Here is a 55,352-nt window from a genome sequence, read left to right as displayed (position 1 = left end):
GGAGGCCGACGAAATCGAGGACGCGATCGAGATGCTCTCCCGAACCACCTACTACGAGCCGCTCATGGCGGCCTACGAGGAGTTCGAGGAGACCGGCGCGCTCGTGCCGCTCGAGAACGCCCTCGACCGGGCGTTCTACGAACGCCTGCTCGAGGACGTCAGCCGTCCGCCGGGCCAGGAACAGCCCCAGGAGGGCCCGGAAGCGCGCTACATCGAGTTCCTCCAGGCCGAGATCGACTTCCGCAACGCCCGCAACGCACTGCGGCTCGCACGAAGCGGGGCCGACCTCGATCCAGCCAGCTACTACATCGAGGGCGGCGTCCTGTTCGAGGAGTCGGAGCTGAACCGCCTCGTCGCGGATTACGACGAACTGATCGATCACATCGCCGAGAACAAGCGATACGGGGATCGACTCTCGGGAGCACTGGATCGGCTGCGCGATGCTGACAGCCTTATCCAGTTCGAGCACGCAGTGGATGCTGCGTTGCTCCAGTACTCCGATACGCTCTCGAGCATCTACCCGGTCTCGGTCTCGGCCGTGCTGTCGTACATCCTCGCGAAAGAGCGCGAGGTCGAGAACATCCGCGCGATCGCGCGCGGCCGAGAGGTCGGACTCGACGAGAGCGAGATCGAAGAGGAGCTGGTGATCCTATGAGCCAGGAAATCGCGGTCGTCGGCAGTCCGGAGTTCACGACCGGCTTCCGTCTCGCCGGCGTTCGCCGGTTCGAGAACGTCCCGGACGAGGAGAAAGACGCCGAGCTAGACGATGCGGTGACCGACGTACTCGAGGACGAGGGCGTCGGGATCGTCGTCATGCACGACGACGACCTCGACTACCTCTCGCGGGGCGTTCGACAGAACGTCGAGACGAGCGTCGAGCCGGTCGTCGTGACCATCGGGAGCGGCACCGGTGGCGGCGGGCTGCGCGACCAGATCAAGCGAGCGATCGGTATCGACCTGATGGAAGAGGACGAAGACAGCTAAACTATGAGCCAGGCAGAAGACATCGAATCCGTCGACGAAGACGGTGTAATCGAAAGCGTGAGCGGTCCGGTCGTGACCGCCACGGACCTCGACGCCCGGATGAACGACGTCGTCTACGTCGGCGACGAAGGACTGATGGGCGAGGTCATCGAGATCGAAGGGAACCTGACCACCATTCAGGTGTACGAGGAGACGTCCGGCGTCGGCCCGGGCGAACCCGTCGAGAACACGGGCGAGCCACTCTCGGTCGACCTCGGACCCGGCATGCTCGACTCCATTTACGACGGCGTCCAGCGTCCGCTGGACGTCCTCGAGGACAAGATGGGGACGGCGTTCCTCGACCGCGGGGTCGACGCGCCCGGTATCGACCTCGAGAAGCAGTGGGAGTTCGAGCCCGAAGTCGAGGAAGGCGACGAGGTCGAACCCGGCGACGTCGTCGGGATCGTTCCCGAGACCGTCACCATCGACCACAAGGTCATGGTGCCGCCGGACTACGAGGGCGGCGAAGTGACCGCCGTCGAGAGCGGCGAGTTCACGGTCGAGGAGACCGTCGTCGAACTCTCCTCCGGCGAGGATATCCAGATGCGCCAGGAGTGGCCGGTCCGTGAGGCCCGACCCGCGGGCAACAAGGAGACGCCGACCGAGCCGCTGGTGACCGGCCAGCGCGTCCAGGACGGCCTCTTCCCGCTCGCGAAGGGCGGGACGGCGGCGATTCCCGGTCCCTTCGGCTCCGGGAAGACCGTCACCCAGCAGCAACTCGCCAAGTGGTCCGACGCGGACATCGTCGTCTACATCGGCTGTGGCGAGCGCGGCAACGAGATGACCGAGGTCATCGAGGACTTCCCGGAACTGCCCGACCCCCAGACCGGGAACCCACTGATGGCCCGAACCTGTCTCATCGCGAATACGTCGAACATGCCCGTCGCAGCCCGTGAGTCCTGTATCTACACGGGAATTACGATCGCCGAATACTACCGCGACATGGGCTACGACGTCGCGCTGATGGCCGACTCCACCTCCCGGTGGGCCGAGGCCATGCGCGAGATCTCGAGCCGACTCGAGGAGATGCCCGGCGAAGAGGGGTACCCCGCGTACCTCGCCGCCGCGCTCTCCGAGTTCTACGAGCGAGCCGGCAAGTTCCAGCTGATCAACGGCGACGAGGGGTCGATTTCGGTCGTCGGCGCCGTCTCGCCGCCGGGCGGTGACTTCTCCGAGCCGGTCACCCAGAACACGCTGCGTATCGTCAAGACGTTCTGGGCGCTGGACGCCGACCTCGCGGAACGTCGACACTTCCCGTCGATCAACTGGAACGAGTCCTACTCGCTGTACAAGGACCAGCTCGACCCCTGGTGGACCGACGAGATCGCCGACGACTGGGCGGAGGTCCGGCAGTGGGCGGTCGACACGCTCGACGAGGAGGACGAACTCCAGGAGATCGTCCAGCTCGTCGGCAAGGACGCGCTGCCGGAGGACCAGCAGCTCACGCTGGAGGTCGCTCGCTACCTGCGTGAGGCCTGGCTCCAGCAGAACGCCCTGCACGACGTCGACACCTACTGTGAACCCGAGAAGACCTACCGCATGCTGACGGCCATCAAGACGTTCAACGACGAGGCCTTCGACGCGCTCGAGGCGGGGGTCCCGGTCGACGAGATCCAGGACGTCGACGCTGCACCGCGGCTCAACCGGATGGGCACCTCCGAGGACTGGGAGGAGTTCATCGAGGAGATCGAAAACGATCTCGAAGAACAACTGCGAGCACTGTACTAACGATGAAAGAGTACCAGACTATCACGGAAATCAGCGGTCCGCTGGTGTTCGCCGAGGTCGACGAGCCCGTCGGGTACGACGAGATCGTCGAGATCGAGACGCCACAGGGCGAGACCCTGCGCGGACAGGTACTGGAATCGAGCGAGGGGATCGTCTCGATCCAGGTGTTCGAAGGGACGGGCGGTATCGACCGCAACGCCTCCGTTCGCTTCCTGGGCGAGACGATGAAGATGCCCGTCACCGAGGATCTGCTCGGACGGGTGCTGGACGGTTCCGGGAACCCGATCGACGACGGCCCGGAGATCGTCCCCGACAAGCGACAGGACATCGTCGGCGAGGCGATCAACCCCTACTCGCGTGAGTACCCCGAAGAATTCATCCAGACCGGCGTCTCGGCCATCGACGGCATGAACACGCTGGTTCGTGGCCAGAAGCTGCCGATCTTCTCCGGCTCCGGGCTGCCCCACAACGAACTCGCGCTGCAGATCGCCCGCCAGGCGACGGTGCCGGAAGAAGAGGAAGGCGAAGGCGACGGCTCCGAGTTCGCAGTCATCTTCGGCGCGATGGGGATCACCCAGGAAGAGGCAAACGAGTTCATGGACGACTTCGAGCGTACCGGCGCCTTGGAGCGCTCGGTCGTCTTCATGAACCTCGCGGACGACCCTGCAGTCGAACGGCAGGTCACCCCGCGACTCGCCTTGACCACGGCCGAGTACCTGGCCTTCGAGAAGGACTATCACGTGCTGGTCATCCTCACGGACATGACCAACTACTGTGAGGCGCTGCGCGAGATCGGTGCCGCACGCGAGGAGGTCCCGGGCCGCCGTGGCTACCCCGGGTACATGTACACCGACCTGGCCCAACTCTACGAGCGGGCCGGTCGAATCGAAGGCAAGGACGGATCGGTCACCCAGATCCCGATCCTGACGATGCCCGGCGACGACGACACCCACCCGATCCCGGACCTCACGGGATACATCACCGAGGGTCAGATCATGATGGATCGGGACTTGAACAGCCAGGGCATCGAACCGCCGATCAACGTCCTGCCCAGCCTGTCGCGGCTGATGGACGACGGTATCGGCGAGGGTCTGACCCGCGAGGACCACGGCGACGTCTCCGACCAGATGTACGCCGCCTACGCGGAGGGTGAGGACCTGCGCGACCTCGTGAACATCGTCGGTCGAGAGGCCCTGTCGGAGCGGGACAACAAGTTCCTCGACTTCGCGGACCGCTTCGAAGCGGAGTTCGTCCAGCAGGGGTACGACACCAACCGGGACATCGACGAGACGCTCGAGCTCGGCTGGGATCTGCTGTCGACGCTCCCGAAGGAGGAACTCAACCGTATCGACGAGGACCTCATCGAGGAGCACTACCGCGAGGACGCCCTCGAGGCGGACGCCGACGAGGGCGAAGAAGCGGTTCAGGCCGACTGATCGGGACGGCGTTCGACATCGATCGACATCGATCCGGAAATAACGGCGCTTCGTCCTTTTTCGATCGGTTGCGATCCCCGAGTGTCACGCCTGGTCCCCTCCAGTCGTGACGCTTATATCTAACGCACCGTTGAAACTCTCTGCACCGTGATGGACCCTCTACTGGTCGCGGGACTAGTGGTTGCGTGTTTCGTCGCGTTCAACATCGGCGCGACGACGACCGGGCCGGCGTTCGGCCCTGCCGTCGGCTCCGGCGCGATCACTCGGGTGACAGCGGCCGCCCTGATGTCCGTGTTCTTCTTCGGCGGAGCGTGGACGATCGGCCGTCGCGTCGTAAACACGCTCGGCGAGGACCTGGTCGGGGACCCGTCGGTGTTCACGCTCGAAGCGAGCATCGTCATCCTGTTTTTCATCGGTGGCGCGCTCCTGGTGGGTAACCTGACGGGTGCGCCGGCGTCGACGTCGATGACCGCGGTGGGTTCGATCGCCGGCTTCGGTCTCGCCCTCGGTCAACTCGACCTCGCGGTCGTTGGCGAAATCCTCGCGTGGTGGGTGCTCTCGCCGGTGCTCGGCTTCTGGCTTTCGATGATGATCGGCCGATACCTCTACCCGCGGGTCGATCGAGTGATCGCGATCGATCGAACCGAGGGACCGCTCCTGATCGTCGATCGGTCGGGACCGGTTCCCCGGCCCGCGCTCGAGGAGCACACGACTCGCAGAGAAGTCGTCGGCGTCGGCGTCATCGTCACGATCGGCTGCCTGATGGCGTTCAGTTCGGGGACGAGCAACATCGCCAACGCCGTCGCGCCGCTGGTCGGCAGCGGCGACGTCGCGATGAACCCTGCGATCGGACTGGGTTCGGTGGCGGTCGCGGTCGGGGCGTTCACCCTCGGGCGGCGGACGATGGAGACGCTCGGCAACGACATTACGGACCTCCCCCTGACCGCGGCTATCCTCGTCGCAGTCGTCGCTTCCACGATCACCGTGTTGCTTTCGGTGATCGGTATCCCAGCGAGTTTCGTCGTCATTGCGACGATGTCCATCGTCGGTCTCGGGTGGGGGCGGGCGACCAGGACCGTGACCATCGCCGATGCGGTTCGCGGGAGCGCGCTGCAACTCTCGATCGGTGCCCTGACAGCGGACGAACGCAGTCCGACCGTTGGCGATCCCGAGCGGAGAACTGCCGGGAGTGCAGACGGGCCGACCCAACCGATCGGTGAAGAATCCGCCGAGGAGGTACCTCCCTCTGCCGACCTGTTCGATCCGTCGACGACCGCTCGAATAATTCTCATGCAGAACGTGGTGCCAATTATCGCGACCGGCGGCTCCTTTCTCACCTTCCAGCTAACAGTCGTCTGACCCGAAGCGTCGGATTCTTGGGGCCCACACTCCTAGCAATTACTGATGATCGGGCGCCTGCGCGGGCGACAGACGCACTTCTACATCGACGTCGTCTACGGGGGCGTCTTCGCGCTCGGCTTCGTCTACCTGCTGGTATACGGGATGGACGCCCGCGTCGCAACGTTTCAGGGCGGGCTCATCCTGGGGTACTTCCTTCGGGTCTGGGAGAACATGTCGGTGTACGAGCAGATACTCGAGGAGGAGGTCGCTGCCGAGGCCGAGGAGCAAGTCGAGGCGGAACTCGGCGAACAGGTCCCCGACGAAGTCGAAGCGGAGGTCGACGAACAGATCCCCGACGAGGTCGCCGCGGAACTCGACGAGCAGTTAGCGGACGAGGTCGCCGCGGAGCTAGACGAGCGGCTGGCAGAGGAGGTCGAGTCCGAACTCGAGGACCGACTGGCCGAGGAGGTCGCGACCGAGATCGCCGCCCAACTCGGATACATCGACGAGGATCTCGCCGACGACGTTCGCGAGCGTCTCGAGCACGCCAGATCCTGACCGACCGTCGTACGGAGTGATCGGAACCGGATCGGAGCATCCGCCGCGACAACTGCGCGTTCGGAATCGGTCCACCCACGGAAACGGGTCGATCGTTGCGCTGTGGACGGACAAACCCCATCGTTCGTCATCGTGCGGAGTGCGAAGCCGTCTTGCGGGCAAACTGTAAACAGTTATCCGACTGGGAACGCAATCCCCCGACAAGATGGCCAAGGACGTAAAGCCCACCCGCAAGAACCTGATGGAGATCGAAGACCGGATCGAACTCTCCGAACGCGGGCACGGGACCCTCGAGAAGAAACGGGACGGGCTGATCATGGAGTTCATGGACATCCTGGACAAGGCCCAGGACGTCCGTGGCGACCTCGCCGACGACTACGACGAGGCCCAGAAGAAGATCAACATGGCTCGAGCGATGGAGGGCGACGTCGCGGTCCGGGGCGCGGCCGCCGCGTTGCAGGAACACCCCGAGATCACCACCGAGTCCAAGAACATCATGGGCGTCGTCGTCCCGCAGATCGAGTCCTCGCGCGTCTCCAAGAGCTTAGACGAGCGCGGGTACGGGATCATGGGGACCTCGGCGCGCATCGACGAGGCCGCCGAAGCCTACGAGGACCTGCTCGAGAGCATCATCCTCGCCGCGGAGGTCGAGACGGCGATGAAGAAGATGCTCCGCGAGATCGAGACCACCAAGCGCCGCGTCAACGCCCTCGAGTTCAAGCTCCTGCCCGAACTCAAGGACAGCCAGGAGTACATCGAGCAGAAACTCGAGGAACAGGAACGCGAGGAGACGTTCCGCCTGAAGAAGATCAAGGAGAAGAAGGAGGCCGAAGAGGCCGAAGAAGCGGCACGCGAGGCAGCCGAGGAAGCGGAAGCGACGGACGAGGAAGACGAGGACCTCGATGAGGTCCAGCCGGATACGGCCGCACAGTCGCCGACGGGTAACTGATCCGACGGCCGGTCCCGTTCCGTCAGTTTCGCACACGGCGTCTCCCCCGACTCGGAACCGATCCGTTCACTACCGATCTTCATGTCCTGTTCCGCGTGTGACTCCCCGACGATCGAATTCGTCGTCCCCGAGGAGTACCGCGAGTACGCGCCCGAGACCGCTACCGTGGTGTCGGTTTGTACGCGCTGTCTTCGCCTCGAGTCGGCCGAAAGGAGCGACTCGGGGACGGACTCCGATTTCGACCCCGACCTCGACTCCGATCCCGACCCCGACCCAGACTTCTCACGCATCGGCGACGGCTTCCCCACGGACCCGAGGCGGGCGATCCCCCTCGCGCTCGCGGTCGACCGGTGTTCCTCGCTCGCGACGAACCGCGAAGCGATCGAGACGCTCCTGCGGGCAGTCGAACGGGCCGGCGCCGACCCGCTGCTCGCGATCGATCGACTCGTCGACGATCCCGGCGTCGACCCGGCGATCGACCTCGAGCGGCGACGGCATCAACTCGAGCAGCTACTGTACTGATCGTCGAGAAGCGATGCTCCGAGCGAAGGGCGCTTGGAAACGAGTAGAAGGAACCGAAATCGAGACGCGGGGGACGGTTACTTCGCCGTCGGCGTCACGTTGCTGCCGATCGCTTGCTTGACCTGCAGCGCCGCGCTCGCGGCCAGTCCGCGCGCGACCTCGTCGCGTTCGTCGGCCGTGATGAGTTCCTCCGACGCGTCCTCGAGGTCCGGGGTGAAACCGGCGCTGACGGCGTGGCCGACCGGCGGTCGGACGGCGACGGTCACCTGTGGACCGGTCGCGCTGGTCGACACGTTGGCGTCGACGACGTACTCGTTGGGGAGGTACTCCCGCGTGCGCGCAGCGATCCGGGAGACGTCCCGGTGGAGCGTACGCTTCTGGGTTCGCGAGAGATCGGGAACGTCCGCCGCTGCGCGCTGACCAGCGGCCGTTTCACCCGGCAGCCCTGCGTACGGCGTATTTCCGTTCATGAGAAACGTATGCCCTACCAAAGGGCCGGTGGGTCAAAAGGGTTCGCCTTCGCTCAACGTCGTTGTGCCGTTGCAAGGCCCGAACGCGCTATACGATCGGGTCGCTGTCGCCGTAGACCGCGAGGACGAGCGCGGTGGCGTACTCCCCCGGTTCGGCGCGACTGTTCTCGACAGCGACGTTCGTCTCCCCGAACGGCCACTCGCGGAGATCCTGTCCGGCTGCCAGCCCCTCGCGGACGCGACGCTCGACGTCGTCGGGGTCGGTCTCGCCGGCGGCCTCGTAGAACAGTCCGGGGCCGGAGCCGGGGTCCCCGTCGTCACCCGTTGACTGTGACCAGGCGAGCGCGGCGCTGACGCTTCCCGGGCCTGCCGTGGTCGCTCGTCCCTCTACGACGGTCAATCGCTGCCCCGCGGGCCCGAGGTCGGGCGCGGTACCGACGGCTTCGACGTCGGCGACGGCCGGAATGACCGACGAGACCGCGACGAGGTTGTAGTTCTCGACGCCGGCATCCGCGAGGGCCGCGTCGTACGACGCCATCTCGGTCGGCGCGGTCGCCGACCCCCAGACGACTCTGATCGTGCTCATAGGCCTCCTTGCGGACAGCCGACGTAAGGGGTTGCGATTCGAGTTCTGCTCGGAACGTGAGACGTTCCCAGACAGTGGAACAAGGGAAGGCGAAAGAGGAAACGGGAAACGGGAAACGGGAAACGGGAAACGGGAAACGGGAAACGGGAAACGGAACCGCCGACCGAACCCGAACGGTCGCGATCGAACCCGGACTCGAGTTCGATCCGGGGCTTACTGGTAGAAGTACCCCGCCGAGGAGACGACGTCGCTCGAGTCCTCGTCTTCGAGTTTCTCTAAGGCCTCGAGGAAGTCCTCGTGGCGGACCTCGTCGCGTTCGTTCCGGATCGCGAACATACCGGCCTCGGTGGCGAGGCTCTCGATGTCGGCGCCGGAGTACTCTTCGGTCTCGTCGGCCAGTTCCGCGAAGTCGACGTCGTCGCTGACGTTCATGTCGCGGGTGTGGATCTCGAGGATCTGCTCGCGGCCGTCGCGGTCGGGTTCGGGCACCTCGATGAGGCGATCGAACCGGCCGGGACGGAGGATGGCGCGATCGAGCATGTCGAATCGATTCGTGGCGGCGATGATCCGGATCTCGCCGCGGGGCTCGAAGCCGTCCATCTCCGAGAGCAGTTGCATCATCGTCCGCTGGACCTCGGCGTCGCCGGAGGTTTTCGACTCGGAGCGGGTGGTGGCGATGGCGTCGATCTCGTCGATGAAGATGATGGCGGGTTCGCGCTCGCGGGCCATCTCGAAGAGGTCGCGGACGAGCCGGGACCCCTCGCCGATGAACTTGCGGACGAGTTCGGAGCCGGCCATCTTGATGAAGGTGGCGTCGGTCTTGTTCGCGACGGCCTTCGCGAGCATCGTCTTCCCGGTGCCCGGCGGGCCGTACAGCAGGACGCCGCTCGGGGGATCGATACCGACCTCCTCGAAGCGTTCGGGCTCGGCCAGGGGCTGTTCGACGGCTTCGCGGACCTCGCGGACCTGCTCGTCGATACCGCCGATGTCCTCGTAGCCGACCTCGGGGCGTTCGGTGATCTCCATCGACTGTGCGCGGGCGTCGGTCTCAGCATCGAGGACCGTTTGGATCGCGAAGGAGTCGTTGACGGCGACGCGGTCGCCGGGTTCGACGCGGTCCGCGACCCGCGGGGAGACCTCGGTGAGCACTTCCTGGTTGTTCCCGTGCTGTTTGACGACGACCTCGTCGTCGTCCATCACGTCCTCCACGGTCGCGATGTACAGCGAGGAACTCTTGAGCGTCTCGTTCTCCCGTTCGACGCGATCGACCTTCTCCCGCAGCCGCTTTCGGCGGTCCTCGGCCTCCTCGAGTTGCTCCGAGAGCTGGTCGTTCACGTCGACGAGATCCTCGAAATGGCCCCGGAGCGCCTCGAGTCGCTCGTCGTCGGGGAGATCCGGATCGATATCGCGATGAGGTCGGTCGGGGATAGACGGGCTTCGAGACATCCTGACGTTCGCCGATACGTCCCCGACGATAAATGTGCCTTTGGGTCGCGGTCGGTTTTCCGTCGATCGATCATCGACGAAATCCGGTTCCGCGCCGGCAGTCGGCTTCGTTCCCGCCGAAACGGCGGAAAGGTGTAGTCAGGATGAGACGAGCGTCGTTGCTCGCGGGGCCGCGAGCCGCGATCAGTCCAGCAGCGACTCCATCTCGTCGAGCCGGTCGCCGTAGGTCTCGAGCGCGCGGTCGATCGGCTCCGAGGAACTCATGTCGACGCCGGCGGTCCGCAGCAACTCGAGGGGGTACTCCCGGGAGCCCTGGCGGAGGAACTCGAGGTAGTCCTCGGCCGCGGTCTCGCCCTCCTCGAAGATACGGTCGGTGATCGCCAGCGCGGCGGAGATTCCCGTCGCGTACTGGTAGACGTAGAACGCCCGGTAGAAGTGCGGAATGCGCATCCACTCGCGGGCGATGCGGTCGTCGATCGCGGCGGGTTCGTAGTAATCGGCCTTGAGCCCCTGGTAGAGGTCGTCCAGCCGGTCCGCGGTCAGCGGTTCGCCCTCCTCCTCGAGCCGGTGGGCCTCGTGCTCGAACTCGGCGAACAGCGTCTGCCGATAGAGCGTCGAGCGCACCCGCTCGAGGAACTCGTTGAGGACGTGTTGCTTGAACTCGGGGTCGTCGACCGTCTCGAGGAGGTGGTTCGTGAGCAAGGCCTCGTTGACCGTGCTGGCCACCTCGGCCACGAAGATTTCGTAGCTCGAGTAGACGTAGGGCTGTTCCTCGGTGGTGAGTTCGGAGTGCATCGAGTGGCCGAGTTCGTGGGCCAGCGTGTACATCGAGGCGACGTCGTCCTGGTAGTTCATCAGGATGAAGGGCTGGGTGTCGTAGGTGCCGCCGGAGTAGGCACCGGACTGTTTGCCCTCGTTCTCGTAGACGTCGACCCACCGGGACTCCAGTCCCTCGGCGACGCGGGACTGGTACTCCTCGCCGAGCGGTTCGAGCGCCTCGACGACGTACTCGGCGGCCTGGTCGTACTCGAGGTCGGGACCCTCGTCGCCGGTCAGGGGCATGTAGAGATCCCACATCCGGAGTTCGTCGACCTCGAGGGCCTCGCGTTTGAGTTCGGCGTGGCGATGGAGTTTATCGAGGTTGTCGTGGACGGTGTCGACGAGCGTGTCGTAGACGTCGACGGGGACGTTGGGGCCGTCGAGGGCGGCTTCGCGTGCGGTGTCGTAGTTGCGGGCCTGTGCGAGTTTCACGTCGGCCTTGACGCTGTTCTTGTAGGCCGTCGCGACGGTGTTTCGCATCGACTCCCACTCGTCGAAGTACTCCTCGTAGACCTGCCGACGGAACTCCCGGTCGGACCGCTTGAGCAGGTTCGTGAAGTTGCTCTGGGTGATCTCGACGGCCTCGCCGTCGGGGTCCTCGACGGTCGGGAACTCCATGTCCGCGTTCGAGAGCATGTTGTAGACGTCCCCGGCCGCGCCCGTGACCTCGCCCAGGTCCGCGAGCAGTTCCTCGACCTCCGCCGAGCGGGTGTGGGGTTTCATCCGGAGCACGTCGTCGACGTAGTGGTCGTAGGTCTCGAGGTCCGGTTCTTCGTCGACCATCTCGTCGAACTCCTCGCGGGTCAGTTCCTGGAGTTCGGGTTCGATGAACGAGGCCGCGGACTGGGCGTCGGCCGACAGCGACTGGGCGCGTGCGGTCAGCGCCTGGTAGTGCTGGTCGGTCGTGTCCTCGTCGCGGCGCATCCGGGCGTAGGCCGACACCATCTCGACCTCGCGCATGATCTCCTCGTAGCGTTCGAAGACCTCGAGGAGCGTCCCGGCGTCCTCCGTGACCTGCCCCTCGTAGGACTGGAGGTCCTCTATCCGTTCCGAGACGGTCTCGTAGGCCGCCTCCCAGTCGTCGTCGGTCGCGTAGATGCTCTCGAGATCCCAGGTGTACTGCTCGTCGATCTCCGAGCGTTCGGGGACTGAACTCATACCACGGGTTTCGAAACGAATGTGGTAAAACGTATCGGACTCCCGTCCCGCGTCGGCCGACGGCTTTTGTCGATCGGTCGACAACGGGGAGCCAACGCATGAGCGAACGCGACGCGACCGACGACGTCGACGACCCGGACGTGGACGGAGCCTCGAGCCCCGCGCTCGAGCGGGCGCTCGGGCGGGCCTGGCGCGACGACCGGCCCTGGGAACTGCTGACCCGATTGACCGAGCTCCCCCACCGGATGGGGGGCTCCGAACACGAACTCCAGGCGGCCGAAGTCGTCGCCGAGACGTTCGAAAACGCGGGCCTCGAGAGCGTCGAACGGCGGGAGTTCCCGATGCGGCGCTGGCAGCGGGGACGCACCGAGTTCACCGTCCTGCGATCGGACGGGCCGAACCGTCCGTTCGCGGCGATCGCGCTCCCGTACTCGCCCGCCGGCGACGTGGAGGGGCCGCTGGTCGACGTGGGCTACGGCACGCCAGAGGAGATCGCGGAGGCCGGCGACGACGGGGGCCTCGAGGGGGCGATCGCCGTCGCGAGCACGACCACCCCGTCGGGCGAGCGGTTCGTCCACCGGATGGAAAAGTTCGGCCACGCCGTCGACGCCGGCGCGGACGCGTTCGTCTTCGTCAATCACGTCGAGGGACAACTCCCGCCGACGGGCGCGCTCGAGTTCGCCGGCGAGGCCGAGGTCCCCGGAATCGGAGTCAGCGCCGAGACTGGCGACTGGCTCGCGGAGTACGCCGAGCGGGGCGCCCGCGCCCGGATCTCTGTCGAGGCGACGACAGAGGACGCCACGAGCCGGAACGTCTCCGGCGTCGTCGGCCCGGACACGGACGAGGAGGTCGTCGTCCTCGCCCACTACGACAGCCACGACGTCGCGGAGGGTGCCCTCGACAACGGCTGCGGGATCGCGACGGTCGCCGGGGCGGCCCCGATCCTCGCGGCCCTCGAGGACCATCTCGCGCGTCGGGTTCGCATCGTCGGCGTCGGTTGCGAGGAGATCGGCCTGTTAGGCGCCGAGGCGCTGGCCGAGGAACTCGACCTCGAGTCCGTTCACGCCGTGGTCAACGTCGACGGGGCGGGCCGGTTCCGGAACCTGGTGGCGATAGCCCACGGCTCGGACGACCTCGGCGACCTGGCCGAGCGCGTGACCGACGGGGCGGGACAGCCGGTCGTCCGCGACGACGATCCGCACCCGTTCAGCGACCACTGGCCGTTCCTCCGGGCGGGCGTGCCCGCGCTACAGCTACACAGCGATCCGCCCGAGGGCGGCGACCGTGGCCGGGGCTGGGGCCACACCGCGGCCGACACCCGGGACAAGGTCGACCCCCGGAACCTGCGGGAACACGCCATGCTGACCGCGCTGGTGACTCTCGAGATCGCGGGGACGCCGGTGTCGCGGATCCCGGTCGAGGACCTCCGCGAGCGGCTTCGAGAACAGGAGTACGAGCCGGGGATGCGGGCGGCGGATATCTGGCCGGCGGAGTGGGACGACCGCTAGAACGGGACGTCCGGCGGCACGTCGCGGGAGGTCCCCTCCGCGAGGCCGTCGAACCCGGTCGACACCGAGACGACGTCGACGGCCTCGACCTCGGAGGGCAGTCGCTGCTGGATCGCCTGGGTCGTCATCGAACTCACGCCACAGCCGCTGCAGGCTCCCGAGAGGGTGATCGAGACGCGAGCGTCCTCGAGGTCGACCTCGGTGACCGCGAAGTCGCCGCCGTGGCCCCGGATCTGGGGGAAGTTCCGCTCGAGAAAGCTCGCGACGGCGGTTCGCACCTCGTCCTCCCGGTCGGAATCGCTCATGCGAACGGGGAGGGACTCGAGGTGGATATACCTGTCTTCGTCTTGGTCTTGGTCTTGGTCTTGATCTTCTACCTACCCCCGCATCTCGGCGTCGACGGCCGTCCGGACGACCCGGGCGACCCCGAGCATCGCGGCGAACGAGCCGACGAAAAACAGGGCGACGAGCAGGAAGATCCCCAGGCCGACCGCGCCGGGGTTGGGGTGAGAGAGCAGCGGCGCGGTGAGACGCACCGCGAGAAAGAGGATCAACGCGCCCCCGGCGACCCGGATCGACGCGCGCCAGTACGCACCGTACTCCTCCGGCGACAGTTCCATGGGCCGACCTGTGTGCCGCGATATAAAAAGCCCTCTCTCTCTCATCGGCAGCACTCGAGGACCGATCACTCGAGGGAGGAATCCACGTCCTGGGTGTCGACGCCGGCCGCCAGTTGCCCCGCGACCCGCGCGCCCGTCTCCCGTTCGACCGACCGCGCGCCGAAGACGTCGCGAGCGCTCTCGGCCGCGACCGGGTCGACCCGGAACTCGAGTGGATCGGGGTACTCGACGCCGGTGAGCACGAGCGGCTCCGGCGGTGCGGGACCGACCCCCTCGGGGCCGGGCAACGGTTCGTCCGCGAGGACGCGATCGACCTTCTCGAGGGGCGAGTCGCCGGCTCCGATCTCGCGGACGAGCGAGACGAGTCGCCGGACCAGTTGCCGGGCGAAGCCGTCCGCCTCGACCGTACAGACGAGGTAGTCGCCGTCGCGAGTCGCCTCGATCGTCAGCGAGCGTTCGGTACGGTCGGGGTCGTCGTCGGCGGCGAGATTGTGGTAGTCGTGTTCACCGGAGAGCGCGCGACAGGCGGTCTGGATCCGCTCGTCGTCGACGCGAGCGGCGTCGGCGGGCGGGACGGGCGGGCTGGACGGGGGCCGCCGTTTGGGGTCGCCACCCGGAGTCGAGCCGTCGGTGCCACCCTCGAGCGGCGCGTACAGGTGGTAGGTGTACTCCCGGTTCCGGGCGTGATGGGTCGCGTGGAACCCCTCCGGCGCGTCGGCGACGGCCCACGCGCGAACGTCCGCGGGCAGCTCCCCGTTCAGCGCCCGCGGAGTGAGCCAGTCGGGGGCCTCGAAAGCGATCGTCTGCGCGATCGCTGAGACACCTTTGTCGGTCCGGCCGGCGGCGGCATAGCCGGCGGGTCTGACTGCGGACCCGGTCCCGTCGTCGGCATCCGGATCGAACACCTCGAGCGAGCGCAACGCGGCGAAGATCGCTCCCTCGACGGTCGGGACCGAGGGCTGGCGCTGGAAGCCGTGGTAGTCGGTGCCGTCGTAGGCGATCCGGTAGGCGCGCATGGACCCCGAACTCGAGTCGCCGTCGGTACCGGAAGCGACATCGGTGTTGGCATCTTCATCGGCATCAGCATCGGCATCGGAACCGGCGGTGCCGTCAGCGTCTCCCCCGTCGTTCGACTCCGAGATCGACGTCGGAAACCGTGGCGCGGGCATGTTCTCGACTCGAGGGACTGGGGCCACGGAGTTAGGAGCGTCGAAGCCGGGGGCGCGGGCGAGGCTACTCGCGGGGTCCGGACCCCGTATCGGCGCCCTCGTCGACCGGATCGTCGATCCAGCTCAGCGCCGCCATCGCCTGCGGGAACCCGATCGTCGGGATCGAGAGCACGGCGACGTGGCGCAGCGTTTCCGGCTGGACGCCTTCGTCGCGGGCACGCCGGACGTGGGAGTGGACCGCGCCCTCCGATTGGGCGGCGACCGCGAGCGCGAGTTTGACCAGTCGCTTCGCTTCGCCGTCGATCGGGCCGCTGGCGGCACAGGCCTCGCCGAGATCGGCGTACCGGTCCCAGACGTCGGGGTACTCCGCGGCGAACTCGCCGGCGGTCGACGGCAGTTCCTCGGGGTCTATCGGGTTCTCGGTCTCCTCTGACATGGCCGCAGCGTCAACGCGGAGGGCGATAACGCTCGGGGTCGAGAAGCCGCGCGAGCGCTTCGTCACGATATCGTGATATCGTGAAGCACCTGCATAGTCCGGGCGGACGGCCTTTTCCATGAGGGGTGGAGTGGGGGTGTACCAACCATGTCGGAATCCAACGGACGTGTCTCCGAGTCACATGAGACTATCGACAACGTGGCGCTTGTCGTCCTCGACACGGCTCGCGCCGCGAGCGTGGGGGAACGGACCACGCCGACCCTGATACAACTCGCCGAGGAGGGGACGGCCTTCGACAACGCCTTCGCGACGGCCCCGTGGACGCTGCCGTCTCACGCCTCGATGTTCACCGGAACCTACCCGTCGGAACACGGCGCTCACGGCGGACACACCTACCTCGACGGCGACCTCCGGACGCTCCCCGAGGCGTTTTCCGAAGCCGGGTTTCGGACGATAGGCGTCTCGAACAACACCTGGCTGACAGAGGAGTTCGGCTTCCACCGGGGCTTCGACGAGTTACGGAAAGGGTGGCAGTACATCCAGTCCGACACCGACATGGGAGCGGTCGTTCGGGGGGAGGACCGACGGGAGAAGCTCCGGGCGGCCCGCGATCGGCTCTTCGAGGGGAATCCGCTGGTAAACGCCGCGAACGTCCTCTACAGCGAGTTCCTCCAGCCGGCCGGCGACGACGGCGCGGACCGGACGACCGACTGGCTCCGCGACTGGTTCGTCGGCCGGGACGACGACCGGCCCTTCTTCCTGTTCTGTAACTTCATCGAACCCCACGTCGAGTACGATCCGCCGCGCGAGTACGCCGAGCGGTTTCTTCCCGACCACACGAGCTACGAGGAGGCCGTCGACGTCCGGCAGGATCCCCGCGCCTACGACTGCGGGGAGTACGAACTCTCCGACCGCGAGTTCGCCGCCCTCCGTGGCCTGTACCGCGCCGAACTGGCCTACGTCGACGACCAGCTCGCCGAGCTCCGCACGGCCCTCGAGGACGCGGGCGAGTGGGAGGACACCCTGCTGGTCGTCTGTGGCGATCACGGCGAGCACATCGGCGAGCGGGACTTCTTCGGCCACCAGTACAACCTCTACGACACGCTGTTGAACGTCCCGCTGGTCGCACACGGCGGCCCCTTCACGGGCGTCGGCCGGCGGTCCGACCTCGTCCAGTTGCTCGACCTCCCGCTCACGCTGCTCGAGGCCGCCGGCGTCGACGATCCGATGTTTCGCGACCAGGGACCGGGGCGTTCGATGTTGGCGGCGGTGACGGCAGCGGGAGGCCAGGGGGCGGGAACGAGCGGCACCGCAAAAGTCCGCGAGGCGGCCTTCGCCGAATACGTCGCCCCGCAGCCGTCGATCGAGCGCCTCGAGGCCAGGTTCGGCGAGAACGCGATCCCCGAGCGCGTCCGGGCGTTCGACCGTCGCCTCCGGGCGGTCCGCACGCTCGAGTACAAGTACGTCCAGGGCAGCGACGGCTACGAGCGGTTACATCACGTGCCGACCGATCCCAGCGAGCGCACGGATCGCAGCGACGAGAACCGGGAGCGGGTCCGGCGGTTGCGGAACCGACTCGAGGAGGAACTCGGGCCGCTGTCCGGGGCGGCTGCCGGCGGGGACGTCGAGATGGAGGCCGGAACGAAAGAACGGCTCGCGGATCTGGGCTACCTCTGACTCGTCGGCGTCGGCGTCGGCGTCGGCGTCGATATCGGCGTCGACGGAGTCACTCCTCGACGGTCGTCGTCGCCCCACACTCGGGACAGACGAGTCCGTCCTCGCCGATCCGCAGGTGTTCGTGCCCGCAGTCCGGACACGTCACCGACCCCTCGTCGAGGACAGGGATCCGATCGACCAGGACGTCCCCGCTCTCCCGAGGTGCGCCCAGCCCCAGCGCGACCAGTCGCTCGTCGTCGGCATCGTTCCCTCCGGTCTGGAACTCCCCGGGCGCGAACCTGATCGCCTCGTTCTCGCCGACCGTGACCGTCCGCGGGCCGCCGTCGTCCGTCGCCTGCCCGACCTCGAACGTCGCCTCCCCCTCGAGGACGACGAAGACCTCCTCCTGATCGGGGTGGGCGTGGGCCGCGCCGCTGAACCGCTCGCCCGGCTCGAGGGCGTAGCGGACGACCGAGACGTTCGCGAGCGACAGCGGCCCCGTGAGGTCCCGGCGGTCGGTGTGGAGGTCGTCGTCGTACGGGTCGGGCTCGAGGTCGTCGATCGAGAGTCGCTCCATGGACTCGTTCCGTCCGCTCGACACAAATAGCCACCCACCCCCGCAGCCTCGCCGCCAACGTTTATTTTCGCCACCGGTGTCCGTCGCCCATGACGAGTTCACCGCGGATCAACTCGCTCCGCCGAACCCTCGAGTCCGATACCGTCGCGCTGGGCGTTCTCGAGAGTACCTACTCGCCGACGCTGGTCGAACTGTACGGCGAACTCGGGCTGGATTTCGTCTGGATCGATCTGGAACACGGCGGCCCGAGCCCGCGGGACGGCGACCGCCTCGAGGAACTCCTGCGGGCCGCGGATACGTCGGGGACGGAACTGCTCGTCCGGTTGCCCGATCCCGATCCCGGGACGGTCAGGAAGGTCCTCGACGCAGGCGTGCGAAACCTGTTCGTCTCGCGGGTCGAGAGTGCCGACGACGTCCGGCAGGCGGTGCGTGCGGCCCGGTTCGAGTACGACGGCGAGCCGGGCCGTCGGGGCTTTGCGAACCCGCGGGCGAGCCGCTGGGGAACGACCGCGGACTACGCGGCGACCGAGGACGAGGAGATCGTCGTCGGCGCGACGATCGAACACCCGACCGCGGTCGACAACCTCGAGGAGATCCTGTCGGTGCCGGAACTCGGCTTCGTCTTCGCCGGGCCGCTTGACCTCGCCGTCGCGACGGGTCACCCGGGCGAACCGGCCCACGAGGAGGTCGAAGAACTGGTCGAGGAGATCCGGACGGCGGCACTCGAAGCGGACGTCCCGCTGGGCGGCCTCGGGTTCGGAATGGACGACGTCAACGAGAAGGCCGACTCGGGTTACCAGTTGCTGAACCTCGGGAGCACGACCGGCGCGGTACAGGGGGTCGTGCGGTCGTGGCTGACCGAGTACGAGGGAGAACGCGAAAGGGACGAAGAGTGACCGGTATCGGGCCGACATCCGAAAAACGGGAAGGGTGACTGGTGGTGGCAGGAACGGGTCGGGAGCCAGGTCCAGCCGGCGGTCCTCGAGACCCCGGATGCGGCTTCCGAGGGGACGGCATAGAGGGACTAGCTCGAGGTCGAGTCGTCCGCCTCGTCGCCGTCGCCGCTCGCCGGCGGCGTCTTCGAGACGAACTGGCCCCAGCGGTCCCGCTCGTCGGCGATCGACCGATACCATCGCTCGCGGAGCCGTTCGTAGTCCTCGAAGTTCCTGAGGAACGGGACGACGTCCCGGAGCGGTCCGGCGACGTCCGAGCGGACGAACGCCTCCTCGATCGACGCGCCACAGGAGTAGACCCGGTCGTCGGTCACCAGGTGCGAGCAGGCCTCGTAGTTTTCCGGCAGGCGGTCGCGCAACTCGGGGGTCAGGTCGCTGAAGCCGACGATCCGGAGGTCGGTGTGCTCGTCGAAGGAGTCGGCCCACCAGGTACAGAAACCGCAGTCGTCGTCGAAGACGAACGTGTCCTGGGTGTCGGTCACGTGGGGATAGACGGGCTCGAGGTACAAAATAGGCGTCCCGGTCTCGGTGAGTGGAGTCGCCGAGAGGCGTTCCGACGGTCGCTCCCGGCCCACCGAGAGGCGTTCCGACGGGCGCTCCCGCTCCCCTCGAGCGGCGGTCGTCGGACTCCGGCTGGTGTCCCTGTTCGATCCCGGGTCGGTCATCCGGGCGGCGGGCCTCGCGCTCGCCGCGCTCGGGACGGTCGGCTCGCTGGCCGGAGCCGGAGCCGGAGCGAACTCGAGGGATCGTCGTCGCTGCGGTGACCGTCGGCGGGGAGTCCTCCTCGGGGGAGCGCGAACGGTGACCAGTTGTATTCAGAGAGGGGAAAACTCGCGTTCAGTCCGGACGGGAAATCGGGCCACACCTCCGAGCAACCATAGTGGTTAAATAAAATACATGAATAAAACCCGCCCGTGAGCGACCACACCGTACCGAAGATCGTCGTCGACGAGAAAGTGGAGATAGCTGTCTCTTTGCTCGGAATTATAGCGGCCAGTACGGCCACCTACTATGTGGGAAAGACGGGAAACTGGGAACCGCTGTCCGCGGTAACTATGGGTCTGGCACTCGTTGTTCTGTTCGTTACGTCCGAACCGTAAGCGACCGTAGGTACCGGAGCACCCGGCGCAGCTAGAGAGAACCCGTGTGGCGATCCACCGAGGACGTGTCGTTCGATCGCTACGTTGACTGTGCTCCAGTCGGACGGTGCGGGTATGAGCGACGTTCCGGATGGGGCGATGATCGGGGCCGCGGGTGGCGCCGGTGCCGTGGCCGGTGGCGCGATCGCGGCGATAACCGAGGGGAACCTCGTGCTCGGACTGGTATCGTCCGCGGCTGCCGGAGCGATCCTGAGCGGATCGATAGCCCTGTACCTGTCCGCCCGCCGGTAGGCACGCCCACCGCGTTCGGTACCGGCGGAGCCAGGTACTGTTATGGGGGCGCGGTCTCAAGCCAGCTCGTATGAGCAGCGCGGCAGAGTCGCTGTCGGAACCGCGGGTGCTCGCCCACACCAAGCAGCGCCTCTTCCCGGGCGAGGAAGCCGGCTCCTACGCCGTCGCCGACACGCAGTTCTCGCAGGACGAGTGGCGACCCGGACGACAGATCGATCCGACGGTCCGGGACCTGCTGGCGCCGTTCAACCACGTTCGGGTCGGCGGCGGCTACCCGGACCTCGTCGGCGTCCGGACCCTCGAGTCGGACCTGCTGGCGGTCGAACGGCTCGGCGACGAGCCGCCGCTGATCGCCGTCGAAGCCAAGGGGTACGCAAGCGGCGGCGTCGACACCCAGCGGGGGATCGTCCAGGCCCACGACCGGCTCGGCGAGGCGAACGTCGCGTACGTCGCCGTCCCCGCCGGGTCGGTCTCGGAGACGGATCGGACGCTCGCCCGGGAGCTGAACGTCGGCGTGCTCGGCGTCGACGCCGCGGGGAACGTAGACGCCCTCGAGGTACCCCGCGTCGTCGGCAACCGGACGACGACCGAGGCGCGGGCGCTGCGGTTCCAGGCCGGCGCCCGGGGCGTCGCGGACCAGTCGTTCGGGCTGAACCACCCGAAGAACTACCTCGGCTACGTCCTCGCGGAGTACGCCGACAGCGACACCGCAACCGTACTGTCGACCCACGACGTGGTCGACGCCGTCGCGGACGCCCGGCGCGGGGCCGCGTTCCTCGGGCTGATCGAGGACGGCCCACGGATCGAACCCACGTCGCTGGGCGAGGAAGTGATTCGGTTCGCGAAGTCCCGGCACGGGAGCGTCGAGTCCGCCCTCGAGGAGTTCGCGGCGTGGCACGGCTCGCCGAAGCGGTTCGTCGACCTGGCCCCGGCGTGGGGTCGGCTGGCCCGTCGCGTGGTGTTCGACTACGAGGCGACGGAACTCCTCGTCGGCGAACTCCAGGCCATGCACGACCACGACATCCCGGAACCGTCGCTCGTCGACGTCGTCGAGTGGCTCCACGAGCAATTCCCCGCCTTCGCCGTCGAACTGTTCGTCCGGGGCGACGACGACGTCCGCCGCCGAGTGCTCACCGAGGACGGCGACCTGCGGCGAGGACCTCTCGAGCGCGGCGAGGTCTATCACTCGCCGACCGTCTTCCAGTTGAAGGCGATGCTGTACCACGCGGGGATACTGACCGAGCGCGGCAGCGAGCCCTGCGACCTCGAGCCGACCGAGGACGTCTGGGCTCTCCGTGAGCCGGTGTGAGCACCGTCGCTCCCGGTCGAAGGGTCCGGAAAAGTCGCGCGTTCTTAAATCGAGGGCTCGGTGTCGACGACGTCTCCGCTGGCGTCCGCGGCGACGTCGTTTTGCAGCGAAACTCGAACCTCGTCACCGGCGTCTTCCAGGATCACCGTTCGCCCCTCGTAGCGGAACTCGAGGGAGGAGAAGCCGTCCGATCGAAGAAGCGAGTCGAGTACGTCGGGATCGATGGCGTCGTAGAGCGGCCCGAGTTCGACGACGTCGGTACCGGTTTCCCGCGCGACGAGTTCGACGATGGCCATACTCGGTCGTCGGTCGCCGTCGACTGCTACCGTCGCCGCGGACTGAGGAGAGGGTGAGTTCATAACTACTGCTCACGCCAGCACCAGTAAAGTATGTTCCTCAAAATTCCGAGCCGAACCGTGTCGATCGTATGACCGTCAGGGTTTCGTGACAGTCCGGAAGACCACCGTGATATAGCGTCCCAGAGCGTCCTTAGGGCGGATAACACGAGAGTCAGTTTAGACGTTTCGGAATTCGTCGGGTCTCCCTCGAGCGGAAATCTTTCGTGAGAGACGAATTACCGTCGCGGGACGTCGTGGCGACCGAACCCGTACCGGAGCCGGCTGGCGAGTCGCCGGGAGAACCGTCCGTCCTCGGCACGGGAGCCGAACCGTTCGCCCAGGGCCGTGTAGATCAGCGGCAGCGGCACCTCTTGCTCCAGGCCCTCCTGAACCGTCCAGGTGCCCGTCGACCCGCCCTCGATCCTGTCGGCGACGTCGCCGAGGTCGTTTCCTTCGTCGCGGAACGCCTCCTCGCAGAGTTCCAGCAGCCACGACCGGATCACCGCGCCGTTGTTCCAGACGGAGGCGACCGACTCGAGGTCCAGGTCGTACCGGCCCTCGTGGAGTAGCTCGAACCCCTCGCCGTAGGCCTGCATCAGGGCGTACTCGACGCCGTTGTGGATCATCTTCACGTAGTGGCCCGAACCGGCGGGCCCCATCCGCTCGTGGCCGTCGGGACCGGTGGCGACGGCGTCGAACGCCGCCTCGAGGTCCCGGTAGGCGTCCTCGGGACCGCCGATCATCAGCGAGAAGCCCAGTTCCGCGCCCGCGGGGCCGCCCGACGTTCCGCAGTCGAGGTACGCCGCCGGACAGGACTCCGCACGCCGAACGGAGTCCTCGAAGTAGGAGTTGCCGCCGTCGACGACCACGTCCTCGGGCTCCAGGTGGGGCTCGAGTTCCTCGAGGGCGGCGTCGACGGCGTCGCCGGCGGGGACCATGAGCCAGATGCGCTTGTGGTCGTCGCCCTCCTCCAGTCGCGTCGCGAGGTCCGCGATCGAGTCGGCCGGCTCCGCGCCGACGGCCGCGGCTTCGTCGACGGCGTCGTCGTCGATGTCGAAGGCGACGACGTCGTGGTCCGCCGCGAGGAGTCGATCGACGACGATCCGGCCCATGCGTCCGAGTCCGATGACGCCAAGTTGCATGCCGGTAGCTCCGCGGGGGACCGAGGTAGTGGTTGTGATTCCGCGCCGCGGCGGCGAGGACAAGAGAGGAGAGGAAAGGAAACGAAAGGTAGCGACGAACCGACGACCGGAAACCGGGTCGAGAGCAAAGCGATGCGAGCGAGCGAAGACGGCGTCGTCGGAGTCGGAGTCGGAACGAAAACGAGAACGGAAACGACCCTCAGTGTCGGGGCCGCTCGAGGCGCGCCCAGCCGATCGCGTCCAGCAGGACGATCCGGTCGCCGTGGCGGACGTAGACCCCGTTGTACTCGGCGTCGCTCCCGTCGTAGTAGGGGAGCGAACTCCTGACCGCGTCGACGATAGACCAGGCACCGTCCCGATCGAGCGTGACGTGTGCCCACTCCTCGCGGGCGTCGTTGCGAACGGCGCGACGGATCGCGCGTCGCGCACCCGGAATCTCGGAGAAGCGATCGGACGAGACGTCGACGATCGTCGCCCCGTCGGGAATCTCGGAGCGATCGACGATGCGCGCGCCGAGGTTGGCCTTCGACCGCGAGCCGGTGTCGGCGCCACCGTCCCCGCGTGAGCTGAGTACATAGCCGGCGGCCGCGGCCGCCCCGACGGCGAGCAGCGAGAGTACCATGTCTTTCCCCCTAGCCATCATGAGGTGTACCTTACAGCAATCGACTAAGTATCTTTTGTAAGAATTTTCGTCACATATCGAACCGATAGAACCAGTGGGGAACCGCGGGTCGTCCGATTAGAGGAGGGCCGCGACGTTCGTCGTGATCGCCCCTGCGACGAGGAGCAACGCGATCGCGACGACCGCAGCGGCACGATACAGACCCAGCGCGTCGCCGGCCGGCTCGCGCAGTTTCTTCCCGTTGAGGCCCGACTCGAACCGCTTCGAACCGACCTCGACGAGTCCGGTAAGTGCCAGCCAGAGCACGACCATCAGCAACACGAGTTGTCCGTTCGTCGAACTAAACAGCGACTCCGACGTGTACCGATTCCCCGCCAGATGGCCGCCGGTCAGCAACAACACCAGTGCGCTCGTTCGCGAAATCGTCGTCAGTTTGCCCGAGATCGTCTCGAGCGGCGACGTGGTGTTGAATTCGCCGTCTCGAGCCAGCGGTAACACGACGAACGCGACGTAGAAGACGCTACCCGCCCAGATAGAGGCGAACGTGAGGTGAATCGCCTGTGCGATAAATTCGTCGACCATACCGTTGCGTTGGACACGGATGGTATCAGCGTTCCGACTTGCGGTCGGCTATAGCAGGGGCAAACGAGCGGAGGACGCGGACCATCGGGATCGATTTCCGGGTATCCTACGCCCACTCGGCGATTCGCCGACGGAACAGCGCGTAACACAGCGAGATCGCCACGCCGGCGACGACGACCGGCGTCATCCAGCCGTCGAAGACGAACAGGGACGCGACCCCGAGCGAGACCGCGAGGCCGGCGTCTTCCGGCGCGCCGTCGTAGCGGATCCACCGCCGGGGCCGGATCCACCGCCCGCGCACGTGATCGTACACGGCACGGTCGCTCGAGTTGTTCCACGGATCCAGTTCGGGACCGGCACCGATCGCGTCGCTGCCGGCGTGGAGCCAGGCCCCGAGGGCGAACGCGGCGAGGCCGACGGCCGTCGGCGAGCGAGTCTCGAGCGCGATCGCACCCGCAACGAGCGCGCTCGGGAACCCTGCAACGGGGAAGTGAAGCGTCCGCCGATGGTCGAACAGGACGTCGAGGTCGGGAGCGAGACCGCCCAGCACCGCCCCGATCGACAGGGGGAGGGCGAACTCGGGCGCGACCACCGCGAACGGGGCGACGGCGACCAGCGCGACGAAGACGTGCGTGGTGGCCATCATCGGTTCCGGTCACCGATCATACCCAGCCTAGGTCCGCGAACGCAAAAACGGTATCCTCGAGGTCCTCGAGGGAACGACCACGGTCGGTCGGGTCTCACTGGCCACCCGAGAGGTTCTCGCCCTGGTAACTGCCGTCGTAAACGTCGTCGTGGTCGGCCTCGGCAAAGACCAGTTGCGCGATCCGGGCACCCCGTTCGATCTCGACGTCGTGGTGGACCTGGAGCAGCCCCTCGCCGCGACCCTCGTAGCCGGCGTCCCAGACGGCCGTATTGAGCATACAGGAGTTGCGCATCAGCGACGAGCGCGGGTAGACGAAACCGATGTGGCCGTCCGGAATCTCGATCCGCTCGCCGTAGCGGGCGACGTAGGCACCCTCCGGGAGGTAGTAGGTGTCCGGATCCTTCTCCTCGAGTTCCTCCATCGAGCGGGCGACCCGGTCGCCGATCTGCTTGCCGTCGCGACCGATCCGCCCCGGCTCGAGCTGTTCGAAGACGACGTCCAGGGTAAGATCGACGCCGTTGGGCTGGACCTGCTCGTCGGTCGTCGGCGAGACGTGCTCGGCGACGAACGTACCGGACCTGAACATGTGGGTGTTCTCTCCGGGGGAACGAAAAAAGCGTATCCGTTCTGCGCCGGAGCGACACCGCGAACCACGGCGAGGCCAACGGCCGCTCGAGCGCCGACCCGCCGTGGCGCGTGTCGGTTCACGAACGTCGACCGACTCGGCAAAAATTACGGGAAGGCTTGGCCAATGGTCGGAATTAACACGGTCGTTCCTCATGGAAACACGCTGGTTTTATCAGGACGGACGGCCGAGATTCGGGTGCTATGGGACAAACTCTCACCGAAAAGGTTCTCGACGACCACCTCGTCGACGGCGAACTCGAGACCGGCGAGGAAATCGGTATCGAGATCGATCAGGTCCTCACCCAGGACACGACGGGTACGATGGTGTGGCTGCAGTTCGAGGCGATGGGACTGGACGAAGTCCAGACCGAAATCGCCGCCCAGTACTGTGACCACCAGACCTACCAGTTCGACTTCAAGAACACGGACGACCACCGCTTCCTGCGTTCTGCGGCCGGTAAATACGGCGCATACTTCTCCCGTCCGGGCAACGGCATCTGTCACAACGTCCACCGCGAGAACTTCGCGGCGCCCGGCAAGACGCTGCTCGGTTCGGACTCTCACACACCCACGCCCGGCGGCCTCGGCCAGCTCGCGATCGGCGCCGGGGGGATCGACGTCACCGTCGCCATGGGTGGCGCACCCTACTACATCGAGATGCCCGAGATCGTCAACGTTCGACTCGAGGGCGAACTCCCCGAGTGGGCCACCGCGAAGGACGTCATCCTCGAGCTGCTCCGCCGTCTGTCCGTGAAAGGCGGCGTCGGCAAGATCCTCGAGTACACCGGCCCCGGCGTCGAGAGTCTCACCGCGCCCGAGCGCATGACCATCACCAACATGGGCACCGAGCTCGGCGCGACCTCCTCGATCTTCCCGACCGACGAGCAGACCAAAGACTACCTCGAGCGCCTCGACCGCGGCGACGAGTACACCGAACTCCAGCCCGACGAGGACGCCGAGTACGACGACGAGATCGTCGTCGACCTCTCCGATCTGGAACCGCTGATCGCCCAGCCGTCGATGCCCGACAACGTCGTCCCCGTCAGCGAGGTCGCTGGCCAGGACGTCGACCAGGTCATCGTCGGTTCCTGTACCAACGGCGGCTACGAGGACATCCTCCCCGCCGCGAAGATGCTCGAGGGTCGCGAGGTCAACCCGACCACGGAGATGATCGTCGCGCCCGGCTCCAAGCAGGCCTCCGAGATGCTCGCCCGCGAGGGCTGGGTCGCCGAGATGATGGCCGCCGGCGTCAACTTCTCCGAGGCGACCTGCGGGGCGTGTATCGGCATCGGTCACGTCCCCGCCTCCGACTCCGTCTCGCTGCGAACCTTCAACCGCAACTTCGAGGGTCGCTCCGGCATCGAGGACGACAACGTCTTCCTCTGCTCGCCGGAGGTCGCCGCCGCCGCGGCGATCAAGGGCGAAATCGTCGACCCCCGAGACCTCGCCGACGAACTCGGCGACCTCGAGGCACCCGGCATCGAGCTCCCCGACGAGTACGACGGCTCGAAGACGGACCTCATCACGCCCGACGAGGCCCCCGACGACGAACTCGTCAAGGGCCCGAACATCGGCGACGTCCCGCTGCGTGACGAACTCGACTCGGACATCGAGGGCGAAGCCCTCCTCAAGATGGAGGACAACATCACGACCGACCACATCATTCCTGCGACCCAGGACATCCTGATGTACCGGTCAAACATCGAGAAGCTCTCGGAATTCACCCTCTCCCGGGTCGACGACACGTTCGCCGAGCGCGCCCAGGAGGCCGACGGCGGGTTCCTCGTGGCCGGCGAGAACTACGGTCAGGGCTCCTCGCGCGAACACGCCGCGATGTGTCCGATGTACCTCGGCATCGAGTCCGTCCTCGCACAGAGCTTCGCCCGGATCCACCGCGCGAACCTCTTCAACTTCGGGATCGTCCCGCTGACGATCGACGAGGAGACCTACGAGGAGATCGACCAGGGCGACGAGATCGAGATCGTCGACGACGTCTACGACGCCGTCACCTCCGGCCAGGAAGAGTTCACCGTCCGCGTCAACGGCGAGGACGAGTACACCGCCACGCTCGACGCCTCCGAGCGCGAACGCGACATCCTCGCGGCCGGCGGCAAGCTCGCCTGGACGAAAGAACAGGCCGAGGAGAGCGGCAGCGGCGCTGCGCCCGCCGACGACTAACGACTAACGACTAACGACAACTGACGAGCCGTCGGTACCGACGACGCGGCCGTTTCCGCGGTTCGCGGTTCGCTTTCTTTCGTCTCGAGTTCGATATCGAGCCCCGAGACCGGATAGCCGCCGGTCCCGGTCCGGGTCCGGGTTCCGGTTCCGTCACCGTCATGCCACCGGAGCCGATAGCTCGAGCGAATGTCGACCGCGAACGGGACCGCGACCGACTGCCGGAACGCGGGGTATCGACGCCTCTTCGAACGTGATGGGCTGACCTTCGGGACCGGGTTCCCTCTGACGGGAACGAACCGCTCGACGCCCGACATCGAGCGGGAACTGGAACTGGCGCGTCTCGCGGAGTCGCTCGGCTTCGCGGGACTCTGGGCCCGGGACGTCCCCACCTACTGGCCGAAGTTCGGGGACGCGGGCCAGACGTTCGATCCCTGGCCCTGGCTCTCCCACGTCGCCGCGGAGACGGACGAGATCGCGCTCGGGACCGCGAGCATCGTCCTCACGCTGCGCCAGCCGATCCACGTCGCGAAATCGGCGGCCACCGTCGACCGGCTCTCGGACGGGCGGCTCGTACTCGGCGTCGCCTCGGGCGACCGGGACCCCGAGTTCCCGGCTTTCGACGTCGACCGCGAGGACCGGGGCGACCTGTTCCGGGACCGGTTCGAGGCCGTGCGGACGCTGTGGCGCGAGGAGTACCCCGAACTCGAGGGCGAGTGGGGCCGCCTCGAGGGCGACCTCGACGTCGTACCGAAGCCGACGACCGACACGATTCCGATGCTACCCACGGGAAACGCCCGCCAGTCCCGGGAGTGGATCGCCGAACACGGGGACGGCTGGCTGTTCTACCACCTGCCCGAACGGACGCTCGAGGACTACGTAGAGCAGTGGCGCGCCGATGCCGGCGAGAAGCCGTACGCGATGGCGGTCCGCGTCGAGTTGGCCGACGACCCCGAGGCGGAGCCGGAGCCGCTTCATCTGGGGTATCGGGCCGGGATCGAGTGGTTCCGCGACTACTTCGACCGGCTCGAGGCGTCCGGCTTGGATCACGTGATCGTCTCGCTCGAGAACGAAAACTCGGAGACGGCGTTGCGGCGGTTCGCCGAGGAGATCGTCGACAACCGGGAGTGAACGGATCAGGGCGATACGGAGACCGTCACGCTTACCCCCGCGACAGGATGGAGTTTGACGCTGATCGGCCCTTTCTCGAGCCCTACGGGATCGCCTGGACCGCTCTCGTCCGCTTTCTCCGGATTCGGACTGGTATCCGTGACGTTCCAGTTGCCTGACTTTAAATTCAGGTCGAACGTCTCCTGTTTGCCAGACTCGAGACGGTCCCCATACGTCTCCATGTCTTCGCCATCCGAATCAACGGTAACTGTGACGTCGAAGGCGGTTTCGTCCCAGCCAACCGTGACGGTGACGTCGACGCAGTTGTCGCTCTCCCCACGACACACCGTGAACGCGAACGTCTCCGCCTCGGGCACGAGCCGAAGCAACCGCTCGGCCTCGATCCGGGTCGAATCGCCCTCGGCGGTGATCCCGATTGCGTCGGTCGCCCCCGCCGGATCGTCCGGCAGGGACGGCAGGTCGACCGTCACCTCAGTGTCCTCACCGATCGGCAGGTCAGTCTCGTCGGGGTCGAACTCGAAGGCGTCCGACTCGAACGAGACTGTCATCGGCTCCGTGAGTTGGTTCAGCAGGTGGAAGGTCTCCGGTGCTTCCCGCAGATTCTCGTCCTCGAAGAGGAGGCCACCCGTTTCGACGCCATCCCCGTCTTCCGTCAGGCTGAGGAACGCGTTGGGGTCGTCGACGACGTCGACCGATACCGACCGTTCCGCCTCGGCGCTCGAGAAGCCGAGCGTATCGACGGCTAACAATCCGCTCGAGCCGGCGAGCATCGCCAGCGTGGCGCGTCTCGTTTTCGCTTTCTTTCGGTTCCGTCTCATGGGATCGATCGTTTACCGTCCGATCGTTCCACCGCGATCCCGGCGACCGTCGAACGGGCGATCGGTCGAGCTACTCGAGAGATGCGTCGGTCGCCAACGGCCACGAGTCACCCCTCCGTATCGGAGTCCTGGTACTCGAGCGCGACGTCCGGCGGATCGTCCGCGATCCCGAGCCGGTTCCGACGGGCGTAGTAGCGGTGGGCCACCGCCGAGACGCCGAACGAGACGAGGACGAACACCCCCCAGGCGTACGGCGTCAGCGCGTCGAACGGCCCGAGTCCCAGCGCGGTCCCCGCGAGAAGAACCCCGGAGAGTGCCGTCAGTCCGATGTAGTAGTCGCTCCAGGGAATCTCGCGCCCGCGCACGACGTCCATGTAGATCTCGACGTCCTCGAGGGCCGGCGTCGGTTCGACGGTCCCCCGATCCTTGTTGAACTCGAGGACGCCGGCCTCGTCCATCTTCGGGAGATGGGACTGGTGCAAGGCCGTGTACACGCGCTTGCGGTCGCTGCTCGAGACCTCGTGGAGCTCGAGGCCGTCCTCGTAGGCCGCGATCTCCTCGGAGAGCGTCCCGATGTCGATGCCGCCGTCCTCCTGTTCCTGCATGAGTTCGTGGAGGACGTGTCGTCGTCGCCGATTCGAGAGGATCTCGAAGAGTTCGTCCTCGGTGAGCGTTTCCTCGGACGGGTCCGCAACGGACGACGAGTCGGTCGAAGACGAAGACGAGAGTCCGCCGTCGGCCACCCCATCGGCCGCGTCCCGCTCCGATGCGTCCGTCTCCCCGGTCGAGCCTGCTTGCGTTACCCCCATGTCAGATAAGTCGTATCACGTTCCCCGATAAAATAGTTATGCAGTCAACAGTTCGTTGAAACTAACTGGTCCGAAGAGTGATACTATTCCCGGCTCGCGTTCCGTAGCGCCCGGACGCATACTCGAGAAAGAGAGAATCCACCGACGTGAGTCGGGTATAACGGTCGTTCAAGGCCGACTTGAGAGCGGTTCAACCTCCTTGATACGTCTTTTGGCCGTCGTTCTCGAGGCGGTTGAACCGGAGTCAACCGGAGTCGGAAGGTCGGACACCGGTCGTTGAGTTCGGGCCCCGAGCGGCCAACCGGTCGCGGATTCGCGGTTCGATTCGGTCAGCAGTGGGTTGACTGTCGACACTCGTTCTTGAAATTAATTCCACGAGCGTATTACAATATCCCTTGCCGAGGACGGACGAGATGTGATCCCCGCGGTGGGGATCGGGCGGACGACGAGCTCGAGTCGGTCGGCGTGGAGGTGTGGTCGCCCGCGAACACGAGACGACGACAACGGAGAATCCAACAATGCAACGACGCAAATTCGTCATCGGAATGGGAGCACTGGCATCGGGAGCAGCTGCGGCCGTCGGTACGGGCGCGTTCAATATTGCGCGTGTGGACCGAAATATGGAAGTCGACATTGTCGACGACGGTGATGCGTATCTCGGTCTCGAATCGAGCAGCAAGTATGCTGAGGAAAAAGACGATGGCCAACTCGAAATTGCTTTCGATGGATCGATTGACGGTCAAAATGGTGACGGCCTGAGCGATAACGCTAACTATGTTTTCACCGATGTCTTCTCGATTCACAACAACGGGACGGACGAAATCGCCGTGACCCTCTCGGATTCACTCGATTCGATCGGCTGGGAAACCGAGTTCCCGCGAGCGTACTATTCGTTCGATAAAATTGGCACGACGAACGATGTGAACGGTGATGGCGATTTCACCGGCGGGACCGCAGATGATGGGGCATTCCTGGCGCCCGGTGAGGAACTATACGTTCACTTCGAATTTGTCGGCCGCGAAGCGGAACTCGAGAATGGCCGAGATGATTGGCCGGGCTCCATCGGTGTCTACGCTGAGGCCAAAGAGGACAGCAACTGACCCGACTGCGGGGCACGGAGTTCTCCGTGTTACCGCGAGAGGACATTATGAAACGACGCCACATCCTCGGTCTCGCAACTGGTACATTGAGCGGATCGCTACTGGTCGGTAGCGGGGCGTTCAACACGGCTCGCGTCGATCGAAACATCTCTGTCGACGTCGTCACTGATGAGCGTGCATACCTCGCATTGAACGCATTACCCACAGAAAACGAATCGGGCGACGTACTCGGTCGATCGACGAATCCGGGCCGAAAGACCCGGTTTCAATTCCCCGGGACATACGAGGAACTCGACGACCTCACCCGGGGAGAGGGCCTAGGGTCCAACTCACGGTATTATTTCGACCGACTCGTCGAAGTTAGAAACCAAGGCACAAACAACATCGTGGTCTACACCGAATACGAGGGAATGCTCGATTTTGTCGCATTCTACGACACCGATGACGATCGTCGGCTCCTGACAGATAAATCGACAGGGATCGAACTCGCTCCTGGTGAGGATTTCGACGCTGGGGTTGTTATTGATACCTCGGGAACCGAATCAGGGACGACTGTTGATGAAACGGTGACGATAGTTGGACGTGCGATCGACGGTGATTAGAAAGCGAGACCGAGTTCCGTTTCCTATAGCGGGTTTTTGATAGCAATCATCAATCAGTGAGGATTGATCGAATTCATCCGACAAGGAGTAGAGCGCTTATAAGCAGGTCAAGTTTATATCATGTGGGTTCTATACCGATCAATCCGATCTAAACATCCAATCGGATTCGAATATTCTGGTTGACTCCCGTTGAAACCCAGTCAACACCCGTATTACAATAGCGATAGCCGATCTTCCCTCGAGCGGGAACGCGACGCCACGAACGTCGCCCGCCTCGAGAGGAGGGGGCTCCACGAGGCGGTCCCGACGCGGGCGCGATCGATCACCCGTTCACTCACCCGCCACGTTCGCGGCCGCGTCGCGGCGCTCGCTCCGATGTGTCCGCCACCCATCACGGTCACCGCGTCGCGTTCCCCGGCGACGACCGATCGTCGCCGACCCCCACTGCATCCGCCAGGGATTGGGGGAGTGGGGACCTGCACAGCGCCGGGACGGCTCGTGCCGGGAGACGGCGCGAGCCGGCTCGGTCAGCGCACCCGAACGTGTCGAGCGACACGCGGTCCAGTGAACGCAGTCACGATCGATACACCACGCATCCCACCACGTCGACGACGCTCCGGGACGTTTCGCGCCGGTCCCGACCGGAGACTCGCCGTACCGGTTCCGATACGAGAACACGATCACGATCGCCAATGCCGACTCGAGACACCGACGCCGACATCGACGCCGATGCTGACTCCCGCGGGAGGTGGCCGTACCCATGAGCCGACGGGCCGCCGCCGGAATCGCCGTCCTCTGTCTTCTCGCGCTCGTCGTCGCCACCACCGGCGGGAGCGGCCCCGGCCCCGGGACCGGCGGCTACGACGACATCGGCGAACGGATCACCGCCGAACCACACGACGGCCCGAACGGCGCGTACGCTCACCTGGACGACGAGGGGAAACTCGCGGTCGACCTGACCGCGGGCAACGACGCCGTCGAGGGCGACGGCGTCCCCGCCGAGGCGATCACCGGGGTAGACGACGTGTTCACGCTCAACTACACGGGAGACGACTACGCGCACGTGTGGCTCGAGCACGAGTCGGACGACGTCACCTTCTATCGCTCGGACGGCGACGGTACGGGCTCGAACCCGAGTTCGATCGAAGGGATGGAAAACAACGCGACGCTCGAGCCCTACGAGTCGATCGACGTCGGGTTCACCGTGGATTCGCACGGCAAAGAGGCGACGGACGTTTTGATACGCGAAATCACGATCCACGGGAAAGTACCCGACGAGGACGAGGACGACGAGAGCGACTCCGACGCCGAGTCCGACACGACGGTCGCCTGTCCGACGGGACCGAGCGTAACCGTCGAAGCCTCGGACAAGACGACGCGAGCGATTTCGATCGCGGACGCCGACGGCTGCGGGCTCGAATCGATCGACCTGCACGGGTTGACCCTCGGCGACGGCGTTTCCCTCGCCCGCCTCGACGTCACGCTCGCGGGCGACGAGGCCTCGTTCGCGGTCGCGGCCGAGAAACGATTTGACGGCGCACGGTTCGAACGCCTCCGAACGAAATACGGCGTCGAACCGATCGGTGCCGTCGCCCTCGAGAACGCGTCCGGGGACGGGGACGCCCTCGAGAACGTCTCCTACCGCCTCGTCGTCGACCGCTCGCGGCTCGATCGCACGGGAACCGGCGGAACCGGGGTCACCGTCTGGCGCTACGACGGGAAGACCTGGACCGACGGCGAGATCGAGCAGGTCGCCGGGACCGAGTCGACGCTCGAGTACGTGATTCCCGCCGACCCGACTGCGGAGTACGTCGTCGCCCTCGAGGGGGAGAAACCGGACTCCGACGAGACGGCTCCCGGGGACGACCCCGAGGATCGGGACGCTGACGAAGACGGGACCGACGAATCGAAAGCGGACCGCGAGGAGTCCGGGCCGGCCGACGGGATGCCCTTCCTGGCGCTGGGTATCGTCGGTCTCGGGTTCATCGCCGCCCTGCTCGGCGTCCGCTTCGTTCGAACGCGGACGTGAGCTATCGGAGGCAATACAGATCAGATACCCTAAAATTCAAATGACACAACGTGATTGATCCGATCTGGGAATGATTCGACGGGGGGTGAGTCGTGGGGGCCAGGGACTCCTAGCCATCGTGCTCGTCGCGTTGCTGGCCGGCCAGTTGCTCGGCCAGCCGATCCTGCTCGGGTTCGTCGAGACCGGGAGCATGGAGCCGACGATCGAGACCGGCGACGGGTTCGTCGCGGTGCCAAGCGAACTGGCGGGCGAACCGGAGGTCGGCGACGTCGTCGTCTTCGAGGCCGAGGAGATCGAGGGCGGCGGACTGACGACCCACCGGATCGTCGAGGTGACCGACCGGGGGTACGTCACCCGCGGGGACGCGAACCCGTTTACCGACCAGGACAGCGGCGAGCCGGTCGTCCAGGACGGCCAGATCGTCGCCACCGCCCTCCAGGTGAACGGCGACGTGGTCACGATCCCGAGCCTCGGGACCGCCGTGATGGGGATCGGCGAGGGCCTCGAGCGCGCCCAGCGGTGGCTCGCGGTCACGTTCGGTCTCCGGGCCTTTCTCGGGACGACGGGGCTCGCGTACATGCTGCTGGCCGTGTCGCTCGTCCTCTACGCCGTCGAGACGATCCGGGAGCGACGCCGCCCCGACGCCGGCTCCTCGCCGGACCGATCCCGCGGACGCGGCGAGGAGGTGGGCGTCGATCCGCGACTGCTCGCGGGGGCGTTCGCCCTGCTGGTCGTCGTCGCCGCCACGGCGGCGATGGTCGCGCCCGCCGGCACCCACTCCTACGACGTCGTCAGCGCGGAGTTCGACTCCGATCGGCCGCTGGTGATCGAACGCGGGACGACCGCCGAGATCCCGTACGCGATCGGAAACGGCGGATTCGTCCCGGTCGTCACCTACCTCGAGCCCGGCGGGCAGGGGGTCGACACCGAGCAGGGGCCGACGGTCGTCGGACCCAGGGAGACCGCCGAAACGACCGTTTCGATCACGGCACCCGACGAGACCGGCTACTACCCGACCTACGTCACCGAACACCGCTACCTGTACGTCCTCCCGCTACCGGTGCTCGACGCGCTGTACGACCTCCACCCCTGGCTCCCGTTCGTCGCCGTCGTCTCCCTGCTCGGGGGCGGCGTCTACCTCCTCGGGCGCGTCCTGCTGGGGCCCGGCAACCCGCGGGCACGCCGGGAACGGACGCGACGGCGACGGGCGACGGATCGGCGGCAGAATCGGCGAGGAACCGATACGACGTACTCGCGGACACCGCGGGAGAACACCTGACCATGCAGACGGACACCGACGACGCGACACCGACGGAGGGGACCGCCAGGCGACTGAAGTTCCGCGCGCTGCTCGCGGAGTACCGGACGGCGCTCGTCGTCGTCGCGGTCGCACTCGTTCTGATCGGCGCGTGGGTGAGCTACGGCGCGTACGCCGCTCCGGACGAGAAGACGGAACAGCGACTCGAGCCCGCCTGGACCGCCACGGGGGAGCTCTCCCACGGGGCGACCGTAACCGAGTCGACGCCCGTCCATGCGAACGGGACCGTCCTCGAGAACGAACCGCTGTACTATACGGCGATCACCCCGGAACTCGAGGGGGAGTTCGTCGGGGGATACGAGGCCGACAGCGCCCGGAACGTGGAGGTTGACGTGACGGTCGAACTCGTCTACCGGGCCGTCGATCCCGAGACCGAGACGGTCTACTGGAGCCAGCGGGAGGAACTCGCGTCGGCGAGCGAACCCGACGTCGCGCCGGGTGAGGACGTCGCCGCGGCGTTCACCGTCGACGTCCCCGAGGTCGCGGCCGAGATCGACGAGATCGAGAGCGACCTCGGGGCCAGCCCCGGCACGACGGAGATTTACCTCGCGGTCGACCGGGAGATCGAAGGCGAAATCGAGGGCGAGTACCGGGCCGCGAGCGACGGCTACGCGGTCGACATCGAGTACGACGGCAGTACGTACTCGGTCGACGACGAAGTGGGGTACCGGGAGGACCACGGCGAGGAGTACGAGACGGTGGTCGTCCCGGAGACCGTCGGGCCGACGCGGACGATCGGCGGGCCACTGTTGCTGGTCCTCGGATCGGCGGGGCTCGCCGGCCTGGCGCTCGCCTCGTGGCGATACCCGGAGCCGACGCCGACCGAGCGGGAGTGGCTGGCCTACCACGAGGATCGCGAGCGGTTCGCGGAGGTCGTCACCAGGGTCCGGCTTCCGCCCTCGGAACTCGAGTTCGACTCCGCCCGGACGGGCGAGGCCGGGGACGGAGCCGCGGACGAACCGGAACCGAACCCCGACTCCGGGTTCGAGTTCGTCGAAGGGGGGTCCGACGACCACCGCTCCGCGGGCGACGAACCAGCACCCGGGTACGCGACGGTCGAGAGCCTCGCGGAACTCGCACAACTCGGGATCGACGTCGGGGCCGCCGTCGTTTTCGACCGACGGAGCGAACGGTACCTCGTCCGCCACGGGGGGACGACTTACGTCTTCGAGCCGCCGTCGCTCGAGGCGGCGGGAAGCGACGTGGGGAGCGAAGGGGAGAAAGAGGGGGAACGGGACCAGGAACGAGCAGAGAACCCGCCGATGGACACCGAGGCGGTCGACGACGACGCCGATTCGGAGGCTGCCGAGGACGTCACCGAGGATCCCGAACTCGTCTTCGCTCGAGCGACCGGCGGCCGAGACGGGGATGGGGACGACGACGCGAGAACGGACACTGACGGTGAATCGACGGGCCAGCGGGGCACGGTTCGGGAGTACGCCGACCGTCTCCGGGCGCTGCTCGATTCGAAACTCACAGCCGGCGAGGCGGAAGCGTCCGGCGGTGCCCTCGAGGCTGATGCCGACGACCCAGGCGGTGAAAACCGCGACGAGAGCGAAGCTAAAGTCGACGGCTAGAACCGGTCCAGCGCGAACATCCCGATGTCGTGGTCGGTCTCACCCTCGAGCGCGAGATCGGCGAGGATCTCGCCGACGACGCTGGCGAACTTGAACCCGTGTCCGGAGAAGCCAGCGCCGACGGTGACCTGCGGGTGGTCGGGCAGCGTATCGAGCACGAAGTCTTCGTCCGGCGTATTCGAGAACAGGCAGGTCTCCATGCGCATCGTCGGCCCCGCACCGGCCGGGAAGTACTCCTCGGCGAACTCCCGCAGGAGTCGTTCGTCGGCCTGGGTCGGCTCCCGCTCGAAGGCGTCGGGATCGACGGTCTCCTCGCGGTGGTGGTATCGCCCGAACTTGAACCCCGGCAGGTCGTGGACGGGGAACCCGTAGAACCGGCCGTCGGGTGTCTCGAGGTTCCAGACGGGGAACCGATCGGGCCCGAACTGTTCGGGCCGGTCGGGCTGGAGCCAGGTCACGACCTGCCGCTCGGGGACGACGACACCCTCGAGGGCGTCCACGAAACGGGAGGCCCACGCGCCCGCGGCGATCACGAGCGAGTCGGCCTCGTAGGCGTCGTAGTCGGTCTCGACCCGGACGCCGTCGACGATCGGCGACCAGTCGACGACCCGTTCGCGGGCCCGGACGGTGGCCCCCTCGCGATGGGCGCGCTCGACGTGGGCCACGATACACTCTTCGGGGACCAGGAACCCGCCGTCGGGCTGGTAAATCGCCTCGTAGTCCGCCGGGAGGTCGTACCCCGGGTGGCGATCCGACAGTTCCTCGCTCGAGAGCCGTTCGTACTCGAGGTCGTATTCCTCGCAGGATCGCTCCGAGGTCGCGACGAAGTCGGAATCGGCCGGGCCGGCGTCGATCGATCCGGTCCGGTACAGCAGTCGGCCGTCGTGGTCGGCCTCGAGGTCCGCCCACAGCTCGTCGGCCCGCCGGAGCAACGGAACGTACGCGGGATCCTCGCCGTAGGCGAGCCGGAAGATCCGCGTCCGGCCGTGCGAGGAGCCGTAGCCGTGAGGGACGTCGTACCGCTCGAGGCCGAGGACGTCGACGCCGCGGTCGGCAAGGTGAGCGACGGTGGCGCTGCCCATCCCGCCGACCCCCAGGACGATGACGTCGTACCGGTCGGTCATGCGTGGACGTACGGCGAGAGGCGCGAAAATACTTCTCACTCCGCGGTCCCGTCCGCCGCTCGCGGCCCTCGCCGAGTTGCGCGTCCTCGAGGAATCGGACCCTACGGATCACCCATCGTCCTCGGTTCCGTCCCCGCCGTCGTTGTCGTTTTCACCTCCACGGCCTCTCTCGGCCTCGCCTCCGCCATACTCGTCCGAATCGGCCCGCTCGCGCAGGTGTTGCTTGTGTCGCCGTTCGGAGACGTGCGGAGTCCCGTCGGCCAGGTCCTCCCTGACCGAGGCCTCGAGATCGTCCATCTCCTCGAGGAACTCCGCGGAGAACTCGTCGACGAGTTCGAACGTCCACCGGTCGTCGATCGCCCCCGCGGGCAAGTGCTCGTCCCGGAGTTGGTCCGCCCACTCCTCGTGGCCGGCCTCGCGGAGTTCGTCTTCCGCGTCGGCCATCCGGTTCATCGCGCGTCCGACGTGATGATGGAACTCGAGCAACGAGCCGTACGCACGGTAAATATACTCGATCCCGAGTTGCATCGCGTGGAGCGCCTGCTCCTCGGCCTCGGTCAACTCGAGATCGTCGCCGTCGGCCACATCCGGGTCAGCGTCGGAGTCGGGATCGCTCGTCATACCCCTCGGACCACGAACGGCTCAAAAACCGTTGCCGGGCCGGCAACCGCTGCCGGTACCGGGGTCGTGCCCGCATCGACCCCGGAGCCGGGCACGGCGGCCGGTGCCCGAGCCGTCGTCAGGAAACCAGCGTCGAGAACTCCCGGGCGAACGACTCGACGTCCTCCCAGTCGGTGTACTCGTAGTCCCGCGAGGTGTCGGTGTCGCCGCTCTCCTCGCTGGCGATCCGACGCATCATGAACCGCTTGAGCAGCCCGTACTCGCTGTACCTGAGCGCCCCGGCGACCGATAGCGTCCCGTCCGGGTCCCACCCCGTCTCCTCGAGGAACCCCTCGAGCAACTCCTCGGCCGCCGCTTGGCTCTCTTCGTCCTCGGAGGCGGCCGAGAGGCTGACGGAGTAAAAGGCCGACGGCAGCCGGTTCAGCGTCTCTCGGTGATCACGGACGAACTCCGCGACGTACCGCTGGTGAGCCCCGGCGTGGATCGACGCACCGACGATGGCACCGTCGTACTCCGCCGACTCGAGGTCGGCCGAGGAGTGACCCAGGTCGACCAGCGTCGGTTCGTGGCCGTCGGACTCGAGTACGTCGGCGATTCGCTCGGCGACCGCCGCGGTCTGGCCCTCGCTCGAGCCGTAGGCGACGAGAACCCGCGTCATCGGTGCTCACCCCGACAGTCGCCGACGGCGGTGCGACGGAGAAGTCCCGAACGGACGGCCTGTGAATCGACTGACATACGGAACGTACGCGCTCGAGCAGTATCAAGGCATCCGGGCCAGCCTAGGGAGCGACCTCGAGTCGCTCCCCGAGTTCCGGCGCGCTCGCCGCGAACCCCTCGGCCCGCAACTCCTCGGCGAACGCCTCGCACCGATCGCCGTGGTTGACCAGCACCGCCGCCCCTTCTTCGCGGTAGGCGGCGAGGAACTCGAGCAGGCCCTCGCGGTCGGCGTGGGCGGAGAAGTCGTACTGCTCGACCTGCGCGCTGATCCGCATCATCCGGCCGTCTATCTCGGCGCTGCCGGTCTCGAGCAGGTCGCGCCCGGGCGTCCCCTCGACCTGGTGGCCCGTCATGGCGATCTTGTTGGTCGGGTGCGACCGGATCGCGGGGACGTAGGTCATCGCGGGGCCGCCGTGGAGCATCCCGCTTGTCGTGACGATCACGGTATTTTGCTCGGCGATCCGCTCGCGCTGGCCGTCGCGGCCGTCGACGAAGCGGGCGTTGCCTTTCGCCCGCCGCAGGAGGTCGGGATCGCGGAGGAACTCGCGGTTGCCTTCCCGGAGGAAAATCTCCGTGACGCGCTTGCCCATCCCGTCGACGTAGCACTCGAGGTCGTGTTCCTCGCAGATACAGAGCACTTCCTGGGTTCGGCCGATCGCGAACGCGGGGACGACGACGGTGCCGCCGCTCCAGATCGTCTCCGCGACGCTCTCGGCGAAGGCCGCCTCGATCTCCTCGCGTGGCCGGCGCGTCACGTCGGAGTAGGTGCTCTCACAGATCACGGCGTCGGCGTCGGGACGGGCCGTCGTCCCGGCGAGCAGTTGCTGGTCGTCCGCGTGGAAGTCTCCCGTATAGAGCAGTCTGGTCTCACCGTCGTCGATCAGGACGTGTGCGCTGCCGGGGACGTGGCCCGCGTCGAAGAACGTGATCTCGTAGCCGGCCGCCTCGAACGGCTCGCGGTAGCCGTGGGTCTCCGAGACCTGGGTGAGGCGAGCGACTTCGGCCTCGGTGAACGGGCAGTCGTAGGTACCGCCGTGGAGTCGAAGCGTGTCCCGGGCGAGTACCCGCGTGAGTTCGTACGTCGGCGGCGTCCAGTGGATCGTCGGTCGGGCGTCGCCCGATAGCAGCGACGGGATCGACCCGACGTGGTCGAGGTGACCGTGGCTGACGACGACGGCCTCCGGATCGACGTCCCCGGCTCCGATCGGGAACGCCGGCGGGTTGCCGGAATCCATACCGAAATCGAGCAACAGATCGTCGTCGACGAGGATCGCGCTCCGACCGATCTCGCGGGCCCCGCCGAGAAACTCGACCTCCATACGGCCCGATTGTGGCTCGAGGCGTTTGCCTGCGTCGGTTCCGGCCGCCCCGTCGCCCGGGCCGTGGCCGCTCACCGCCTCGTTCGATCGAACTCGCGCGAGCGATCGGTGTCGACGTCGCGTCGGGTCGGGTCCTCGTCGAGTACCCGATCCAGTTCCCGCTCGAACTCCGCTTCGCTCAGTTCGCCCGAGACGTACCGCTCGCGGAGTCGGTCTTCCGGATCGCGACCGCGAGAGGTGTCGTCCGTCTCGAGGCTCCGCTCGGCCTCGATCTTCGTTCGACTATCGGACGAACCTCCGCGAAGCAGCGACGTCAGCCCGACGAGCGCCAGCACGAGAATTCCCAGCACGGCGAGGGTGACCACGATCGAGAAGACGGTCGCGACGATCGAGAACACGATGCCGACGATCGTCGCGACGACGCCCAGGACGACGAGCGCGAGGACGAACACGCCGAGCCCCTTCACCAGAAGCGTGCCGAGACGGTCCATACGGGGCGTTCGACGGGAACATACAAAAGCGGCGCGATTGATCAACTTTCCAACTAGTGCGACGGGAAAGAGCGGCGACCGAAACCTCAGGACCCGTTCGACCGTGGTTCCGTCGCCGGCGACGCACCAGTGCGTTCGGCCAGCCCGATCAGGTACACGTCCAGCAGGCAGACGATCAGGACGGCAAGCGGGACCGCGACGTCCGTAAAGGCGACGCGTTCGAACTGCAACGCCGTGAGGACGAACGGCTCGCCCGGCTCGAGCGCGCCGGGGATCGTTCGCGCGCTCAGGAACGCGAGCGCGAGTACGTACAGCAGGAACCAGCTCGCGCCGCGTTTCAACCGACCCAGGTAGCAGTGACCAAGCCCGGAGACGAGCACCGAGAGCAAGTAGGCAGGCCAGATCGGTCGTACGAACGAACTCGTGTTCATGGGTTGGCGTTGCCGGTCCCGAAGGGGACCCGTGTTGCCCGCTCGAGGCGGACGAGTGGGGACTCGAGGTTTGCCCTGGCCCGGGGATCGTCGCCGTCTTCCGAGGTCGAAGCCGAGGTCGAGGCCGAAGCCGAAGCCGTGGACGCGGCCGTGACCTCGGGGTCGACCGCCCGCTCGAGGGTAGCGACTGCTTCGCGAGCACGCTCGAGGTGGCACTCACCGTCGCTGTCCGCCGGCTCGGCCCCGGGCACAACGGTACTGGTGCCCTGCTCCTCCGGAACGCGAACCCCGTCGGTAGTCGAGAGGACCCGAACGACCGTCCGCCGCAGGTCCAGGCCGATCGGTCCCGCGAACGAACCGACCCCATCGGATGGGTCGGCGTCGCTACTATCCCCGGAGGAAGCGACTAGCGCCGCCGCCAGCGAGCGACTGTACGTCTCGAGTGCGGCACGTATCTCCCCGCTCGCGCCGAGTGCCGTCGCGCCGAGTTCGGCGGCGACGCCGGCGACGGTCGCCGGCGGCAGCGACTCGGCGTGTCCGCCGTTCGGGTCACGCGTCTCGAGACTCCGCTCGAGAAACTCGTGAGAAAGCGCCGTCGACCCGGACGCGAGGACGCGATACAACTCGAGCCCGCGCCCGGCCGGAACGGGCGTTTCGCCGGCTGCGGCGTAGGCCGCTGCGTGGAGGTAGTCGCTGGCCAGGACGGCGGCGTCGCGGTCGCGGTTGCGGTCGCCGATCGGTCGGCCGCTCCCGGGATTCCTCCCGGCACCGACGTCACGAGGACAGCCCATGCCCGCGCTCGAGTCGCCGTCGACTAGCTGCCGTCTGATCCGAAGATACCCCTCGAGGGAGACGACGGCCTCGATCAGCGGTTCCGTAACTTGTACCGGCGAGACGTCGGGATCGGCCCCCCGATCCGCCATCGCGGCGACCTCGACGGCGACGGTACAGAGCGCCGCGGGGACCGACCGCTCTCGAGCGGGGAGCGCCGCGGAGACGAGCCTGCCGATCGGCGAGGCCAGTCCGGCCGCCGCTTCGGCGGTGGCGTTCGCGTCGTCGGTGTACGTTCGTTCGCGCATGACGGGTGTGTGGTCGACGCAGGCGTCAGGTGTCAGGTTCCAGGATCCAGGTGTCTGATGTCTGACATCTGGTTCCCGGGCGTTACTCCGCCCCGTCCTCGGACGATCCGTGTTCGTCTTCCGGCTGGCGGGTCTCGCTCGAGGGGCCCAGGTCCGATGTTCCGTCGACGCCGCCCTCGATATCGATCTCGTCGGGGAGCAGGCCTTCCGGGAACGAGACGTCCTCGGCGAGTATGTCGTCGAAGATGCGGGCCACCATCGCCGACCGGACCTGCCCGATGTAGTCGTCCTCGGCGAGCGTGAGCTGGCGGATACGCGCACCGTCGAGGGTCGCGATCAGGAGGGCGGCGGTTTCCTCGGGGTCGTGGTCGGTGAACTCGCCCGTCTCTATCCCGTTCCGGAGGATCTCTTCGGCGATCTCGCGGAGCCTGTCGTCGCTCTTGCGCAACTCTTTACGGTACTGCTCGTTGTACGGTGCCTGCGTCCGGATCTCGAGCATCGCGGTGTGGAACGACTGACGCTCGTCGTCGTCGCCGGAACCGTAGAGGAACCAGTCGACGAAGGTCGCCAGCCGCTCCGAGGGGGTGAGATCCCGCGTCTCCGCGATCCACTCGTCGAACCGCTCGACGAGGTAGTCGACGAAGTCGGCGACGAGGTCCTCCTTGGAGTCGTAGTGGTAGAACAGGAGGGACTTGCTCTTGTCCGTGCGGTCGGCGATGTCCTGTGCCGTCAGATCGGTGTAGCCGTGCTCGCAGAGGGCCTCGTAGGTGGCCGTCATAATCGCGTCGCGAACGTCCGGATCGGTCACTACCTGACTAATTGGTCAGGGTGCATAAAAGTCGTTTCGTTCTCCCCGGGGTTACGTCGCCGAATAGCGGTCGATCCGGAACCGACCGTACCCCCCGTACGCGATCTCCAGGGAGCCGATCCACCAGTTCCACCGGTCGGCGGGCGTCCCGTCCGGCGCGTCGGCCAGCTCCGAGACGACGATGTCCGTCGTCAGCGTATACCCCGTGTCGTCCCGATACCGGCCCGCATCCGCGAGGTCGACGGCCTGCCGGACGACCACCCGCCGCTCCTCGGCGCTGCCGCCGAACTCCTCGCCCAAGCGCGCCTCGAGCCGTTCGGGATCGATGAACACGCTCGAGGGTACGCAGGGAACGCACTTGACTGTTCGAGTCGGCCCGCAGCGGACAAGACCGCGTTCGAGACCTCTCCGAACGTCGTGGCCGGGAGCGACATCGTCGAAACACGGGGATGTCGCGACCCGGGCAGAGCAGACAATCCCGAACACCTGACCGCGAGCGAGTGAAACGAGCGAGCGGGCCGACGACCGACGTGAGCGAGGACGGGAGGACGAGCGAACGGGGGGAGGAGTGCTTTTGATCGATCTTTTGGCGAGCGACGACGTGCCCTGGAGCAGTGACGCTGCTCCCGGCACGAAACGAGCGTAACGCAAAAGGTCGGTGTGAAACGATGTTCTTTTGAGCCACGACCGTCTTCCGTCGGGCATGGCAAGTTTCACTGTCGTCGTCGGTGATCCCGACTCCGGGATGACCTACCAGCTCGAGGCCGAAGAACAGGACGCGAACCGCTTTATCGGCAAGTCGATCGGCGACGAGGTCGACGGCGGCGCGGTCGGACTCGACGGCTACACCCTCGAGATCACCGGCGGCTCCGACGAGGCCGGACGTCCCCTCAACGAGGACGTCGCCGGCGCGAACCTGAAGGAAGTCCTGATGAGCGAGCGACAGACCGGCTACCGACCGAACCGCGAGGGCGAGCGACGCCGCATCACGGTCCGTGGCCGCGAGGTCTCCGACGCAGTCGCACAGATCAACGCCTCGATCGTCGACCGCGGGAGTACCGACGTCGACGAGCTCCTCGGCGACGGCGAAGACGAGTAAGCCTCGTTTTGCATTCGATTCGAGCCAATGGTAGATAGAGTAGCGAGCGACCATCCGTCGGTTCGGACGGTTCGCTCGACGTGTACCGAAACGGCAACCGGCGTTCGACTGGAGATTCCGGCCGACGACCGCGACGCGTTCCCGACCGACGAGGTCGTCCGGATCGTCCTGGACGGCGACGAACTGTTCGCTCGCGTCGAGCGAGCACTGACCGGCGACGAGCTGTCGATCCCCGGCGTCTACGAGACGCCCGACCTGGCCCGCGATCCCGGCGGTGGGACCGACCGACTGGCCGAGTGGGTCGACGATCACGGCGTCCCACCGGGCGGCTCCGCGCTCGTCGACGTCGTCGAACCGGAGTTCCTCTACGGACTGCGGGAACCGGGCGAGACGACCTATTACGACGCCCACGAACCCCCGAGCGACAGCCTGAGCGAGATCGCCGAAACGCTGGCTACCGGAGACGGGGACCGAACCGAACCCGAGAACGATCCCGCCGATCGATAGTTCGAGGGCGATTCGAGGGCCGGACTCGAGGGTGTGCGGAGCCACGTCTCGAGTGACGGCCGGAGTCTCGACCGCGAAAAGCCACCGCCGCTAGAATCGCGTCAGAAACGCGTACAGCAACAGCCCGAACGAGAGGTGCTGGACCATCGTCTCTTCGACCGTCTCCCGTACGTACTCGTCGTCGGCGATCGAGTACTCCTTCGTCTGGACCTTCGCGTGCATCGAGAGCACGTCCTCCTCCTCAAGGTCGTGAAGAGAGGGGTAGACGGTCCCCGGACTGAGGTTCGCGTCGAACAGTCGGGAGAGATCCGAGAGTAACTCCTTCCCGTGGGTCTCGCCGCGCAACGCGACGAGCAACAGCAGGACCTCCTCTAAGTTCTCCTTGATCAGCGCCTCGTCGAGCGACACGTCCTCGATCGGCAGCGTCCCTTCCACCTCGGCCACCAGTTCGTCGAGTTCCTGCTGAACGTCGTCTATCGCCCCGTTCGTCCCGTTTTCGACCTCGAGAGGGGTACCATCGCTACCGAGTTCATCCGATTTCGTTCCCTCCCGCTTTCGATCCCTCTCCTCCCGATTCCGGTCCCCCGAGGTCGTCATCCGAATCAACTCCTCGAGGACGGATTCCGTACTCGTTACGTTTTCCTGCATTACCGATCACCGATTGGGGGTGGTAGTGGCCGGTCCCGATCGGCTGCCGACGGCCCACACCGTCCGACGGGGTCCCGTTCGGGTGCCACCCACGACTACTCAATCACTGGAACTGATACATCTTAAACGACAGGGAACTGAACGTATCACAGCGCGAAATTTTAACCCGTCGGACTGAATATAATAATCGACGGAGCGCCACTCGAGTGAGTGATTCGGTTTTTCGTGTGTTAGGCAGTAGTATTTCACATTCTCTGTCCATTATTCGGACGTGCGACCATAATTCGCGCGAATCGGACCGCATACATTAATCTACTGGCCGCATGTCAGGGTTCGTATTATTCGGGAGGGCCATCCAGGGAGAACCGGGACGACTGGTCGGGACGAACCGAACGGCCGTTGCAGTTATGCGTCCGACCCGGCGACGGACCCCCATGGAACGAATCTCCGTCGAGAACGGGTTCAGTATCCACGACTATCGGTCGAAACTGAAACTCCTGAAAGACGGCGGCGATCAACGGATCCTCGAGAACCGCGACGACGTGGGGTGTCCGGCGTGCGGGCAGGGGTTCGATCGGTTGTTCGTCACCGAACGGCCGACGACGTCGTTCGAGACGCCGCCGGATCGACGGTTCTGTCTCGCCCGGACCGACGAAAAACTGCTGTTGCTGACGCACTAGACTCCGGTAGTTCTCCGGAACCGACGAAATCGAGTTTCCGACGGGCGAGGGAACTGGCGTCTCCCTCGAGGACGTCCGACCTTTGACAGCGAGAGAGTCCCGCCCTTCTCGTGAGGGACGAGTGTTCCGACCACAGTCGGAACCGAGGACTGAACAGGGCGGGCGTGAATCGCGTCTGCTCTACTGAGATACCGTCGTCTTCCTGCCGATCGCGAGTCTCCACCACATCGACTCCACTTTCACTTTCACTCTTGCTGGGCGGTCTTTACCTTTCTACGGAACGAACTGGTAGTTGGTAGATGAAGCGTACCAACACATTCGCCGTGCGACCACTCTCTAACGATGGAGAGCAGGTGCTACGGGACCTGTTGGACGCTACTGCCGCTCTCTGGAACGAAGTCAACTATCAACGTCTCATGCGGTATAACGACGAAGATGGCTTTGAGGGCAGTGTATGGAACGTCGATACAGGCCGGCTCGAGGGCAAATACAAAAGCGTTCTCGCGGCCTCTACCGCCCAACAAGTCATCGCGAAAAACAGCGAAGCGTGGCGAGCGTTCTTCCAGCTGAAAGAGCAGCACCACGACGAGTCAAACAGCTCGGTTACGGAACACCCCAAACCGCCGGGCTTCCGGGGCAACAAGGACGACGGACGTATTCTCAAAGGCGTCATTCGCAACGATGCATACTCCATCAAATGGGGTGAGCGTTCCCGACTTGAGATTGTCGTGGGGGATGACCTACGAGACAACCATAATAGTCCGGGAAGTCGCCTTCGATTAGAAATCGTTGGCGACCCGAACTGGTCCGAGTACGAGAAACAGGGCCGGTTGGACCTCTGGTACGACGAGACTGACAGCACCTTCCAAGCTTCACAGCCTGTGACTGTTTCTTCAGACGAACAGGCAACTCCACTGGCCGACGAAACGGCCGCTCTGGATATCGGTGCGAACAATCTCGTCGCCTGTACCACGACGACCGGCGAGCAATATCTGTACGAGGGCCGCGAGTTGTTCGACCGCTTCCGTGAGACGGCGCGAGAGATTGCCCGACTACAGTCGAAACTTGAGGAAGGTCGATACAGTAGCGACCGGATTCGGCGACTGTACCGACGCCGGACGCGCCGTCGCGACCACGCCCAAGAAGCCCTTTGTCGCGACCTGATTGAACGGTTGTACGCAGAGGGCGTGGACACAGTCTATATCGGCGGGTTAACCGACGTCCTCGAGACACATTGGTCGGTCGAAACCAACGCCAAGACACACAACTTCTGGGCGTTCAAGAAGTTCACCGACCGGCTGGCATGTACTGCTGAGGAGTACGGTATCTCGGTCGAAGTTCGGTCGGAAGCGTGGACGAGCCAAGGGTGCCCGCAATGTGGCAGTACAGAGCGGACGACACGGCATCAGGACACACTCACCTGTGAGTGTGGCTTCGACGGCCACGCCGACCTCACGGCGTCAGCAACGTTCCTCGAGCGGCAGACGGAGACAGCAGTCAGGCCGATGGCACGGCCCGTGCGGTTCCAGTGGGACGACCACAACTGGTCGGGGACACCACACCCTCACGAAAGTCCCAACGAACAGCGCACAGACCCGAGTACCGTCCACCGTGACGGGAATATTGCCTCCGGGGAATCTTAGACCGACTGAGACTCCCATGGAGGAAACCGCGCCGTTTACGGCGCGGAGGATGTCATAGTTCTCGGATGGTGATCCCTTCCGGGCGGAGCACGATCGCGACCGTCTCCGTTCCCTCGCCGAACGTCTCCTCGTGAGAGGTGATGTCGTCGACGCCGGCACCGACGTCGAACCGCTCGGCGTCGGGGAGGCAGTCGAACGTGCGCCGCTCGTTCTCGGCGAGTTCGAAATCCTCCACGAAGACGACGTCGTTCTCGGATCGAACTCGTACTCTGACCAGCGACGTCCGTGGCAGGTCGTTCTGGACGATGACCGTCCCCGAGTCGCCGAACGGAACCGCACCGAGGACCGTATTTCGTAACTGGCGCGCTCGCGCGCGGACGGTCGCCGGGTCGTCGCGGTACTTGATGACGCCCGCTCCGACCGCGATCGCCCCTGCGATCGATGCGAGCACCACGAGGAGCGTCGCGGGGCTGACCGGCAGCGACAGCGACGACCCCTCGTCGTCGGGTGCGGATTCCGTCTGCGTCGCGGTCGCGACCGACGTATCGCTGTACTCGTCGTCGTCCGTCGACGCACCGAAGGCATAGGTCCCCTCGTCGGACGTCGGCACGCCTGCCGACAGCGTCACCTCCTCGTCCGGTTCGAGGACGATCTCCTCCGTCCGGATCGGTTCGCCGTCGAGCGTGAGTTGAACCGTCTGGGCACCCGACACCCCGCCCGCGTTGCGGATCGTTCCCGTCACGTCGAGTCCGGAGTCGGGATCGTCCGCCCCCTCGAGGGTCACCTCCTCGACCACGAACCGCGACACGTCGTCTCGGACCTCGACCGACGTGGTCTCGACTGCATCGCCGGTGCTGGCTCGTAACTCGAGGTTCGGTGGCGCGTCCTCGGTAAGTTCGAACGTCACGGTTTCGGTGGTCGATTCGCCACCCTCGAGAACGATCGTCCGCTCGCGTGTCGCATTGTCGACGGCGACGGGATTCGTCGTCTCGATCGTGAGCACGTCCCGGCCGGGCGTTTCACCGACGTCTTCGACGGAGACCGTCGCCTCGAGGGTCTCGTTGCGTGCCGCCGGATCGGTGACGTCGGTAAACGTCACGTCGGTCCGACGGTCGAATTCGACGGACGCGTCTTCGCCCGGCGTTTCGATCGTGACGTTCTCGATCGGCGGATGCGTTTCGTTGCGAGCGAACACGAACGTCTCGTTCGTCGGATCGGAACCGGCAAGCGTCACGTTTCGCCGGTCTTCGACGTCCCCGTTGACCACGAAATGCGCCTGGAACTCCGTCTCGCCTCCGGGAATGTCCCCATCGTAGTCGAACGCGGTGTCGACCTCGAGTTCGCCGGTTAGGTTGAGTTGGTCGACGTTCGTCCCCGTGATCGCCGCTTCGATGCTTCGATTGTGTTCCTCTCGGGAGACGACAGGGATGTCGACCGAATCCGAATCGGTACGGCTCGAGACTTCGACATTGGTCTCGGGGACGTCATTGTGATCGGTTTCGTACGAGAAGGTCGTCGTCGTTTCACCACCGGGAGCCAACGTGTGTACTTGCGTCTCGACCTCTGCACCGTCGATAAATAGACTGATCGGATAGGTTTGTGACCCCTCTGGCTCATTTCCGTACCGGTCGATATCGGCGGTTACGCTTAGTTCACCACCTTCGACCGTCGAGGTGCTGTTAGTAATGAAGACCGCCGCGCCCGCAGCACCGATTTCGACGGAGGCAGTATCGGAATCGCCGTCAACGGTTACGTCGTCTGTGTTGCGGTCTTCGATCTCGACTCGAACCTCCTCGAAAATGTAGTCATTGTCGTCTCGCTCTGTATCGTACGTGAACGTGTAGGAAGAGTTACCATCTCCGTCGACATCAATAGTGGTAGTATAGTCTTCAATTTCCTCCGGATCCTTCGGATTACCGTCCGAATCGTGTAAGCTGAAAGTCATCTTCGCATCATCTCCCGTGGCATCTGCCCACCGCGAATTGTGGACGGCGACGTCCACGGAGATGGACTCCCCCTCACTGGCGTTTTCGACGTCGGTAATCTCGAGGCCCAGATCGACGTAGTCGTACTCCGGATACTCGATCGGCGTCCCGTTGACGGTGACTACCTCGTCACCCTCGACGGTTCGAACCAGTCCGTCTTCCCGGCTTACCTGTAGTTCGTCGACGACGACTTCCTGCTCGTCGTCGAGGACGACCAGATCGGGGTCGTCGTCGACCCGGTACACCGGTCGGGTGCCGTTTACTTTCGCAACCTCGCCGTCCGGCGTCTGGACGACTTCGAGGTCGTAGTCGTCGTGTTCGTCGACGATGAGGTCCTCGTATCCCCCGTCGCTTCGATTGACGGCGATTGCCGGCTCCGGCGGGAGGTCCTCCTCGAGGGACCCGCTGACGACGTGGTCCTCTTCGAACCGAACGACGACCCGTTTGTCGTCGGGTGGTCCCGACGGAACGTTGATCGGATCGCTCGTGACGCCGTAGACGTCGGAAGTGCTAGCCGTCGTTTCGAACGTCAGGGGCGAACCGTCCGCCGGGGACGCTCCCGTCACCGACGGTTCCTCGCGGTCCGTATCGACCCGGTCGTCGACGGCCGGGAGAACGACGCTGCCTCCGGCGAGCACGGCAGCTACGACGACGAAAAGGGAGAGAACGGCTATCGCGCCACGGAGTTGTCCGCGCCGACGGTCCCCGTGAGGCGACAGGCCCCGATTCCGACACCGATCCTCGTCCTCGGAGTTCGTCCGCCCCGTTGCTATTCCGAGTCCGGCGAGAAGAGAGCGGGCGACGACGCTCGAGAACACGGTCCGAGCGACCGCCGTTCGGAGAGAGACAGTCGAGTCAGTACAGAGGTTTCCGTTCATCGAGACGGCACCGGTCGTGTGTTCGCAACTGTTTGCAGGGGCCCGTAATATACTCTCTGGGCGATTTAATTCCCTATATTTGATACTTTTGACGATGGCCGACGCGCTTTTCACCCATTGGTGAGACCATCCGTAACGATGACTACGGGTCGCGGGTGCTCGATAGAAGAAAGCGACGGCGGCGAACCCGGAAACCGCTCGCCGACGGATACCGAACCGGACGGCCGACCGACACGCCGGCGTGTCCTTGCCACTGCCGCAGCCGTTTCGGTCGGAGCGACGGCGGGGTGTCTGGACTCGGCGCTGAATCTGGACGACACGCGAGTCGAAGTATCGCCGGAAGACCCCGGCGACGATCCCGAAGCGACCCCCGGCGAGTTCTACTTCCTCCTCGAGAAGAACGGCATCGTCGTCGACGAACTGTACCACGATACCGAAGACAACGATCTGATCCTGTTCTACGAGTCGACCGCCGAGAACCGGGCGGAATCCGACGAAGAGGTCGCACTGATCTACCGCGTGTTCAGCGAAGGGCTCGTGGATCGTGGCTCGGACGTCAACCACCTGTACACGGAGGTACTGGATCGGTTCGACGGACAGGTCGAAGGGTGGGGTGTCAACTCGCAGTGGGCGGAACGCCACCTCAACGACGAGGTCGGCGATCTCCAGCTCTGGAACCAGATCGTCACGACGATGGTGTACGAGGACGGCGAACGGGGCGCTTCCGAAAACGGAGGTGACAACGACTCCGAGGCCGTTCTCGGCGACGGCAACGAAAGCGCCCCGACGACGGATACGGAGGACGGTGAGGAACGTGACGACGGCGACGAGAACGAGTAGGCGTCGCTCCGGCCCCGACGAAGCCCCCAGCATTCGCTCGGGGAAGGCCTGCCGATCTGTGACCGGTGAACCGCAGACGGTTCCCACGTGTCGGGCCGGAACGAAACCGGACAGGAAGAGTGAATATTCAGCGGTCGCTACCGATCCGGTACGGACGGGAGCCCGTAACTCCCCCGAGAGTTTCGTTCCGTCCCGAACTGCGGTGAAGACCGGGATGGATGCGGTGACGGGAACGGTGATCTAGAACAATGTCCCTCTTCGAACTCGAGCGCAACGCGGAATTCGAACGACTCGTCGAGGTTCTCGAGGAGAGTTCGAATTCGAACGTCCGGCGGCGGGCCGCGGAGATCCTGGGGAGTCTGGAAAGCGAGACCGACGATACGCGATACCCGCGAGCGGACGTCGTCGACGCGCTCGTGGCCGCCTCCCAGGACGACGACGACGAGGAAGTCCGCGCGGCGGCCATCGACGCCCTAGACCAGTACGGACAGGAGGCCCTCGAGACGTTCATCGGCGAGGAGTCGGGCCAGCAGATCGACGGCGTCGCCGAGTGGAAGAAGGCGAAAGTGCTGGCCCAGGGACTGACCGCCGACCGGCCCGAACTCCGGATGGCCGCCGCCACGGGTCTCGGCCGGATCGGCGAGGACAACGTGATGAAACCCCTCGTGGAGCGACTCGAGGATTCGGACCCCCGTGTTCGAAAACGAGTCGCGCGTGCGCTGGGGCGGATCGGCGCGCCCGAGTGCGTGCCGGCGCTGACGAACCGATTACACGAGGACCGCTACGGCGTCCGCATCGAGGTCGCCTACGCGCTGGCCGATATCGGGACGAACAACGCCCTTCGGGAACTGGTAGACGTCGCCGACGCCGACGACGAGCGGCTCCGCCGGATCGCCGTCGACGCGCTCGGCCGGCTGGGGAGCATCGAGGCCGTCGAAGTCCTCGCGGAGGCGCTGCGGGACGAGTCCGATACCGTCCGCCGGACGGCGATGTTCTCGCTCGTGCAACTGCTCTCGGAGGCACCGGCCGACGCCAGCCACCAGATCCGGGAGAAGATCGTCGGCGAGCTCGAGGCCGTCACCGAAACGGAGGTCGTCCAGCCGCTGATCGACATCCTCGATCAGAGTACGGAGACCGCCCAGCGGCGCAACGCGGCGTGGCTACTGGGCCGGGTCGCCAACGACGACTACGAACGCGAGGCCCAGGAGGCGTTGATCGAGACGCTGGCCGACGACGACGAGATGACCTCGAAGTTCGCCGCGACCAGCCTCTCCCTTCTTGACGGTAGCGACCTCGAGAAACGGCTGCTCGATCTGGTGGAAGACGACACCCGGGACGAGGAGGCCCGCGTGAAGGCGCTGTTCGTCCTGGGGAAGATCGGGACGGAGACGTCCCGCAACAGGCTCGCGGGGTTCGTCGACCGGACGGAGAGCGACCGACTGCGTAAACGCGGGTTCTCCGCACTATCGAAACTCGGCGGCGCGGGGATGCCGAGTGGTGACTTCGCATGAGCAAGTCCGAACAGAAACTCGCGGACGTCACCGGGCAGTTCACCCAGGTGATGCGGGACGGCCGGAAGCTGTCGGATACCGACTGGTCCAACGGCCGGATCATCCTCTCGAACAAGCGGATCGTGATCGCGAGCAACGACGGGAAACACACGATCCCGCTGTCGGAGATCCAGTCGATCCGCGGGCGGTACGACGTCAACCAGACCGTCGCGAAGGTCTCGGACTACATCAGCATCAACTACGGGGCCGACGTCTTCCTCGTCTCGATGGGCGACGTCGAGGAGTTCGAACTCCAGATCCAGAAGGCGATCCTGGACGGCGAGATCGTCCTGATCAAACACCCCGCCGTGAAAGGCGGCGTCGTTCAGGACAGTTCCTGGGAGAAGGCCCGCGTGAAGATCAACGACGGCGTCGCGAACTTCGCGGTCGAGTCCGGCTCGCTGGTCCAGATCGAGGTCGACGACGTCGGGACCGTCGAGAGCGACGAACGGACGATCCGTTCAAAAGAGCGGCCCGTGATCGAGGCCGAACACACCGAGGACGGCTCGAGCGTCCAGACGTACCTCTCGGGGGGCGCACAGAACTGTGCGATCCTCAAGTCGGTGCTCGATAGGGGGGCCGAGAAGAACGCCTCCCAGATCGAACTCTCCGGGAAAGAAGAGGAAGTACTGATGGCGATCTACTCCGGCGTGTCGCCGTTCGAAGTGCCCGAGTTCCTGGACATGGACGTCGACGAGGTCGAGGAGATCTACGAGCGGCTGATCGAACTGGACGTGTTAGAGGAGGTTCGGGTTCGGCGCGAAGTCGCCTTGAAGCCACGCGGGCGGAATATCGCGAGCGAAGCGATGAATAGCAAGTGATTGTCTGTCGTTCTATCTGAACCGCGGGTTCGTGAACGAAGACGAGAGACAGTTAGTCTCTCCTCTATCGGTAAGAAAATCCCGCCCTTCCTGCGAAGGACGAACGTTCCGACAGGGGCGGAACCGAGGAACGAACACGGGGTGACTACTGCAAAGTCGCTCGTACCCCTGCGACGAATGACGGGAGTCGTATCGTTGCAACGACCACTTCAGACATCACAATCTGCCCTCATACGGATACAACAGTAACCGACGGATCTCGTTGCCAGGACTGTGAAACGCGTCAGTGTTCGGATCCATGTCGAGACAGACCCTCATCCGTCGTTTCGTCGCATCAACACTTTTCGGGTTTGTGTAACGAAGGGTAACTGATCTCCAGCCCTGAGACAGTCCGCATCTACTCGTGGAAACGTTTACCCAGTTACGGATGTAACTGAAAGACATGACGACGGCGGTCAAAGTACACGAAGACGCGAAGTCCCGTCTCGAGGAACTCCAGGCGGAGATTCGACTGCAGACGGGGCGCAGCGTGACACAGCAGGAGTTGTTAACACGACTCATCGACGACGCGTACGAATCGCGCGACGAGGTGATCGATTCATTCCGGAAGTCGGCAGTACCGCTCTCGGAAGAGGAAAAAGCGGCCATGCGCCGCGATCGGTACCACTCCGGTGTCGAGACGGACGAGAGCGATATCGACGACGTGCTCTACGGATGACGATCTGTATCGATACTGGCGTTCTGTATGCGGATCACGATCTGGATGCATCGAGACACGGCGCAGCGAGCAATGCACTCGAGGCAGTTTATGACGGGGAGTTCGGCCAACCGTACGTGAGCGACTATCTTTCTTCAAGGAGAGAATCCCGTCCTTCAGGACGGGCGTGAATCCGACACCGCCGACACAGTCCACGTTCGGTAACAATACGGATATTTA

The 55,352-nt window shown here is 65.7% G+C and carries 58 protein-coding genes and 1 pseudogene (1 of these 59 running past the window's edge); 30 read left to right on the top strand and 29 right to left on the bottom strand.

Features of this window, described 5'->3' with window-relative positions; translation table 11 throughout:
- From BM113_RS04310 to BM113_RS04275, 8 genes are all read left to right on the top strand, one after another.
- A protein-coding gene (locus BM113_RS04310; protein WP_089785687.1) for a V-type ATP synthase subunit C crosses the window boundary here: on the top strand, positions 1-655 show its 3' portion. It extends 446 nt beyond the left edge of the window; 655 of the gene's 1,101 nt are visible here — the last part of the coding sequence; its start codon lies beyond the left edge, outside the window; its stop codon occupies positions 653-655.
- On the top strand, positions 652-984 hold the full coding sequence (locus BM113_RS04305) for a V-type ATP synthase subunit F (protein ID WP_089785685.1): 333 nt from the start codon (positions 652-654) through the stop codon (positions 982-984). The genes BM113_RS04310 and BM113_RS04305 overlap by 4 nt, the downstream gene beginning before the upstream one ends.
- A gap of 3 nt (positions 985-987) precedes the next feature.
- Positions 988-2,751, top strand: a complete 1,764-nt coding sequence (locus BM113_RS04300) for an ATP synthase subunit A (RefSeq protein WP_089785683.1) — start codon at positions 988-990, stop codon at positions 2,749-2,751.
- Positions 2,752-2,753: 2 nt separating this feature from the next.
- Positions 2,754-4,187, top strand: a complete 1,434-nt coding sequence (locus BM113_RS04295) for an ATP synthase subunit B (protein WP_089785682.1) — start codon at positions 2,754-2,756, stop codon at positions 4,185-4,187.
- Between the two features lie 147 nt (positions 4,188-4,334).
- On the top strand, positions 4,335-5,546 hold the full coding sequence (locus BM113_RS04290; RefSeq protein WP_089785680.1) for an inorganic phosphate transporter: 1,212 nt from the start codon (positions 4,335-4,337) through the stop codon (positions 5,544-5,546).
- Between the two features lie 45 nt (positions 5,547-5,591).
- On the top strand, positions 5,592-6,086 hold the full coding sequence (locus BM113_RS04285) for a hypothetical protein (RefSeq protein WP_089785678.1): 495 nt from the start codon (positions 5,592-5,594) through the stop codon (positions 6,084-6,086).
- 205 nt (positions 6,087-6,291) lie between these two features.
- Positions 6,292-7,035: a V-type ATP synthase subunit D gene (locus BM113_RS04280; protein WP_089785676.1), complete on the top strand. Its 744-nt coding sequence runs from the start codon at positions 6,292-6,294 to the stop codon at positions 7,033-7,035.
- A gap of 81 nt (positions 7,036-7,116) precedes the next feature.
- Positions 7,117-7,557 (top strand): DUF6276 family protein, encoded by a 441-nt coding sequence (locus BM113_RS04275; protein WP_089785674.1) that lies wholly within the window; start codon positions 7,117-7,119, stop codon positions 7,555-7,557.
- 77 nt (positions 7,558-7,634) lie between these two features.
- Here the strand turns inward: BM113_RS04275 and BM113_RS04270 are convergent, their stop codons facing one another.
- From BM113_RS04270 to pepF, 4 genes are all read right to left on the bottom strand, one after another.
- Positions 7,635-8,027: a DUF5811 family protein gene (locus BM113_RS04270; protein ID WP_089785672.1), complete on the bottom strand. Its 393-nt coding sequence runs from the start codon at positions 8,025-8,027 to the stop codon at positions 7,635-7,637.
- A gap of 88 nt (positions 8,028-8,115) precedes the next feature.
- Positions 8,116-8,613 carry a pyruvoyl-dependent arginine decarboxylase gene (locus BM113_RS04265; protein ID WP_089785670.1) on the bottom strand — a complete coding sequence of 166 codons (498 nt, stop codon included), beginning with the start codon at positions 8,611-8,613 and terminating at the stop codon, positions 8,116-8,118.
- Between the two features lie 213 nt (positions 8,614-8,826).
- Complete coding sequence (gene pan2 / locus BM113_RS04260) at positions 8,827-10,059, bottom strand: proteasome-activating nucleotidase Pan2 (protein WP_089785668.1); 1,233 nt, start codon at positions 10,057-10,059, stop codon at positions 8,827-8,829.
- Positions 10,060-10,242: 183 nt separating this feature from the next.
- Positions 10,243-12,036 carry an oligoendopeptidase F gene (gene pepF, locus BM113_RS04255; protein ID WP_089785666.1) on the bottom strand — a complete coding sequence of 598 codons (1,794 nt, stop codon included), beginning with the start codon at positions 12,034-12,036 and terminating at the stop codon, positions 10,243-10,245.
- Between the two features lie 98 nt (positions 12,037-12,134).
- On the opposite strand from pepF, the gene BM113_RS04250 reads away from it, so the two are divergent.
- Positions 12,135-13,544 carry a M28 family metallopeptidase gene (locus tag BM113_RS04250; RefSeq protein ID WP_089785664.1) on the top strand — a complete coding sequence of 470 codons (1,410 nt, stop codon included), beginning with the start codon at positions 12,135-12,137 and terminating at the stop codon, positions 13,542-13,544.
- Here the strand turns inward: BM113_RS04250 and BM113_RS04245 are convergent.
- From BM113_RS04245 to BM113_RS04230, 4 genes are all read right to left on the bottom strand, one after another.
- Positions 13,541-13,849, bottom strand: coding sequence for a NifU family protein (locus BM113_RS04245; protein ID WP_089785662.1), 309 nt, complete (start codon positions 13,847-13,849; stop codon positions 13,541-13,543). The two genes, BM113_RS04250 and BM113_RS04245, sit on opposite strands and share 4 nt — an antisense overlap.
- Before the next feature lie 72 nt (positions 13,850-13,921).
- Positions 13,922-14,164: a hypothetical protein gene (locus BM113_RS04240; RefSeq protein WP_089785660.1), complete on the bottom strand. Its 243-nt coding sequence runs from the start codon at positions 14,162-14,164 to the stop codon at positions 13,922-13,924.
- Between the two features lie 65 nt (positions 14,165-14,229).
- Positions 14,230-15,180: a tRNA pseudouridine(38-40) synthase TruA gene (gene truA, locus BM113_RS04235; RefSeq protein WP_177209111.1), complete on the bottom strand. Its 951-nt coding sequence runs from the start codon at positions 15,178-15,180 to the stop codon at positions 14,230-14,232.
- Positions 15,181-15,397: 217 nt separating this feature from the next.
- Entirely contained in the window at positions 15,398-15,769 is a 372-nt protein-coding gene (locus BM113_RS04230; protein WP_177209095.1) for a carboxymuconolactone decarboxylase family protein, read from the bottom strand.
- A 147-nt stretch (positions 15,770-15,916) separates the two neighbouring features.
- On the opposite strand from BM113_RS04230, the gene BM113_RS04225 reads away from it, so the two are divergent.
- Positions 15,917-17,446, top strand: coding sequence for a sulfatase (locus BM113_RS04225; RefSeq protein WP_089785654.1), 1,530 nt, complete (start codon positions 15,917-15,919; stop codon positions 17,444-17,446).
- A gap of 49 nt (positions 17,447-17,495) precedes the next feature.
- Here the strand turns inward: BM113_RS04225 and BM113_RS04220 are convergent, their stop codons facing one another.
- Complete coding sequence (locus tag BM113_RS04220) at positions 17,496-18,002, bottom strand: cupin domain-containing protein (protein ID WP_089785651.1); 507 nt, start codon at positions 18,000-18,002, stop codon at positions 17,496-17,498.
- An 89-nt stretch (positions 18,003-18,091) separates the two neighbouring features.
- Here BM113_RS04220 and BM113_RS04215 point away from each other — a divergent pair, with 89 nt between their 5' ends.
- Positions 18,092-18,898, top strand: a complete 807-nt coding sequence (locus BM113_RS04215; protein ID WP_089785648.1) for an HpcH/HpaI aldolase family protein — start codon at positions 18,092-18,094, stop codon at positions 18,896-18,898.
- A 128-nt stretch (positions 18,899-19,026) separates the two neighbouring features.
- Here BM113_RS04215 and BM113_RS04210 read toward each other — a convergent pair whose 3' ends face one another.
- Positions 19,027-19,464: a DCC1-like thiol-disulfide oxidoreductase family protein gene (locus tag BM113_RS04210; RefSeq protein ID WP_089786430.1), complete on the bottom strand. Its 438-nt coding sequence runs from the start codon at positions 19,462-19,464 to the stop codon at positions 19,027-19,029.
- Positions 19,465-19,869: 405 nt separating this feature from the next.
- Between BM113_RS04210 and BM113_RS04205 the strand changes: the two genes are divergently transcribed.
- The 3 genes from BM113_RS04205 (at position 19,870) to BM113_RS04195 (ending at position 21,655) form a co-directional block, all read left to right on the top strand.
- Positions 19,870-20,055 (top strand): hypothetical protein, encoded by a 186-nt coding sequence (locus tag BM113_RS04205; RefSeq protein ID WP_089785646.1) that lies wholly within the window; start codon positions 19,870-19,872, stop codon positions 20,053-20,055.
- 114 nt (positions 20,056-20,169) lie between these two features.
- Positions 20,170-20,346, top strand: a complete 177-nt coding sequence (locus BM113_RS22190; protein ID WP_177209094.1) for a hypothetical protein — start codon at positions 20,170-20,172, stop codon at positions 20,344-20,346.
- A 70-nt stretch (positions 20,347-20,416) separates the two neighbouring features.
- A complete protein-coding gene (locus BM113_RS04195; protein WP_089785642.1) occupies positions 20,417-21,655 on the top strand; it encodes a hypothetical protein in 1,239 nt (412 codons plus the stop codon).
- 44 nt (positions 21,656-21,699) lie between these two features.
- On the opposite strand, the gene BM113_RS04190 is transcribed toward BM113_RS04195, so the two are convergent.
- The 6 genes from BM113_RS04190 to BM113_RS04165 all read right to left on the bottom strand — a co-directional run bounded on the left by BM113_RS04190 (position 21,700) and on the right by BM113_RS04165 (position 25,571).
- Positions 21,700-22,014, bottom strand: coding sequence for a HalOD1 output domain-containing protein (locus BM113_RS04190; protein ID WP_245757972.1), 315 nt, complete (start codon positions 22,012-22,014; stop codon positions 21,700-21,702).
- A 215-nt stretch (positions 22,015-22,229) separates the two neighbouring features.
- Entirely contained in the window at positions 22,230-23,135 is a 906-nt protein-coding gene (gnd, locus tag BM113_RS04185; RefSeq protein WP_089785638.1) for a phosphogluconate dehydrogenase (NAD(+)-dependent, decarboxylating), read from the bottom strand.
- A 199-nt stretch (positions 23,136-23,334) separates the two neighbouring features.
- Positions 23,335-23,778 (bottom strand): hypothetical protein, encoded by a 444-nt coding sequence (locus tag BM113_RS04180; RefSeq protein WP_177209093.1) that lies wholly within the window; start codon positions 23,776-23,778, stop codon positions 23,335-23,337.
- 96 nt (positions 23,779-23,874) lie between these two features.
- Positions 23,875-24,339: a copper resistance protein CopD gene (locus BM113_RS04175; RefSeq protein ID WP_089785634.1), complete on the bottom strand. Its 465-nt coding sequence runs from the start codon at positions 24,337-24,339 to the stop codon at positions 23,875-23,877.
- 106 nt (positions 24,340-24,445) lie between these two features.
- Positions 24,446-24,985: a hypothetical protein gene (locus BM113_RS04170; protein WP_089785632.1), complete on the bottom strand. Its 540-nt coding sequence runs from the start codon at positions 24,983-24,985 to the stop codon at positions 24,446-24,448.
- 94 nt (positions 24,986-25,079) lie between these two features.
- Positions 25,080-25,571: a deoxyuridine 5'-triphosphate nucleotidohydrolase gene (locus BM113_RS04165; protein ID WP_089785630.1), complete on the bottom strand. Its 492-nt coding sequence runs from the start codon at positions 25,569-25,571 to the stop codon at positions 25,080-25,082.
- Between the two features lie 242 nt (positions 25,572-25,813).
- Between BM113_RS04165 and BM113_RS04160 the strand changes: the two genes are divergently transcribed.
- Together BM113_RS04160 and BM113_RS04155 are read left to right on the top strand one after the other, a co-directional pair.
- Positions 25,814-27,790: an aconitate hydratase gene (locus BM113_RS04160; protein WP_089785629.1), complete on the top strand. Its 1,977-nt coding sequence runs from the start codon at positions 25,814-25,816 to the stop codon at positions 27,788-27,790.
- Positions 27,791-27,979: 189 nt separating this feature from the next.
- Positions 27,980-28,921: an LLM class oxidoreductase gene (locus tag BM113_RS04155; protein WP_089785627.1), complete on the top strand. Its 942-nt coding sequence runs from the start codon at positions 27,980-27,982 to the stop codon at positions 28,919-28,921.
- 5 nt (positions 28,922-28,926) lie between these two features.
- Here BM113_RS04155 and BM113_RS04150 read toward each other — a convergent pair whose 3' ends face one another.
- Together BM113_RS04150 and BM113_RS04145 are read right to left on the bottom strand one after the other, a co-directional pair.
- Positions 28,927-29,739, bottom strand: coding sequence for a hypothetical protein (locus tag BM113_RS04150; RefSeq protein ID WP_143095805.1), 813 nt, complete (start codon positions 29,737-29,739; stop codon positions 28,927-28,929).
- Positions 29,740-29,846: 107 nt separating this feature from the next.
- Entirely contained in the window at positions 29,847-30,548 is a 702-nt protein-coding gene (locus BM113_RS04145) for a DUF7344 domain-containing protein (protein ID WP_089785623.1), read from the bottom strand.
- Between the two features lie 518 nt (positions 30,549-31,066).
- Between BM113_RS04145 and BM113_RS04140 the strand changes: the two genes are divergently transcribed.
- The 5 genes from BM113_RS04140 to BM113_RS04120 all read left to right on the top strand — a co-directional run bounded on the left by BM113_RS04140 (position 31,067) and on the right by BM113_RS04120 (position 37,174).
- Positions 31,067-31,648, top strand: coding sequence for a DUF1102 domain-containing protein (locus BM113_RS04140; protein WP_245757971.1), 582 nt, complete (start codon positions 31,067-31,069; stop codon positions 31,646-31,648).
- Positions 31,649-31,695: 47 nt separating this feature from the next.
- Entirely contained in the window at positions 31,696-32,250 is a 555-nt protein-coding gene (locus tag BM113_RS04135; protein ID WP_089785621.1) for a DUF1102 domain-containing protein, read from the top strand.
- 760 nt (positions 32,251-33,010) lie between these two features.
- A complete protein-coding gene (locus tag BM113_RS04130; RefSeq protein WP_089785619.1) occupies positions 33,011-34,279 on the top strand; it encodes a DUF1102 domain-containing protein in 1,269 nt (422 codons plus the stop codon).
- Positions 34,280-34,349: 70 nt separating this feature from the next.
- Complete coding sequence (locus BM113_RS04125) at positions 34,350-35,558, top strand: signal peptidase I (RefSeq protein ID WP_089785617.1); 1,209 nt, start codon at positions 34,350-34,352, stop codon at positions 35,556-35,558.
- 2 nt (positions 35,559-35,560) lie between these two features.
- Positions 35,561-37,174, top strand: a complete 1,614-nt coding sequence (locus BM113_RS04120; RefSeq protein ID WP_089785615.1) for a DUF5305 domain-containing protein — start codon at positions 35,561-35,563, stop codon at positions 37,172-37,174.
- Here the strand turns inward: BM113_RS04120 and solA are convergent.
- The 9 genes from solA to BM113_RS04075 all read right to left on the bottom strand — a co-directional run bounded on the left by solA (position 37,171) and on the right by BM113_RS04075 (position 44,097).
- Entirely contained in the window at positions 37,171-38,298 is a 1,128-nt protein-coding gene (gene solA, locus BM113_RS04115) for an N-methyl-L-tryptophan oxidase (protein WP_089785614.1), read from the bottom strand. The two genes, BM113_RS04120 and solA, sit on opposite strands and share 4 nt — an antisense overlap.
- Before the next feature lie 108 nt (positions 38,299-38,406).
- Complete coding sequence (locus BM113_RS04110; protein WP_089785612.1) at positions 38,407-38,919, bottom strand: hypothetical protein; 513 nt, start codon at positions 38,917-38,919, stop codon at positions 38,407-38,409.
- Between the two features lie 118 nt (positions 38,920-39,037).
- Positions 39,038-39,577: a flavodoxin domain-containing protein gene (locus BM113_RS04105; protein WP_089785610.1), complete on the bottom strand. Its 540-nt coding sequence runs from the start codon at positions 39,575-39,577 to the stop codon at positions 39,038-39,040.
- 121 nt (positions 39,578-39,698) lie between these two features.
- On the bottom strand, positions 39,699-40,955 hold the full coding sequence (locus tag BM113_RS04100; protein WP_089786426.1) for an MBL fold metallo-hydrolase: 1,257 nt from the start codon (positions 40,953-40,955) through the stop codon (positions 39,699-39,701).
- Between the two features lie 71 nt (positions 40,956-41,026).
- Entirely contained in the window at positions 41,027-41,446 is a 420-nt protein-coding gene (locus BM113_RS04095; RefSeq protein WP_089785608.1) for an SHOCT domain-containing protein, read from the bottom strand.
- A gap of 86 nt (positions 41,447-41,532) precedes the next feature.
- Positions 41,533-41,877 (bottom strand): hypothetical protein, encoded by a 345-nt coding sequence (locus BM113_RS04090; RefSeq protein ID WP_089785606.1) that lies wholly within the window; start codon positions 41,875-41,877, stop codon positions 41,533-41,535.
- Positions 41,874-42,956 carry a hypothetical protein gene (locus BM113_RS04085; protein ID WP_089785604.1) on the bottom strand — a complete coding sequence of 361 codons (1,083 nt, stop codon included), beginning with the start codon at positions 42,954-42,956 and terminating at the stop codon, positions 41,874-41,876. The genes BM113_RS04090 and BM113_RS04085 overlap by 4 nt, the downstream gene beginning before the upstream one ends.
- Positions 42,957-43,038: 82 nt before the next feature.
- Entirely contained in the window at positions 43,039-43,764 is a 726-nt protein-coding gene (locus BM113_RS04080; RefSeq protein WP_089785603.1) for a TetR/AcrR family transcriptional regulator, read from the bottom strand.
- Positions 43,765-43,815: 51 nt separating this feature from the next.
- Entirely contained in the window at positions 43,816-44,097 is a 282-nt protein-coding gene (locus BM113_RS04075) for a WNWW family protein (RefSeq protein ID WP_089785601.1), read from the bottom strand.
- 370 nt (positions 44,098-44,467) lie between these two features.
- Here BM113_RS04075 and BM113_RS04070 point away from each other — a divergent pair, with 370 nt between their 5' ends.
- Together BM113_RS04070 and BM113_RS04065 are read left to right on the top strand one after the other, a co-directional pair.
- The gene (locus tag BM113_RS04070) at positions 44,468-44,863 is read left to right on the top strand and encodes a 30S ribosomal protein S6e (RefSeq protein WP_089785599.1); all 396 of its coding nucleotides are present in this window, start codon (positions 44,468-44,470) and stop codon (positions 44,861-44,863) included.
- Between the two features lie 27 nt (positions 44,864-44,890).
- Complete coding sequence (locus BM113_RS04065) at positions 44,891-45,370, top strand: DUF7112 family protein (RefSeq protein WP_089785597.1); 480 nt, start codon at positions 44,891-44,893, stop codon at positions 45,368-45,370.
- A 90-nt stretch (positions 45,371-45,460) separates the two neighbouring features.
- Here BM113_RS04065 and BM113_RS04060 read toward each other — a convergent pair whose 3' ends face one another.
- Positions 45,461-46,018, bottom strand: coding sequence for a helix-turn-helix transcriptional regulator (locus BM113_RS04060; RefSeq protein WP_089785595.1), 558 nt, complete (start codon positions 46,016-46,018; stop codon positions 45,461-45,463).
- Between the two features lie 434 nt (positions 46,019-46,452).
- Here BM113_RS04060 and BM113_RS04055 point away from each other — a divergent pair, with 434 nt between their 5' ends.
- Both BM113_RS04055 and BM113_RS04050 read left to right on the top strand, forming a co-directional pair.
- Entirely contained in the window at positions 46,453-46,698 is a 246-nt protein-coding gene (locus BM113_RS04055) for a DUF7385 family protein (RefSeq protein WP_089785594.1), read from the top strand.
- A gap of 299 nt (positions 46,699-46,997) precedes the next feature.
- Positions 46,998-48,341 carry an RNA-guided endonuclease InsQ/TnpB family protein gene (locus BM113_RS04050; RefSeq protein ID WP_089785592.1) on the top strand — a complete coding sequence of 448 codons (1,344 nt, stop codon included), beginning with the start codon at positions 46,998-47,000 and terminating at the stop codon, positions 48,339-48,341.
- Between the two features lie 52 nt (positions 48,342-48,393).
- On the opposite strand, the gene BM113_RS04045 is transcribed toward BM113_RS04050, so the two are convergent.
- On the bottom strand, positions 48,394-51,204 hold the full coding sequence (locus BM113_RS04045; RefSeq protein WP_089785591.1) for a COG1361 family protein: 2,811 nt from the start codon (positions 51,202-51,204) through the stop codon (positions 48,394-48,396).
- A gap of 138 nt (positions 51,205-51,342) precedes the next feature.
- Between BM113_RS04045 and BM113_RS04040 the strand changes: the two genes are divergently transcribed.
- The 5 genes and pseudogenes from BM113_RS04040 to BM113_RS23000 all read left to right on the top strand — a co-directional run.
- Entirely contained in the window at positions 51,343-52,044 is a 702-nt protein-coding gene (locus BM113_RS04040) for a DUF8159 domain-containing protein (RefSeq protein ID WP_089785589.1), read from the top strand.
- Positions 52,045-52,292: 248 nt separating this feature from the next.
- Positions 52,293-53,555 (top strand): HEAT repeat domain-containing protein, encoded by a 1,263-nt coding sequence (locus BM113_RS04035; RefSeq protein WP_089785587.1) that lies wholly within the window; start codon positions 52,293-52,295, stop codon positions 53,553-53,555.
- Positions 53,552-54,415, top strand: a complete 864-nt coding sequence (locus BM113_RS04030; protein WP_089785584.1) for a CheF family chemotaxis protein — start codon at positions 53,552-53,554, stop codon at positions 54,413-54,415. Before BM113_RS04035 ends, BM113_RS04030 begins: the two co-directional genes overlap by 4 nt.
- Positions 54,416-54,857: 442 nt before the next feature.
- Entirely contained in the window at positions 54,858-55,133 is a 276-nt protein-coding gene (locus BM113_RS04025; protein WP_007139840.1) for a hypothetical protein, read from the top strand.
- A pseudogene (locus tag BM113_RS23000) lies at positions 55,130-55,264 on the top strand (type II toxin-antitoxin system VapC family toxin); the annotation flags it as partial. The gene BM113_RS04025 and the pseudogene BM113_RS23000, both read left to right, overlap by 4 nt.
- Positions 55,265-55,352 lie beyond the last annotated feature (88 nt).

Source organism: Natronobacterium haloterrestre, from assembly GCF_900112205.1.
GTDB lineage: Archaea > Halobacteriota > Halobacteria > Halobacteriales > Natrialbaceae > Natronobacterium > Natronobacterium haloterrestre.
The sequence above is the reverse complement of the archived record's forward strand: the minus strand, read 5'-3'. Positions and strand labels throughout refer to the sequence as shown.

Coding starts and splice junctions, on each gene's coding strand:
- truA (WP_177209111.1), bottom strand. CDS start 15,180: ATGCGCGCCTACCGGATCGCCTACGACGGCACCGACTACCACGGCTTC.
- BM113_RS04155 (WP_089785627.1), top strand. CDS start 27,980: ATGTCGACCGCGAACGGGACCGCGACCGACTGCCGGAACGCGGGGTAT.
- BM113_RS04130 (WP_089785619.1), top strand. CDS start 33,011: ATGAGCCGACGGGCCGCCGCCGGAATCGCCGTCCTCTGTCTTCTCGCG.
- pan2 (WP_089785668.1), bottom strand. CDS start 10,059: ATGTCTCGAAGCCCGTCTATCCCCGACCGACCTCATCGCGATATCGAT.
- BM113_RS04285 (WP_089785678.1), top strand. CDS start 5,592: ATGATCGGGCGCCTGCGCGGGCGACAGACGCACTTCTACATCGACGTC.
- BM113_RS04030 (WP_089785584.1), top strand. CDS start 53,552: ATGAGCAAGTCCGAACAGAAACTCGCGGACGTCACCGGGCAGTTCACC.
- BM113_RS04025 (WP_007139840.1), top strand. CDS start 54,858: ATGACGACGGCGGTCAAAGTACACGAAGACGCGAAGTCCCGTCTCGAG.
- BM113_RS04195 (WP_089785642.1), top strand. CDS start 20,417: ATGAGCAGCGCGGCAGAGTCGCTGTCGGAACCGCGGGTGCTCGCCCAC.
- BM113_RS04055 (WP_089785594.1), top strand. CDS start 46,453: ATGGAACGAATCTCCGTCGAGAACGGGTTCAGTATCCACGACTATCGG.
- BM113_RS04230 (WP_177209095.1), bottom strand. CDS start 15,769: ATGTCAGAGGAGACCGAGAACCCGATAGACCCCGAGGAACTGCCGTCG.
- BM113_RS04250 (WP_089785664.1), top strand. CDS start 12,135: ATGAGCGAACGCGACGCGACCGACGACGTCGACGACCCGGACGTGGAC.
- BM113_RS04215 (WP_089785648.1), top strand. CDS start 18,092: ATGACGAGTTCACCGCGGATCAACTCGCTCCGCCGAACCCTCGAGTCC.
- solA (WP_089785614.1), bottom strand. CDS start 38,298: ATGACCGACCGGTACGACGTCATCGTCCTGGGGGTCGGCGGGATGGGC.
- BM113_RS04305 (WP_089785685.1), top strand. CDS start 652: ATGAGCCAGGAAATCGCGGTCGTCGGCAGTCCGGAGTTCACGACCGGC.
- BM113_RS04295 (WP_089785682.1), top strand. CDS start 2,754: ATGAAAGAGTACCAGACTATCACGGAAATCAGCGGTCCGCTGGTGTTC.
- BM113_RS04125 (WP_089785617.1), top strand. CDS start 34,350: ATGATTCGACGGGGGGTGAGTCGTGGGGGCCAGGGACTCCTAGCCATC.
- pepF (WP_089785666.1), bottom strand. CDS start 12,036: ATGAGTTCAGTCCCCGAACGCTCGGAGATCGACGAGCAGTACACCTGG.
- BM113_RS04120 (WP_089785615.1), top strand. CDS start 35,561: ATGCAGACGGACACCGACGACGCGACACCGACGGAGGGGACCGCCAGG.
- BM113_RS04245 (WP_089785662.1), bottom strand. CDS start 13,849: ATGAGCGATTCCGACCGGGAGGACGAGGTGCGAACCGCCGTCGCGAGC.
- BM113_RS04145 (WP_089785623.1), bottom strand. CDS start 30,548: ATGGGGGTAACGCAAGCAGGCTCGACCGGGGAGACGGACGCATCGGAG.
- BM113_RS04160 (WP_089785629.1), top strand. CDS start 25,814: ATGGGACAAACTCTCACCGAAAAGGTTCTCGACGACCACCTCGTCGAC.
- BM113_RS04170 (WP_089785632.1), bottom strand. CDS start 24,985: ATGATGGCCACCACGCACGTCTTCGTCGCGCTGGTCGCCGTCGCCCCG.
- BM113_RS04040 (WP_089785589.1), top strand. CDS start 51,343: ATGACTACGGGTCGCGGGTGCTCGATAGAAGAAAGCGACGGCGGCGAA.
- BM113_RS04275 (WP_089785674.1), top strand. CDS start 7,117: ATGTCCTGTTCCGCGTGTGACTCCCCGACGATCGAATTCGTCGTCCCC.
- BM113_RS04050 (WP_089785592.1), top strand. CDS start 46,998: ATGAAGCGTACCAACACATTCGCCGTGCGACCACTCTCTAACGATGGA.
- BM113_RS04085 (WP_089785604.1), bottom strand. CDS start 42,956: ATGCGCGAACGAACGTACACCGACGACGCGAACGCCACCGCCGAAGCG.
- BM113_RS04225 (WP_089785654.1), top strand. CDS start 15,917: ATGTCGGAATCCAACGGACGTGTCTCCGAGTCACATGAGACTATCGAC.
- BM113_RS04100 (WP_089786426.1), bottom strand. CDS start 40,955: ATGGAGGTCGAGTTTCTCGGCGGGGCCCGCGAGATCGGTCGGAGCGCG.
- BM113_RS04300 (WP_089785683.1), top strand. CDS start 988: ATGAGCCAGGCAGAAGACATCGAATCCGTCGACGAAGACGGTGTAATC.
- BM113_RS04135 (WP_089785621.1), top strand. CDS start 31,696: ATGAAACGACGCCACATCCTCGGTCTCGCAACTGGTACATTGAGCGGA.
- BM113_RS04150 (WP_143095805.1), bottom strand. CDS start 29,739: ATGAGACGGAACCGAAAGAAAGCGAAAACGAGACGCGCCACGCTGGCG.
- BM113_RS04280 (WP_089785676.1), top strand. CDS start 6,292: ATGGCCAAGGACGTAAAGCCCACCCGCAAGAACCTGATGGAGATCGAA.
- BM113_RS04065 (WP_089785597.1), top strand. CDS start 44,891: ATGGTAGATAGAGTAGCGAGCGACCATCCGTCGGTTCGGACGGTTCGC.
- BM113_RS04220 (WP_089785651.1), bottom strand. CDS start 18,002: ATGGAGCGACTCTCGATCGACGACCTCGAGCCCGACCCGTACGACGAC.
- BM113_RS04140 (WP_245757971.1), top strand. CDS start 31,067: ATGCAACGACGCAAATTCGTCATCGGAATGGGAGCACTGGCATCGGGA.
- BM113_RS04265 (WP_089785670.1), bottom strand. CDS start 8,613: ATGAGCACGATCAGAGTCGTCTGGGGGTCGGCGACCGCGCCGACCGAG.
- BM113_RS04110 (WP_089785612.1), bottom strand. CDS start 38,919: ATGACGAGCGATCCCGACTCCGACGCTGACCCGGATGTGGCCGACGGC.
- BM113_RS22190 (WP_177209094.1), top strand. CDS start 20,170: ATGAGCGACGTTCCGGATGGGGCGATGATCGGGGCCGCGGGTGGCGCC.
- BM113_RS04165 (WP_089785630.1), bottom strand. CDS start 25,571: ATGTTCAGGTCCGGTACGTTCGTCGCCGAGCACGTCTCGCCGACGACC.
- BM113_RS04070 (WP_089785599.1), top strand. CDS start 44,468: ATGGCAAGTTTCACTGTCGTCGTCGGTGATCCCGACTCCGGGATGACC.
- BM113_RS04035 (WP_089785587.1), top strand. CDS start 52,293: ATGTCCCTCTTCGAACTCGAGCGCAACGCGGAATTCGAACGACTCGTC.
- BM113_RS04270 (WP_089785672.1), bottom strand. CDS start 8,027: ATGAACGGAAATACGCCGTACGCAGGGCTGCCGGGTGAAACGGCCGCT.
- BM113_RS04240 (WP_089785660.1), bottom strand. CDS start 14,164: ATGGAACTGTCGCCGGAGGAGTACGGTGCGTACTGGCGCGCGTCGATC.
- BM113_RS04045 (WP_089785591.1), bottom strand. CDS start 51,204: ATGAACGGAAACCTCTGTACTGACTCGACTGTCTCTCTCCGAACGGCG.
- BM113_RS04105 (WP_089785610.1), bottom strand. CDS start 39,577: ATGACGCGGGTTCTCGTCGCCTACGGCTCGAGCGAGGGCCAGACCGCG.
- BM113_RS04190 (WP_245757972.1), bottom strand. CDS start 22,014: ATGAACTCACCCTCTCCTCAGTCCGCGGCGACGGTAGCAGTCGACGGC.
- BM113_RS04175 (WP_089785634.1), bottom strand. CDS start 24,339: ATGGTCGACGAATTTATCGCACAGGCGATTCACCTCACGTTCGCCTCT.
- gnd (WP_089785638.1), bottom strand. CDS start 23,135: ATGCAACTTGGCGTCATCGGACTCGGACGCATGGGCCGGATCGTCGTC.
- BM113_RS04180 (WP_177209093.1), bottom strand. CDS start 23,778: ATGATGGCTAGGGGGAAAGACATGGTACTCTCGCTGCTCGCCGTCGGG.
- BM113_RS04095 (WP_089785608.1), bottom strand. CDS start 41,446: ATGGACCGTCTCGGCACGCTTCTGGTGAAGGGGCTCGGCGTGTTCGTC.
- BM113_RS04090 (WP_089785606.1), bottom strand. CDS start 41,877: ATGAACACGAGTTCGTTCGTACGACCGATCTGGCCTGCCTACTTGCTC.
- BM113_RS04060 (WP_089785595.1), bottom strand. CDS start 46,018: ATGCAGGAAAACGTAACGAGTACGGAATCCGTCCTCGAGGAGTTGATT.